The following is a 57671-nucleotide window of genomic DNA, read 5'->3' on the forward strand; positions in this document are numbered from 1 at the left end:
ATTTTTATCCAGCATGCGGAAGCCGGAGGGCTGGAAGAGGGCAGCGAGGGCTTTGCGCTTTTGCCAGAACTCTCTCAACCGGTAAACGCATTGTATGTTACCAAGACCGCGTGCGATGCGTTCTATAACACGTCACTTGCCGGGCTCCTGCAAGCGCACGACATTTCGGCGTTTGTGATGTGCGGTTGTGCAACCGATTATTGTGTGGACACCACCCTCAAAAACGGCGCCAGTCGCGGTTATGCCATCACGATGGCAGAAGATGCGCATACCACGGCGAATCGTCCTGCTGCGCAAGCCAGCACGCTCATCGCCCATTACAACGAGGTCTGGCGCACGCTCACCGTGCCAGGGAATCCAGTACTGGTGAAACCCGTCGAAACAATTCTTCACGAATGGCAAACGAACTAAGGCGTTACCCTTAGGTCAGAAACAACGATACGGCGTCGCCCTGGCGGCGCTTTTTTATCGCTGCGTGATGGCGCAGCGTAGCCATGCGGTACACAGCATTTGTCGTAAATAATAAGAAATAAGCAGGAGTGCACGATGTTTAAAGCCTTCTTTCCGAAGCCAACACTGTTCTTTTTGTCCGCTTTTATCTGGACCGCCATCGCCGTGATTTTCTGGCAGGTGGGCGGCGAAGCCTGGTTGATGCGCCTGACTGGCGCATCAACGGATGTCCCTATCAGCGCCTCGCGTTTCTGGAGCCCGGGTTATCTGCTGTTTTATGCCTACTACGCTTTTTGCGTCGGGGTGTTTGCCGCCTGCTGGTTTACCTTTTCGCCGCACCGCTGGCAGCGTTGGTCCATTCTGGGAACGGCGTTAATCATCTTTGTGACCTGGTTTTTGGTGGAGGTGAATGTGGCCATCAATGCCTGGTATCAACCGTTTTATGATTTGATTCAGACGGCGCTGAGCGCGCCCAATAAAGTCAGCATTGGCCAGCTTTACAGCGAGATTGGCGTGTTTTTGTGGATAGCGCTGATCGCGGTGACGGTTGCGGTGCTGAATAACTTCTTTGTCAGCCATTATGTGTTCCGCTGGCGCACGGCAATGAACGAATATTACATGGCGCACTGGGATCATCTGCGTCATATCGAAGGGGCAGCGCAGCGCGTGCAGGAAGATACCATGCGTTTTGCCACTACGCTTGAAGACATGGGGACCAGTTTTATCAATGCGGTGATGACGTTGATCGCGTTTTTGCCGGTGCTGGTGGCATTGTCACCGCACGTCGAACAGCTCCCGTTGGTGGGGCATGTGGCATACGGCCTGGTGATTGCCGCGATTGGCTGGGCGATCCTCGGCACGGTATTGCTGGCGTTTGTGGGGATCAAACTGCCGGGGCTGGAGTTTAAAAATCAGCGTGTTGAAGCCGCCTACCGTAAAGAACTGGTGTACGGCGAAGACGATCACCATCGCGCAAGGCCTCACACCATTGCCGAGCTGTTTGCTGCCGTGCGCCGTAACTATTTCCGCCTCTATTTTCACTATATGTATTTCAATATCGCCCGTATCCTGTACCTGCAGGTGGATGTGGTGTTTGGCCTGATTGTGCTGTTCCCGACGATTGCCGCCGGGGCGATCACCTTCGGTCTGATGCGCCAGATCACTAACGTTTTTGAGCAGGTACGCAGTTCGTTCCAGTATCTGATTTCCTCCTGGACGACGCTGGTGGAACTGATGTCTATCTACAAGCGTTTGCGCAGTTTTGAGCGTGAACTGGATGGGCAGGCGGTTCAGCCCGTGCCGCATCATTTTGGTTAAAAGAAGGAACGGCATGTCTTACCTACCGCGTGTTTGCTGGTTGCTGGCGGCGCTGATCGTCGCTGGCTGTTCGTCACCAGGTCCGCTTTCTCAGCAGGAAGCAGAGAAAGAAAAAGGGCGAGAAAAAGAGAAGCCGCTGGATGTGGCAAGCGTGGTGCGCCAAAAAATACCGGCCAGCGTGAAAGATCGCGATGGCTGGGCGCAGGATATTGCCACCACCTTTCGTAGCCAGCAGTTAGCGCCAACACTGGAAAATATCTGTTCGGTGCTGGCGGTGGCGCAGCAGGAATCCAATTATCAGGCCGATCCTGTGGTTCCGGGGTTAAGCAAAATCGCCTGGAAAGAGATCGATAAGCGTGCTGAACGCATGCATATTCCTGCCGTGCTGGTGCATACCGCGCTAAAAGTTACGTCGCCGAATGGTAAAAGCTACAGTGAAAGGCTGGATAAAGTCCGGACGGAAAGAGAACTGAGCGCCATTTTCGATGACTTTATCAGCGTGGTACCGATGGGGCAGAAACTGTTCGGCTCCCTGAACCCGGTACGTACCGGCGGGCCGATGCAGATAAGCGTGGCGTTTGCCCAGCAGCATACTGACGGTTATCCATGGGAAATGCAGGGGACCGTGCGTCAGGAAGTGTTTACCCGTCGTGGCGGACTGTGGTTTGGCACGTATCATCTGCTTAACTATCCCGCCCGTTATAGCGCGCCGATTTACCGTTTTGCCGATTTTAACGCCGGGTTATACGCCAGCCGCAATGCCGCCTTCCAGCACGCGGTGAGCGTCGCGACCGGAATGAAACTGGCGCTGGACGGCGACCTGATCCTTTATAACAGTAACGATACAGGCGCGACTGAACGCGCTGTCAGAACGCTTGGGCCGACACTCAATATGAGCGATCGCGATATTCGTCGCCAGTTGGAGCGCGGAGACAGTCAGAAGCTGGAAGAGACGACGCTGTGGCGCGAAGTCTATCGCCTGGCGGAAAAGAAAAGTGGTAAAACGCTGCCGCGGGAAATGCTGCCGGGCATTCAGTTAGAAAGCCCGAAGATCACCCGCAACCTGACAACGGCATGGTTTGCGAAGCGCGTCGACGATCGTCGGGCAGCGTGCATGGCGCAGAATTAACGCAGGTGGTGTCGTCGCCAGCGCAGGAAAAGCGCGATGACACCCAGCACGGCGCTTCCTGCCAGGAAGGGCACAAGGCCGAAAATCGTGCCTACGCCGAGCCCGAGTTCCACATGGGGGCGTGCGCTGTCCTGTATCTGCATCAGATGTTCAAACACGCCAGGGGCATGCACCAGCAGGTTCAGTAGCTGGGCTCCCGCCCAGAAACAGAGCAGTACGAACACCGCATATGCAATGTTACCCGGCCTGGAGGTGTCACGTTTTTTCGCGCCCGTAAAGGGTTTTGACAAGGTAAAGTCAGCCATAAGACCTCCGGTACTCTTTAACATTTAAACCGCTATTTAACACTGGAAGGAGCAGGCTCTGTGGCCCTCAACTGACGGTAATTTTGACAGCTGTACCGGTTTGTCAACATAAGAATGGTGATAATTTCGCCCCGGGAAGGATCCCATGTGAGGGAATTTTGTTCGCGCTCACATTTTTGTAACGTTTTAATTACTTTGGTAACATTTCGGAATTACCGCATACGACACAGACCCAATGTACTGGTTATGCGATGATGTCTTTTTAACTGCCGGAGTTGTCATGAAGCTGCCTGCGAAAATACGCCGTGACTGGCATTATTACGCGTTTGCGATTGGATTAATTTTTATTCTGAATGGAGTGGTGGGGCTGTTAGGTTTTGAAGCTAAAGGCTGGCAGACGTATGCAGTTGGCCTGGTTACGTGGGTGATCAGTTTCTGGCTCGCGGGCTTTATTATCCGCCGCCGCCCCGATGAGGAAGAGACGGCGGATAAGCCACAGTAACGCTTAACGGTTAACGGAAATTTTCAGCGCGCTATTGGCCTGATGGCGCGCAATGGCCAGCTCAATCAGGCGTGTGATCAGCGCAGAGTAGCTGATACCGCTGGCCTGCCACAGTTTCGGGTACATGCTGATATTGGTAAAACCCGGCAGCGTATTGATCTCATTAATGATCACATCACTTTCTGGCGTCAGGAATACATCGACGCGTGCCATCCCTTCGCAGCCAAGCGTTTGGTATGCCTGCACGGCAATCTGGCGGATCTTGTCATTGACCTGTGGCTCAATCGCCGCCGGTACCACTACCTGTGCGCCGTTATCGTCAATGTATTTGGTGTCGTAGGCGTAGAACTCGCTGTTGAGGACGATTTCGCCGCAGGTGCTGGCCTGCGGATCGTCATTACCAAGCACGGCGCATTCGATCTCACGGCCCTTAATGCCTTTCTCGACCACCACTTTTTTGTCAAATTCAAAGGCCAGGCGGACCGCCTCATGGTACTGCGCCTCGTTGGTCACTTTGCTGACCCCGACAGAGGAGCCCTGGTTAGCTGGTTTCACAAACAGCGGCAGACCAAGCTTTGCTTCCACTTCACTGAAGCGGATGTTGTCACGGTTGGCGCGTGTCAGGGTGATAAAGGGCGCAATCGCCAGCCCGGCATCGCGCAGCAGGCGTTTGGTCACGTCTTTGTCCATACAGGCTGCTGAGGCCAGCACATCGGAACCGACAAACGGCAGGTTTGCCAGGCGCAACATCCCTTGCAGGCTGCCGTCTTCTCCCAGCGTACCGTGAACGATCGGGAAGACAACATCCACATCCGGCAGCGGTGAGCGGCTTTCTGCTGCAATCAATTGCTGTTGTTCATTGCCCGGTACCAGCGCCACGCTGTTATCAGACGGATTCAGCGCAATGCGCGCCGGATCGTTTGCGTTCAGCAGGTAATTATTCGCATCGCTTATGTGCCACTGGCCCTGTTTATCAATTCCCAGCAGCACGACCTCAAATCGCGATTTATCCATCGCATCGACGATATTTTTCGCCGATTGCAATGACACTTCATGCTCCGCCGATTTCCCGCCGAAGACGACCCCCACCCGCAGTTTTGCCATTTCTACGTTCACTCATACTGATTCACAAAGCACATACCATAGCACGTCAAAACGCACGATTCGCGGCCTTCTGCCATAATGTTTTTGACAGACCGTAAGGGGGTGTCGTGGGGAGAAAAAGCCTGATTGTGCTGTGCATTCTGTTGGCGCTGATTTTCATCGGTTACCGTCATCTGCCGTCGTACTACAACCCGTTTGCACCATTACAACTGACCGATCCGCCCGGCCGCCTCACTCAATTTAAATTGCGGCGACTGCCCCCGGAGGCCTGTAGCGCATTATTGAGTGAGGCTAACCAGCAGCGGCTGATCTCATCTGTGCCGGTGGCGGATAGCGCAGGCGATTGCCCGTTAACGGATGTGGTGCGGGTACGCGATTTTGGTACCGTCAAACTGAACAGCAGTTTTCTGGCCAGTTGCCCGCTGGCGTTGAGCTCGGCATTGTTTATTGAGCAGCAGGCACGACCATTAACCCAGCGCTTTATGGGCAGCGCACTGGTGCGCATCGATCATCTGGGCAGTTACGCCTGCCGGAATATTTATCACCGTGCGGATGCCCGCCGTAGCGAGCATGCCAGTGCTGAAGCGCTGGATATTCGCGGCTTTCAACTGGCGAATGGACAGCAAGTGACGGTGCTTAAAGGCTGGCAGCAGGCCCGTACCCAGCCGTGGCTGCAGGCCATGCTCAGCGCCAGTTGCGGGTATTATGGCAACGGACTGGGCCCGGAGTATAACGCCGCCCATGCTAACCACTTTCATTTGGGGATGCGTGGCTTTGGTCTGTGCCGTTAAAGCATAAATCACCATGATGAGCAGGGTTTTTTTGTCGGGCCTCCGTGCTGTGCGGCGGTGAGCAGATAAAACACCAAACTTCGTTTAAGCGCATCTCTGGTGACTCATCTGGCGCATGTTCTTGTTAATCTGTGCGCTGTTTGTCAAAACCTGAATAATTACGCCCACTTATGGAATCCTGGAAGGTCAATCTTATCTCGGTGTGGTTCGGTTGTTTTTTCACCGGCCTCGCGATCAGTCAAATTCTGCCGTTTCTGCCGCTTTATGTGGCGCAATTAGGCGTGACGTCCCACGAAGCGTTATCGATGTGGTCCGGGCTGACGTTCAGCGTCACTTTTCTCGTTTCCGCCATTGTCTCGCCAATGTGGGGCAGCCTGGCGGATCGTAAAGGCCGAAAACTGATGTTGCTCCGCGCCTCACTGGGGATGGCAGTCGCCATTCTGCTGCAGGCCTTCGCCACCAACGTCTGGCAGTTATTGTTGCTGCGTGGCGTGATGGGGCTGACGTCGGGCTATATACCGAATGCCATGGCGCTGGTGGCCTCGCAGGTCCCCAGGGAGCGCAGCGGCTGGGCGTTGAGCACATTATCAACTGCGCAAATCAGCGGGGTGATTGGCGGGCCGCTGATGGGCGGTTTTCTGGCTGACCATCTCGGGCTGCGGATGGTGTTCTTTATCACCGCGATGCTGCTGATGGTGAGCTTCCTGGTGACGCTGTTTCTCATCAAAGAGGGCGGGCGACCGAAAGTGAAAAAGGGGGAGCGTCTGAGCGGCAAAGCCGTGTTCTCGACGCTGCCTTACCCTGGTCTTGTGATCAGTCTGTTTATCACGACGCTGGTTATCCAGTTGTGCAATGGCTCTGTAGGGCCGATCCTCGCCCTGTTTATCCAGTCACTTTCGCCGCATACCACTAATCTTGCTTTTCTTAGCGGTCTGATTGCCGCCGTACCCGGTGTCTCGGCGCTGATTTCCGCCCCACGTCTGGGCAAACTCGGCGACCGGATTGGCACGTCGCGTATTTTAATGGGGACGATGATCATCGCGGTGGTGCTGTTCTTTGCCATGTCTTTTGTGACTTCGCCGCTCCAGCTGGGGATCCTGCGTTTTATGCTGGGGTTTGCCGATGGCGCGATGCTCCCTGCGGTGCAGACGCTGCTGCTGAAATATTCCAGCGATCAAGTCACCGGTCGTATTTTTGGTTACAACCAGTCGTTTATGTATTTAGGCAATGTTGCCGGGCCACTGATGGGCGCAGCTGTTTCTGCAGTGGCGGGTTTTCGGTGGGTATTTGCGGCGACGGCGGTTGTGGTTTTTATTAATCTCTGGCAACTCGGGCTGGCATTTCGCCGCGCACGTCGCTAAGTCGCTTAACGGGCCGGAGACGTTATTAACGGCCCTTCGATAACCTTTTCTTATATCCATGAACGCTCCGGGCTTTTTATATTTGCATGCTAGTGCCTGCAAATAGATTGCCTTAAGGAGAGGAGAAACGTTTCGTTAGTTGCTCTGCAGAAAATACAATGCAGAGTTGTGAAAAAATCCGCAAAAATAATACATGTATCTACTTTGCAACATCTGAGCACAGTGCTAACGTCATCGGATATCTCTCAAGGAAATAGCGCTATGAAGAATCTCATTGCTGAGTTGTTGGTAAAGCTTGCCGAAAAAGAAGAGGAATCGAAAGAGCTGGTCGCTCAAGTAGAAGCGCTGGAAATTGTTGTGACAGCGCTGCTGCGTCATATGGCTGCCACGGAACAACAAGCGCTTATTCAGAGTATCGAAGGCGCGCTGGAAGAGGTCCGCCCCGGCGATCAAGTCACCCATCAGGATACGGAGTTGCTGCAACAGTACGTAAAAAAGCTTTTACGGCACCCGCGCAGTTAAGTCCCCGCTTTACAGACAGGAGTGTCATCTAACTGTCATGCGCGCTGCCTATAGTCGCTCTGTTTTATTTTCTTTAAGTATTTGTACATGGAGAATATTAAGTGAAACAGAGCGCATTATTCATCGCCTTATTACCCCTGTTGTTTACCCCTGTTATTTATGCTGATACATCCTCTGGCGCGGTGCTTGAAAACCGTGCGGCTCAGGGGGATATTTCCGCGCCCGGCGGCGCACGCCGTTTAAGTGGCGACCAGACTTCCGCCCTGCGTGCTTCGCTAAATGAGAAACCGGCAAAAAATATAATTTTGCTGATTGGCGACGGCATGGGTGACTCCGAAATTACCGCTGCGCGCAATTATGCCGAAGGGGCGGGCGGATTTTTTAAAGGTATTGATGCCTTACCGTTGACGGGCCAGTACACGCATTATGCGCTGGACAAGAAAACCGGCAAACCGGACTACGTGACGGACTCGGCAGCCTCCGCTACGGCGTGGAGCACCGGCGTCAAAACCTATAACGGCGCGCTGGGCGTCGATATTCACGAAAAAGATCACATGACTATTCTGGAGATGGCCAAAGCCGCAGGTCTGGCGACCGGCAACGTCTCGACGGCAGAATTGCAGGACGCGACACCTGCGGCGCTGGTTTCTCATGTCATCTCTCGCCGTTGTTATGGCCCGACGGTGACCAGCGAGAAATGTGCGCTGAATGCGCTGGAAAAAGGCGGCAAAGGGTCGATTACCGAACAATTGCTGAACGCCCGTGCTGACGTCACGCTGGGCGGCGGGGCAAAAACCTTCAGCGAAACCGCTACGGCCGGTGAATGGAAAGGGAAAACCCTGCGTGAACAGGCACAGGCGCGCGGGTATCAGCTGGTCGGCGATGCCTCGACGCTGGCGGCTATCACCGAAGCAAACCAGGGTAAACCGCTGTTGGGTCTGTTCTCGGAGGGCAACATGCCGGTACGCTGGGAAGGGCCGAAAGCCTCTTTACATGGCAACCTGGATAAGCCAGCAGTGACCTGTACGCCAAACGCAAAACGCACTGACAGCGTACCTACGCTGGCGGCGATGACGGAAAAAGCCATTGAATTGTTGAGCAAAAATGAGAAGGGCTTCTTCCTGCAAGTCGAAGGTGCATCGATTGATAAACAGGATCATGCTGCCAACCCGTGTGGCCAGATTGGAGAGACGGTCGATCTCGACGAAGCCGTGCAAAAAGCGCTGGCGTTTGCGAAGAAAGAAGGCAATACACTGGTGATCGTGACGGCGGATCACGCCCATGCCAGCCAAATCATCCCGGCTGATACCAAAGCACCTGGGTTGAGCCAGGCGCTTAACACTAAAGATGGTGCGGTGATGGCCATGACTTACGGCAACTCTGAAGAAGAATCCATGGAGCATACCGGTACGCAAATTCGTATCGCTGCTTATGGTCCGCACGCGGCCAACGTGGTGGGGCTGACCGATCAGACCGATCTGTTCTACACCATGAAAGCGGCGCTGAGCCTCAAATAATCACTGCCCGGCGGCAAATCTTTGTCGCCGGGTGGTTTTTTTTCGGTTTAGAACCATCCTTAAAGAGCCACACTGACAGAAGGATGGTGCGATGAAAATAACATTCCTGGTTACCCTCGTATTCGGTCTGCTGTTTGTCACGGCGCTGAGCGCCGCTGAAAAAAACCTTACCCCACAACAACAACGTATGACCCTCTGTAATCAACAGGCGACGGCGCAAACGCTCGCTGGTGATGCCCGTAAGCAGTATATGAGTCAATGTCTTAAAAACACCAAAATGGAAGCCGGGCAGAAAAGCCTGACGCCGCAGCAGCAAAGAATGCGCGAATGTAATGCGCAGGCCACGCAACAATCGCTGAAAGGCGAAGACCGCAGTAAATTTATGAGCGCATGCCTGAAAAAACAGGGCTGATGCGTTGGGTGAGCGACATCAGTGGCTCACCCTCTCCTGACATCCCCGCCCGCCTGGTTGCCCGTTGTTCAATCTCTGCCAGGCTTATGTTCTAAGCGACGTTTTACGTTTCCTTTCCTCGTGGTTGTGCGCTGTCTGGCGTTACGCCCGTTTTTGCAACACTGACACGAGAGCAATGTTATGAATTATCAGTATGTTACCGATTTGAATTCGCTGCCGGAAAATCAGCCGGTAAAAGTCGATGTGGCGGGCACCGCCATAATCCTTATTCGTACGCTGACTCAGGTTCGCGCCTTTCAAAGCAAATGCCCCCATGCAGGCGGGCCGCTGGAAAAAGGGGCCATTTGTGATGGCAAACTGGTCTGCCCGTGGCATAAGGCGGCGTTTGATATCACCAATGGGGAGTGGCGGGAGCCGCTGGCGCTGACCAATCTTAAGCAGTACCCGGTGACCATTGAACACAATCGTGTGTTGGTAAATCCGCGCCCGCTGTCGCCCGCCAGCAGACCAAAGATTCGTGGCGATCACCCACAAACGGCAGTGATCCTCGGCACCGGCGCAGCAGGCAGTGCGGCGGCAATCACCCTGCGAGACGCCGGCTTTACCGGGCACCTGATCATGATTGATAAAGAAGACGATGCGCCATATGACCGTACCGCGCTGAGTAAATTTGTTCCCTCTGGCAAGATGAAAATCAGTGAAGTGCCCCATCTGCTGGACGACGATTTTTATAGCCAGCCAGGCGTAGAGAGCCTGCGGGAGGAGGTAACCCGTGTGGATTGCGACGGGCACCAGCTCACTCTCGCCAGCGGGCGTCAGCTTCATTTCGATAAACTCCTGCTGGCGACGGGTGGGCAACCGGTGTGGCCGGAGATCCCCGGCAACCACCTGGCGGGAGTGCATGTATTGCGTGATATTCATCAGGCGCAAACGCTGCTTAATGATGCCGAACAACAGCAGCAGCTGGTGATTATTGGCAATAGCTTTATCGCCATGGAGCTGGCGGCGGCACTGCGTAATCAGGACATTGATGTCACCGTGCTGTCACGCCACGCGTTGCCGTTTGTACCGCAATTTGGTGAAGAGATGGGCCGGCGTTTTAAAGATCTGCACCAGCAAAACGGCGTTAAATTCGTGACTGGCGAGCCGGCGGCGCTGGAAGGAAACGGCCATGTAACGGGCATCACCCTGAAGGATGGCCGCACGCTGCCAGCACAGGTTGTGGTGTTTGCGACCGGGGTGCGCCCGGTGACAGATCTGGCGCTGAACCTGCGCCACGAAGAGGACGGCAGCCTGAGTGTTGACGAAACGCTCAGTGCCGCACCCGATGTCTGGGCAGTTGGAGACATTGCCAGTTACCCGGCACCGGAAGGGCGCCGACGGATTGAACACTGGCGCGTGGCGCAGCAGCAAGGGCGCATTGCCGCCCTCAATATGCTGGGTGAGCAGCGGGTGTTTGATCGGGTGCCTTTTTTCTGGACGACACATTTTGGTACGCGTTTTGAGTACCTGGGTTATGCGCGCGAGTGGGACAGCGTCAAAATGCTCGGCTCGTTTGCGGATAAGCGCTTTGCGGTGTTGTATGGCGAGGCGGGCGTGTTAAAAGCGGTGCTGAGCTGCGGTGAAAACACCGCAACGGCAGGGTTGCTGCTGAAAATGCAACAACCATTAAGTATGAACGCCGCCAGCGAGATGCTCTCGTAAAACGCGACCCTCTCCCGGGCGGGAGAGGGGAAGATTATTTGCTCAGCGTATCGGATTTCGCCATACAGGCTTCGATGGCTTCGATGACCGCAGAGCGGAAGCCTTTTTCTTCCAGTACTTTTACCGCTTCAATGGTGGTGCCGCCAGGGGAGCAGACCATATCTTTGAGTTCGCCCGGATGCTTGCCGGTCTCCAGCACCATTTTGGCAGAGCCCATCACCGCCTGGGCGGCAAATTTGTATGCCTGCGCGCGCGGCATCCCGCCCAGCACGGCGGCATCGGCCATTGCTTCGATAAACATAAAGACATAGGCGGGCGCAGAGCCGCTGACACCAACGACCGGGTGGATCATCGCTTCGGCAATCACTTCGGCTTCGCCAAAGCAGCGGAAAATGTTCAGCACATCGGCGGTGTCTTCTGAGGTCACCAGCGCATTGGGTGTAATGGATGTCATGCCGGCATTGACCAGCGAAGGCGTATTCGGCATTGCGCGAACGATTTTGCGGTCATGGCCGAGGGCGCGCGCCAGTTGATCGAGCGTGACGCCCGCAGCAATAGAAACCACCAGTGTCTCTTTGTTAAGGCTGGAGGCGACCTCACTCAGCACTTTTACCATGATGTTGGGTTTTACGGCGCCAAAGACGATATCGGCAATTTGCGCCACTTCCTGCGCGCTTTGCGCAGCGTTAACACCAAACTGATCGTGCAGGGCGGCAACTTTATCTGCAGTGGGGGTATAAACCCAGATCTGCCCCGGCAAAACTTGCCCACTGGCAATTAAGCCGCTGAGGATCGCTTTGCCCATGTTGCCGCAGCCGATAAAACCGATTTTTTTCTCCATCACGTTTGTCCCTCTGCCTGTAATTGCTTGTGGTTTATAGCTTAACGTGGATTTCGGCGCAGGGCTAAAGCTTCCTCTGTAATCTCTCTACTTTCCCCTGTGGGCAATTAAAGCGACAATGCGCGGCAGTCAATAAGGAGCAGCTATGGCGATTTGGGTAGATGCGGACGCGTGTCCGAATGTGATTAAAGAGATCCTGTTTCGCGCCGCCGAGCGCACACAGACACCGCTGACATTGGTGGCTAACCAGAATCTTCGTGTGCCGCCATCACGTGTGATCCGCGCATTACGGGTTCCAGCGGGGTTTGATGTGGCCGATAACGAAATCGTGCGGCTGTGCAGTGCAGAGGATCTGGTGATCACAGCGGATATTCCGCTGGCGGCAGAAGTACTGGCGAAAGGGGCTGCGGCATTAAACCCGCGCGGGGAACGCTATACTGACGCTACCATTCGTGAAAAGTTGACCATGCGTGACTTTATGGACACGCTGCGTGCCAGCGGCATCCAGACCGGCGGCCCGGACAGCCTCTCACAGCGCGATCGTCAGCAATTTGCCGCGCAGTTAGATAAATGGCTGCTGGAAGTCAAACGCCGCCAGCCAGAGTAAATTCTGCACAACCCTGCGCGATATGGTAATGTTCCCCGCCTTGCGGGCTTGCCAGCCTGTGTTACATTCAGTAAGGTTACCGCCACACGTGTTGCCACAAAATCTTTACAGCGAAAGGGTTTGCCATAACTGGTTTGTTAGCCTTTTTTCGCTACGGCAGACATAAAAGTGTAACGTAAAATTTACGATGAATATTGTACTAGCTTAGTGATATCATCGCGCTCTTATTATCCGTCCCATGAATGAAGGGACCCGGAGGAAATACCCGCTAATGACGTTACCCATTTTCTTAATTGGCGCACGCGGATGCGGTAAAACCACCGTGGGGAAGGCGCTGGCGCTGGCGCAGGAGTGTCAGTTCATTGACACTGACCACTGGTTGCAAGAAGAGGTTAAGCAGAGCATTGCGGCCCTTGTTGATAACGAAGGGTGGGAAGCATTCCGCGCAAGAGAAACGGCAGCGCTGGAGGCGGTGACCGCACCATCCCGTGTCATTGCGACAGGCGGTGGGATTGTGCTGAGCGACTATAACCGCAGTTTTATGCGTGAAAAGGGCATCGTCATCTATTTGTGCGCCCCGGTTTCGGTTCTGGCGGGCAGGCTGGAGGCTTTCCCGGAAGGGGAGCAGCGGCCCACGCTGACCGGCAAACCCATCAGCGAAGAGGTGAGCGAAGTGTTGGCGCTTCGTGACGCGTTATACCGTGAAGCGGCACACTATGTCGTGGATGCCGCGCAGCCCGCCGGGCGGGTGGTGGCGGAAATTGAGGCAGCTTTACATCTGGCTCGCGCCAGTTAGCGAAACGTTTGTCTATACTTACAGCTCGACCGACAAAGACAAAAAAGGAAGAGCTATGCCGACGAAACCACCTTACCCGCGTGAAGCCCGTGTTGTCGCCGTTGAAAAAGGTGCGGGTCAGACAGAGACCTGGTATCAGTTACGTGCTGATCACCCGAAGCCTGATTCATTAATTAGCGAACATCCCACCGAGCAGGAAGCGCTGGACGCGAAAAAGCGCTATGAAGATCCGGATAAAAGCTAAGTCATAGCGTCCTCCGACAGGATCATTTCCTGAAGAGTGCAGAAACGGACTTACCTCACATTTTGGGGCTGGATGGATGCCCCTCAGTTGTTATATTTGCATGTTACTGGAGTGTACTTGAACACAAAGGTGGCTCGTTTTCCCTACGCATCATGGCTCATACCGGGTAGTGGTTAACGCAAAAAGTAAGCATTAATGAAAGGCGGAAAGCAGAAATGAGTGCGACTTTGGCGATCCTCACCATTGGTGTGGTGCCGGTAGAAGAGACCTTACCGCTCCTCGCGGAGCACGTGCCCGAACAGCAGATTACCCATATCAGTTTGCTGGGGAAGATGGACCCTGATGAAGTCCGCCGCGAATACCGTGTAGAAGCCGGGGAGAGTGCTATCCCGACGCGTTTGCAGGATGATTCACTGGGCATGGTGTCGCGCGAAAAAGTGGAGCGCGACCTGCAAAGCGTTATCGAAGTGCTGGATAATCAGGGTTACGATGTGATTTTACTGATGAGCACCGCCGACATTCGCGGGCTGGTGGCGCGTAACGCCATTCTCATCGAACCGCAGCGTATTATCCCACCGCTGGTGGCATCGATTGTCGATGGGCACCAGGTGGGTGTGATCGTTCCTATCCCGGAATTAATGGCGCAGCAACGGCGTAAATGGCAGGTCCTGGAAAACGAACCCTACTATGCGCTGGCGCATCCCTTTCTGGCTACGGAGAGCGAGCTGATCGGTGCGGGGCAGTCTTTGCTGGCCCAGGGGGCCGATGTGTTAATGCTTGATTGTCTCGGATTCCATCAGCATCACCGTGATTTACTCCAGAAAGCGCTGGATGTTCCGGTTTTATTGTCTAATGTCCTTGCCGCGCGCCTCGCGTCGGAACTGCTGGTCTAGTCCACAGTCCCGTGCAATTTCGCGTGACAGAAGCAAACAGCGGCCTCTATATTGTTTTTTCATACATTTTTAAAAGGGCCCGTTCATGCTTCAAAGTAATGAGTACTTCTCCGGTAAAGTGAAATCCATTGGTTTTACCAGCAGTAGCACTGGCCGTGCCAGCGTAGGCGTGATGCTTGAAGGGGAGTACACCTTTGGGACGGCGCAGCCAGAAGAGATGACGGTCGTCAGCGGGGCGCTGAACGTTTTGCTACCGGGTGAAACGGAGTGGAAAACGTACTCGGCGGGTGAAGTGTTCAACGTGCCAGGTCAGAGTGAGTTCCATTTGCAGGTCGCTGAGCCCAGCGCTTATCTCTGCCGCTATCTGTAAAGGCCGCTAAACCGAATCTGACCGGAGGAAGCGTTTACCGCCATCCGGCAAAAACGGCCTGATGACGCGTTGCGTATCAGGCCTCGTCAGGGGCACGAAATTAGCGCTGTGCTTCGCCGCCCAAACCTTCTACCAGGTTTTGGATCAACGCCGCCAGCTCGCCGGTCATCAGAATAAAATCGGCATCAAAACGCTGAGCGTAATCTTCTCTGTCAATATCTTCGTTCTGATCGCGCAATTCGTCGGAGAACTTCAACCGCTTAACGGAGCCGTCGTCGCACATCAGGAACTGAATACGTTGCTGCCAGTCGAGGGCCAGTTTAGTGACCACTTTGCCCGCTTCAATATGGACTGCGATTTCGTCGCTCACCAAATCCTGCTTTTTAGCGCGGATCACGCCGCCATCTTCCAGCATCGCTTTCAGTTCGGCTTCGTCCAGTAGCTGGAAGCCCTGCGCCACGGTGCCGGAGCGCACCCACTCGGTCAGCGTCAGCTCAATGGGGTTTTCCATCGCCAGCGGAACCACCGGCAGCGAACCAAGGCTCTTGCGCAGCAGCGCCAGCGTGTCTTCCGCTTTTTTGGCACTGGCACAATCCACCATAATGAGGCCATTTACGGTGTCGATCCACATCATGGTCTGGCTGAAGCGGCTGAACGCGCGCGGCAGCAGAGAATGCAGCACTTCGTCTTTCAGGGAATCTTTTTCGGTTTTTTTCAGCTTCCGGCCCTGTTCCGCTTCGAGACGGGAGATTTTCGCTTCCAGCGCTTGTTTGACTACCGGCGTCGGCAGAATTTTTTCTTCTTTGCGGGCGCAAATAATAATCTGCCCGTTGGCGGTATGGGTCAGCGCATCGCTGTGTGAACCCATCGGTGGAACCCAGCCGGTTTTCGCCATATCCTGACTACCGCAAGGAGTAAACGATAGTGGGGCAAGCTGTTTTTCCATCTCTTCCGCACGCAGCGCTACATCGCGGCTGAGACGGTATACCATTAAATTTTTGAACCACAGCATGATTTTTTCCACGGCCTTGTCGTTAAATGCAGCGGGCATGATAGCGAATTGTCGGCTTCGTTGCATTGCTAATGCGTGGTCCACTATGAGGAGTTTGATGTGCGTATCGGTATCGATTTAGGTGGGACAAAAACAGAGATCATCGCACTGGGCGAGAATGGCGAGGCGTTGTTTCGTCACCGTCAGCCTACCCCGCGTGATTATCTGCAAACCATAGAGCTGATTGCTTCGATGGTGGATTTAACAGAGAAAGAGACAGGCCAGACTGGAACGGTGGGGATGGGCATTCCCGGCTCGATTTCGCCGTATACTGGCGTGGTCAAAAACGCAAACTCCACGTGGCTGAACGGTAAGCCGTTCGATAAAGATTTAAGCCAGCGTCTGAACCGTGAAGTGCGGCTGGCAAATGATGCCAACTGCCTGGCGGTATCTGAAGCGGTAGATGGTGCGGCGGCAGGTGCGCAAACCGTGTTTGCGGTGATCATCGGCACCGGCTGTGGTTCCGGCATTGCCATCAATGGACAGGTGCACATTGGCGGCAACGGCACGGCGGGAGAGTGGGGGCACAATCCGCTGCCGTGGATGGACGATGACGAACTGCACTACCGTGCTGAGGTCGCCTGTTACTGCGGTAAGCAGGGATGTATTGAGACGTTTATCTCCGGAACAGGGTTCGCCACCGATTATCATCGCCTTGGCGGGCAGCCGTTAAAAGGCAGCGAGATCATCCGGCTGGCCGAGGCGCAGGATCCCGTAGCCGAACTGGCGTTAGGCCGTTACGAGTTGCGGCTTGCCAAGTCGCTGGCGCATGTGATCAATATTCTTGATCCGGATGTTATTGTGCTCGGTGGTGGGATGAGTAATGTGGACCGTTTGTACCAGACCGTGCCCGGACTGGTGCGAAACTGGGTATTTGGCGGTGAATGTGAAACCCCGATCCGCAAAGCGCTGCACGGGGATTCGAGCGGCGTGCGCGGCGCGGCCTGGCTGTGGCCGCACGGCGAGTAATACTGCGTTATGTGAATATCGTTCGAGTAAGAAGCGCCACCCGGCACGATGCAGGGTGGCGCTTCGTTTATCAGCCCTGAGATACCGCGAATTTACTGTCCAGTTTGCTGTAACCCAGCCCGTTGATCTTCTTCACTTTGATCTGCACCGGAATGCGCTCTTTCATCGCTTCGACATGGCTGATCACGCCAATGGTTTTGCCGGTAGCATTTAACGCGTCCAGCGCATCCAGCGCGGTGTCCAGCGTTTCGCTATCCAGTGTGCCGAATCCCTCGTCGAGGAACAGCGAATCAATGCGAGTTTTATGACTCACCAGATCGGACAGCGCCAGTGCCAGCGCCAGACTTACCAGGAAGCTTTCGCCGCCGGAGAGGGTGCGCGTATCGCGAACCGCATCGGCCTGCCAGGTATCGACCACTTCCAGTTCCAGCGCCTCGCTGGCTTTGCGTTTTAGCAGATAGCGGCCATGCAGACGAGTGAGCTGGTTGTTGGCCAGCCATACCAGATTATCCAGCGTCAGCCCTTGGGCAAACTTACGGAATTTATCGCCTTCTTTCGAGCCAATCAGCGCATTTAACTGGCCCCAGTCGTCGCAGCACACGGTGGCCTGCTCAATCTCCAGCAGCACCGCCTGTTGGCGCTGGCGGTTAGCGATATCCTGTTTCAGCTGCTGGCGCAATGCACCCTGCTGGGTCGTGTTTTCACGCAACTGGTGGTTGGCGCTTGCCAACGCCTGCGTGGCGCTTTCGGCGGTGATCTCTTTTGCCATTCCGGCAGGCGGCTGCGCCTGGTGCGCGGCCACTGCCTGTTCGGCACTGACAGCCAGCGCCTGTTTTTGCTGGCAGTCGCTGTCCAGTTTCTGGCGCAGTTGCTCAAGGCGCTGACGTTCGCCGTCGTCAAGCAGTGCGGCAAGAAACGCTTCCGTATCCGCAAAGACACTGTTTTTCAGCGCGCTGGCGAACTGTTTTTCCAGCGCATTTTCTGTGGCACTTTCCTGCGCCAGTTGCTGCTGCAGCGTTTGCCACTGGCTCTGTAACGACACACAATCGTTATGGATCTGACGCCAGCCTTCCAGCGCGGTGGTTTGCCCGTCCGCAAGAGCATCGTCGGCCGGCAGCGTTTCAATCACAGGCGTTAGCTGCGCCATGCTTTCGCGCAACGAAGCCAGTTGTTGCTGCTGCTGTTGCCACTGCTCCGCTTCCTGCGCCCGCGCCGCCAGCCAGGCGTGCTCTTCACCTTCCTCTGGCAGGCTGAGTTCGAGCGGTTGCAAGGCTGAGGCCAGGCTGGCACGGCGGCTGACAACCGCCTGTTGATAATGTTCACCCTGCTGGCGCAGTTCATGAATTTGCTGCTGCAACGTCTGGTGCTGATTCAACAAATAAAGCTGATGCTCGTAGGCATCCTGCGCGCTTTGCCAACTGGTCAGCTCCCGGTGCGGTTCCAGCGTCACATTCAGTGCGGCGCAGGCGCTGGCCCACGACTGCAGCAGGGTCTGTTCTTCCTGCTGTAAGGCTCTGGCTTCGCGCTCATCTTTCTCGTAACGTTCGCCCAGGCCTTTCAGCCTTTCGCTTAGCGCAACACCCTCTTCTTTTACCTGGCGGACTTCCAGATCCAGCGCATTGCGTCGCGCCTGGTTCACGCCGGGTTCGAGGGTTTGATAGTGCGCCACCGCCGGGTGTTCCGTCGCGCCACAGAGCGGGCAAGGGTGGCCGGGTTGCAGGCGGGCACGCTCGCTTTCGAGATCTTTAATGCGGTTTTCCAGCTCGACAATGGTGGTGACATCCACCAGCAACTGATTTTTTTCTTTATACAGTTCGCGCTTGCGTGCCAGCTCGAGAGTGAGCTTCTCCTGCTCGCTTTTCAGATCGACCAGGCTCTGCTGGCGAAGACTTAGCTGTTTACGTAGCGGCGCAAAACGGGCATGCAGGGCGATTAACTGCTGACGCTGCGGGCGCTGCTGCGCGCACCGTTGCATGGCCTGGGCGGTTTCTTCCATACTGAGCGCCAGCGTTGAGACTGGCAGTGTCTTCAGCCTGGATTCATGGCTCTGAATGCGTTGTTGCAGGTTTAGCCACTGTTTTTTTTCTTCTTCCAGTTGATTAAATAGCACCCGCCAGCCGGTCAGCTCGTTGTGCCACTGTTGGTAACGGGCATGTTCAGCCAGCCAGCTATCCAGCGTTTTTTGGGAACGCTGTAAGGTGGCGAGTTGCTGCGCGGCGCTGAAGCGAATACGGGCGCGCTGTGTCAGGCTGTTATGTAAGCGAGTATTTACTTCGTCACTCTGCTGACCGGTGCGCCGCAACGTTTTACGCTGTTCTTCAAGGCGCTCCCATAAGGGGCGCAGCTGCTGAGCCGGCTGTGCGCGTTCTAGCGCTGCCAGTTGGGGTTGCGCGCTTGCCTGGGCCTGACGGGCCTGCACTAAGGCGGCCTGCGCCCGGCCCTGAGCGTCGCGCAATTCAGCGTTCCGGTTCAGCCAGTTCGCCTGCGCCTGGCGAATGCTCAGGTCAGCCAGCAGGTGGTGTTCCTGGTCAGTAAGTGCCTGCAAACTTTGTTCAAGCTGCTGGCGCTGGGCATCGTCCAGCAGTGCGACACTTTCGGCCTGCGCCTGTAATTTTTCCAGCCGGATTTTCGCCGCTTTATGTTTCTCAAACACCATGGCGGAAATTTGCCCGTAGATTTCGGTGCCGGTCAGCTCCTCCAGCAATTCGGCGCGCTCCCGCGGTTTGGCGTTCAGGAAGGCGGCAAATTGCCCCTGAGATAGCAGCATCGAACGGGTAAAGCGGCCGTAATCCAGCCCGGTGAGTGAGGCGGTCAGTTCCAGTTTGTCTTTGACTTTATCGGCCAGTATTTTGCCGCTGGCGCACATTGCCAGCTCAACGCGCGGTGCCTGCAGGTTGCCTTCGGCTAAACCTCTGGCGCGACTCTGGCTCCAGAAAGCGCGATACGCCACGCCTTTGACTTCAAACTCCACCTCTGCCAGGCATTCGGCAGTGTCCCGGGTCATCAGATCGTTTTGTGACTGCGATAAGGTGCTGAGGCGAGGTGTTTCGTGGTAAAGCGCAAGGCAGATGGCGTCGAGGAGGGTGGTTTTACCCGCGCCTGTTGCGCCAGTGATGGCGAACAGACCGTTACTCGCGAAGGGCTCTTCACTAAAGTCGATCTTCCATTCACCTTTCAATGAATTCAGGTTTTTTAGTCGCAAACTGAGAATTTTCATGCCTCTTTCTCCTCATCCAGCGCCTGCAATGCCTCACTGAACAAGGCCTGTAAACGCACGCTTTGCGTTTCGTCGAGCTCTTCATGCGCCAGGCGGCGGGCAAAAACCTCTTCGACTTTTAATTCATTGAGCGTTTCCCGCAGCTCGCCAGCAAGTATGCGCTCGCGATGTTCACGGCTGCGGCGAACTAACAGGACTTCCACGGGAAGGGCTTCGGTCACCTGCTGGATTTTGCGTTGCACATCCGCCAGGTAGTCATGGCTTTCGATTTCGATGTCCAGCCAGACCGGTTTGTCGGCAGGGGCATCGCGCCACTGTTCCAGTTGCTGGCAGATGGCGGCGAAATCACCTTTGATCACTGCCAGTTCCTGTGTGGTGGGAACATTAAGCGTGGTCACTTCGGCCAGTTTCCCCCCGGCAAAGCTCACAAGGTTAACGCTTTTGCTTTTACCGGTTTCATCAAAACTGAGCGGGATCGGTGAGCCGCAGTAACGAATGTGCTCCTCACCGCCAATTTTTTGCGCCCGGTGGATATGACCAAGTGCCATATAGTCAACAGGGGGGAAATTCTGCGCCGGAAAGGCATCCAGCGTGCCGATATAAATATCACGTACCGCGTCACTTTTGCTGGCACCAACGGTGGTCAAATGGCCGCTGGCGATAACAGGCAGCGCGCTATCGCCACGCAGAGTGCAGGCGTCACGGTACTGCTGTTGATAATAGTCAGTGATAGCCGCGAGCAGATGTTGCTGTTTTTGCAGGCCGGACAGACCCGCCTGACTCAGGACAATGTCGCGCGGACGCAGAAACGGCACCGGGCAAAACACGGCTCCGGGCTCGCCATTACGGCGGTGGAGCAGAAAAGGTGCCGCCCCGGCGCTGGCTACTACGGTCGTTTTCAAATAGGCCAGAATCTCTTTCGATTCATTGAGCGTGGCCACGGAGTCATGGTTGCCGGCCAGCACCACTAACTGGCAGCCGGTGCGCTGGAGTTTAACCACAAAACGGTTATATAACTCGCGGGCATAGCTCGGCGGTGAACCGGTATCAAAGATGTCGCCAGCCACAATGATCGCATCTGCCTGGTGGCTTTCGGCGTTTTCCAGCAACCAGTCGAGAAAAGCGTCGTGTTCGGCGGCACGGCTTTTACTGTAAAAGTTCTGTCCCAGATGCCAGTCAGAGGTGTGAATTATGCGCATAGCGGTTCCGTGGCGAAAAAACGTAAATCAGATTATAAACATTAAGCAGATGAGGGACATATCCGAATAAAAACAGGGATTGTCATCGCGTGCTGAAGAGGGTCATCTGACGGTCATGTTATTCATAAATCTGTCATAAAACTGACGCATAATGGCGCCGCTATATATACTGACGACTTAAATAAAACAGGGCAAATTATGGCGAGACGAATTCTGGTCGTAGAAGACGAAGCACCCATCCGTGAAATGGTTTGCTTTGTGCTCGAGCAAAATGGCTTTCAACCAGTAGAAGCTGAAGATTATGACAGCGCGGTGAATCAACTGAATGAACCCTGGCCCGATCTCGTTTTGCTGGACTGGATGTTGCCTGGTGGTTCAGGCATTCAGTTTATTAAACATCTGAAACGTGAAGCCATGACCCGTGACATTCCGGTAATGATGCTGACGGCGCGTGGTGAAGAAGAGGATCGCGTTCGCGGCCTGGAAACCGGAGCGGACGACTATATTACCAAACCTTTCTCGCCAAAAGAGCTGGTGGCGCGTATCAAGGCTGTCATGCGCCGCATTTCGCCGATGGCGGTGGAAGAGGTCATCGAAATGCAGGGGCTGAGCCTCGATCCCTCGTCTCACCGCGTAATGACCGGTGAAAATCCACTGGATATGGGCCCGACAGAGTTTAAACTCTTACACTTCTTTATGACTCACCCGGAACGTGTTTACAGCCGCGAGCAGTTGCTGAATCATGTTTGGGGAACCAATGTGTATGTGGAAGACCGTACGGTGGACGTGCATATTCGCCGACTGCGCAAAGCGCTGGAACACAGTGGTCACGATCGTATGGTGCAAACAGTGCGCGGCACGGGATACCGTTTTTCGACCCGTTTCTGAAATTTGACAGGAGTGTGACGCGTGCTGGAACGGCTGTCATGGAAAAGGCTGGTGCTGGAGCTCCTCCTTTGTTGTATCCCCGCCTTAATACTCGGCGTCATGTTCGGTTATCTGCCCTGGTTTTTACTCGCCGCGGTAACCGGGTTACTGATCTGGCATTTCTGGAATTTATTGCGCCTCTCCTGGTGGCTATGGGTTGATAAAAGTATGACCCCGCCGCCCGGCACAGGAAGCTGGGAGCCTCTTTTGTATGGGTTGCACCAGATGCAGATGCGCAACAAAAAGCGTCGCCGTGAACTGGGTAGCCTGATCAAGCGCTTTCGCAGCGGGGCGGAATCCCTTCCGGATGCGGTGATCCTCACCACGCAGGAAGGCGCTATTTTCTGGTGCAACGGTCTTGCGCAACAAGTGCTGGGGCTGCGCTGGCCAGATGATAGCGGGCAGAACATCCTTAACCTGCTGCGTTACCCCGAATTCACCCAATACCTGAAGAAAAAAGAGTTTACCCGGCCTTTGCACCTGGTGCTTAACAACGGTCGCCATCTCGAGATCCGCGTGATGCCCTACACGGAAGAGCATTTGTTGCTGGTGGCGCGCGATGTGACACAAATGCATCAACTGGAAGGGGCGCGGCGCAACTTTTTTGCCAATGTCAGCCATGAGCTACGTACGCCGTTGACCGTGTTGCAGGGCTACCTGGAGATGATGCAAGAGCAGACGCTTGAAGGCGCGCCACGGGAAAAAGCGCTGCATACCATGCGGGAACAGACCTCGCGCATGGAAGGTCTGGTGCGCCAGCTACTCACGCTGTCGAAGATTGAAGCGGCGCCGACATTGCCGCCCAACGAAACCATTGATGTGCCGATGATGCTGCGGGTCGTGGAGCGCGAGGCGCAAACCCTCAGTCAGCAAAAGCACACCTTTGATTTTGATGTCGACAGCAGTCTCAAAGTGCTCGGCAATGAAGAGCAACTCCGCAGCGCCATTTCCAATCTGGTGTATAACGCTGTCAACCATACCCCGGCAGGGACACATATTATCGTGAGCTGGCGTCACCTGGCGCAGGGGGCGGAGTTCAGCGTCGAAGATAACGGGCCGGGCATTGCCGCTGAGCATATTCCGCGTCTCACCGAACGTTTTTACCGGGTGGACAAAGCCCGATCCCGGCAAACCGGTGGCAGTGGCCTGGGGCTGGCGATTGTGAAGCATGCGGTAAACCACCACGAAAGCCGTCTCGATATTGTCAGTCAGCCAGGTAAAGGTACCCGCTTCAGTTTTGTTCTTCCGGAACGCCTGGTTGCCAAAAAAGCCGCTTCCTGAGCTCGCTGTCAGCTTATCTTTCCAGCGGTCTGTGAAAACAGACCGCTCATACGTACCTTGTCTCCACCCTGAAACGTATTTTGTACGCATGCTGCTTTTTTGTTCGCATGATCAGCCATGTGTTTTTCTTATAATTGGAATTATTCACTGGTAAGAATTCCCGTTGTAGTAGATGCATCTGGTTTTGCGATCCCACCTTGCCTTTAAACGTTATAAGCGTTTAAATTGCGCCCCGTACATCGTTATACCGACTGTATTTGCGTGGTAAATCGAAAAACTATTCTCCGCTACGTAATGCATAAAGCATTTCCCGCTGACTTTCAGCGATATAGACGTTGTATTGTTCGGTAGGGAAAGGCGAAAAAAACATCATTTTTACGACACCACATCCACAGGCAGTAACAAAATATGACCCATCACTTAAAACCACGAGACATTGTTGCTCTGGGCTTTATGACTTTTGCCCTCTTCGTAGGCGCAGGTAACATCATTTTTCCACCGATGGTCGGCTTACAGGCGGGTGAACACGTCTGGACAGCAGCCATAGGCTTTCTGATCACCGCCGTTGGCCTGCCCGTCCTTACCGTGGTCGCGCTGGCGAAAGTGGGTGGTGGCGTAGACAGCCTGAGCACCCCGATTGGCAAAGTGGCGGGCGTACTGCTGGCGACGGTGTGCTATCTGGCGGTGGGGCCGTTGTTTGCGACTCCGCGTACTGCAACAGTCTCTTTTGAAGTCGGGATCGCACCGCTGACCGGTGAAGGCGCAATGCCGCTGCTGATTTACAGCATCATCTATTTTGCGCTGGTGATCCTGGTGTCGCTCTACCCGGGTAAACTGCTGGATACGGTGGGTAACTTCCTGGCGCCGCTGAAAATTATTGCCCTGACGATCCTCGCCATCGCTGCTATTGTCTGGCCTGCCGGCCCGATCAGCCACGCGCTGGAAGCCTACCAGACTGCACCGTTTTCGAATGGTTTCGTGAATGGTTACCTGACGATGGACACCCTCGGTGCCATGGTGTTCGGTATCGTGATTGTCAACGCCGCGCGTTCTCGCGGTGTTACCGAAGCACGCCTGCTGACCCGTTACACGGTCTGGGCTGGGCTGATGGCGGGTGTTGGCCTGACGCTGCTCTATCTGGCGCTGTTCCGTCTCGGTTCTCACAGCTCAACGCTGGTGGAACAGTCTGCTAACGGCGCGGCGATCCTGCATGCCTATGTTCAGCATACCTTTGGTGGCGCGGGCAGTTTCCTGCTGGCCGCACTGATTTTTATTGCCTGTCTGGTGACGGCGGTTGGCCTGACCTGTGCCTGTGCAGAGTTCTTTGCCCAGTATCTGCCGCTCTCCTACCGTACGCTGGTATTTATCCTGGGTATCTTCTCGATGGCGGTTTCCAACCTCGGACTGAGCCATCTGATCCAGATTTCGATTCCGGTGCTGACGATGATCTACCCGCCGTGCATCGTGCTGGTGGTACTGAGCTTTACCCGCTCCTTCTGGAACAGTTCCACCCGCGTTATCGCACCGGCTATGTTCATTAGTCTGCTTTTTGGTATCCTTGACGGCGTGAAAGCCTCTGCCTTTGCAGAACACCTCCCCGCCTGGACGCAGCGTTTACCGCTGGCGGAGCAGGGACTGGCCTGGTTGATGCCAAGCCTGGTGATGGTGGTTCTGGCGGCAATCTGGGATCGCGCAGCGGGGCGACAAGTGACCTCCAGCGCGCATTAACAGCGGCAAACACGGCTTGTTTAACCACGGGGTGTCGTGCTCCGTGGTTTTTTATTTTTGTGTTGAATAATGGCAGTGGAAACGATGGAAAGTACGAATAAGCTGAAGCGTGGGCTAAGCACCCGCCACATTCGCTTTATGGCGCTGGGTTCGGCAATCGGCACCGGCCTGTTTTACGGCTCTGCAGATGCCATCAAAATGGCGGGGCCAAGTGTATTGCTGGCCTACATTATTGGTGGCGTCGCCGCGTACATCATTATGCGCGCGTTGGGCGAAATGTCGGTGCATAACCCTTCCGCCAGTTCCTTCTCCCGCTATGCCCAGGAAAACCTTGGCCCGCTCGCCGGGTATATCACCGGCTGGACGTACTGTTTTGAGATCCTGATTGTCGCGATTGCCGATGTCACCGCATTTGGCATTTATATGGGCGTCTGGTTCCCGACGGTGCCACACTGGATTTGGGTATTGAGCGTGGTGCTGATTATTTGCGCCATTAACCTGATGAGTGTGAAAGTGTTCGGTGAACTGGAGTTCTGGTTCTCGTTCTTTAAAGTCGCCACCATTATCATCATGATCGTTGCCGGTTTCGGCATCATTATTTGGGGTATTGGTAACGGCGGGCAGCCGACCGGCATCAGTAACTTGTGGAGTCATGGCGGCTTCTTCAGTAACGGCTGGCTGGGCACGGTGATGGCGTTGCAGATGGTAATGTTCGCTTATGGCGGTATCGAAATTATTGGTATCACCGCCGGGGAAGCGAAAGATCCGGAGAAATCGATCCCGCGCGCCATCAACTCAGTACCGATGCGTATCCTGGTGTTTTATGTTGGTACGCTGTTTGTGATCATGTCGATTTATCCGTGGAATCAGGTGGGCACAGACGGTAGCCCGTTTGTCCTGACCTTCCAGCATATGGGCATCACTTTTGCTGCCGGTATCCTCAACTTTGTGGTGTTGACCGCCTCGCTCTCCGCGATTAACAGCGATGTGTTTGGCGTTGGCCGCATGCTGCACGGTATGGCGGAGCAGGGCAGCGCGCCGAAGATGTTTGCTAAGACCTCGCGTCGCGGCATTCCGTGGGTAACGGTAATGGTCATGACCGTCGCATTGCTGTTTGCGGTGTATCTCAACTACATCATGCCGGAAAATGTTTTCCTGGTGATTGCGTCGCTGGCGACCTTCGCCACCGTATGGGTGTGGATCATGATTTTACTGTCGCAAATTGGCTTCCGCCGTCGTCTGTCAGCCGATGAAATCAAGGCGCTGAAATTTAAAGTACCGGGTGGCGTCGCTACCACGGTCGCCGGGCTGCTGTTCCTGGTGTTCATTATCGCCCTGATTGGCTGGCACCCGGAAACCCGCATCTCGCTGTATGTCGGTTTTGCATGGATTGTGCTGCTGCTGATTGGCTGGGTACTTAAACGCCGTAAAGCATAAGCATGGAGACTGCCCGCAAGGCACTGCGCCAGCGGGCAGGATGCCGTCGCACATTGTACGCGGGTTTGCGGTTCTTTCTCGCACTCATCCAGCCCGGTACCCCGCGATTTCCCTCCTGTAACCTGGCTACGTGCCGGAGCGATAGCCTCAACGCTGACACCCAAACCGCTGAACGTTTCCAGCGCCGACGCTGATGCCTTTTGCGGTACGGGGCACGCGCCACGAATGCGGGGTGCATGCTCTGCCAATAAGGTTTCTGTCGTCTCTTGCGGCCAAAATTGATGCCCCACAAAATACTGCCTGAGCGTGTTAATCCTTGGCTGGGAGCGTGCGATGAAGACCCGACTTTCCGGTTTGCTCTTGGCGGCTCTCTTCTCAGGCTATAGTTTTGATCAGTATAAAAATCTCTGCGTCGGGCGATTTCGGGCATGAGCACGAAGCGGGCGCGGAAAAACTCACCTATATACCCGGTGAATATCCCGCAAGATCGCCTCTGCGCCCCGTCTCTCCCCCCCGGAAAAAAAGCGAAAGAAGGAGGCGAGGCGCAGGCGGTTATGAAAAAGTGGCGTCATTTTGAACGAAGGGGATAGTCGATGTTGAATGCATGGCACCTGCCGGTTGCGCCATTTGTGAAGCAGGACAAAGATCAGTTGAGGGTGACCCTCTGGCTCAGCGGCGTGTCGCTGCCGTCACGCGTGATGCTGCGGGTGGAGGTTGATAACGAAGAGATCCCACTGGCAATGCATCGCGCACGTAAACCCGGCCCCGGCGGCGAGACGCTCTGGCGGGCTGCCATTGATATCAGCAGCGGGCAGCCACGTCGCCGCTACAGCTTTAAACTGCTGTGGGAAGACAAACAGCTTTGGTTTACGCCGCAGGGCTTTAGCCGTTTTCCCCCTGCCAGACTGGAGCAGTTCGCGATAGATGCCCCCGATGGTGGGCCGGAATGGGTGGCGGATCAGGTGTTTTATCAGATCTTCCCCGATCGTTTTGCCCGCAGTCAGGCACGCGCAACCCAACAGGATGAAGCCTGGTACCACCATGCCGCGGGGCGGATGACCGTGATGCGCGACTGGGACGATCCGCTGACCGGAGAAGCCGGGGGATCGACATTTTACGGCGGCGATCTTGACGGTATCAGCGAAAAACTGCCGTACCTGAAAAAACTGGGCGTCACTGCGTTGTACCTCAACCCGGTGTTCGTCGCGCCCAGCGTGCATAAATACGATACCGAAGATTATCGCCATGTTGATCCCCGTTTTGGCGGCGATCCGGCGCTGTTGCGTCTGCGGCATGCTACGCAAGCGGCAGGCATGCGCCTGATCCTCGATGGCGTGTTTAACCACTGTGGCGACTCACATGCCTGGTTTGATCGGCATAATCGTGGCACGGGCGGTGCCTGCCATAATCCGGACTCGCCCTGGCGGAGCTGGTTCAGCTTTGATGATGAAGGGCTCGCCCGCGACTGGCTGGGGTATCCGAGCCTGCCGAAACTGGACTATCGCGCCGCGTCACTGGTCGAGGAAATATACCAGGGGGAAGACAGTATTGTTCGTCACTGGCTTAAAGCGCCGTGGAATATGGACGGCTGGCGGCTGGATGTGGTGCATATGCTTGGCGAGGCGGGCGGTGCGCGTAATAACCTTCACCATGTTGCTGGCATTACCCGCGCCGCCAAAGAGACACAGCCGCAGGCTTACATGGTAGGTGAGCACTTTGGTGATGCACGTCAGTGGCTCCAGACGGATGCTGAAGATGCAGCGATGAATTACCGTGGTTTTACGCTGCCGGTGTGGGCGTTTTTGGCAAGAACCGACATCGCTTACGATCCGCAAAAAATCGATGCGCAAACCTGTGCAGCGTGGATGGATAATTACCGCGCCGGGCTGTCGCATCAGCAGCAAATACGCATGTTTAACCAACTCGACAGCCACGATACGCCGCGTTTTAAAACGGTACTGGGCAACGATATTGCTCGTTTGCCGCTGGCGGTGGTGTGGTTGTTCTGCTGGCCGGGCACCCCCTGCATCTATTACGGTGATGAAGTAGGGCTGGATGGGGCCAATGATCCATTCTGCCGTAAACCCTTCCCCTGGGATAAGACATGTCAGGATGGCCGGTTGCTGGCGCTTTATCAGCGTATGGCGAAGCTGCGTTCGCGCAGCCAGGCGCTGCGTTATGGCGGCTGCGAGGTGGTATATGCGCAGGAGGATGTGCTGGTATTTGTGCGTGTTTATCAACAACAACGCGTGCTGGTCGTGATTAACCGTGGTGAAGCCTGTGAAGTGGTGCTGGAAGATTCACCGCTGCTCAGAGGGAAAAACTGGCGGCTAAAAGAAGGTACAGGTACGCTACAGGATGACGTGCTGACGCTATCTGCGATTAGCGCTTCTGTCTGGTCTGCCTCCTGAGCCTAAACGCGAGAAGGGAGGCGTTAACGTCTCCCCTTTAGCGAAGGCGAAGTACATGGATGGTCTTGTAGTTTTCGGTGTGTTAGTGCTGTTATTTGCGCTGGTGGTAGTGCCGATTGTAGCCATTACCGCCTGGCGTCGCAGCGTGGCAACCCAGGATGAACTCACCCGGCTGCGCCAGCGGCTGGTTGTGCTCGAACAGCGGCTGACGGTCGCGGCGGAACCGGCATCACTTGCCGTAGAACCGCCGCCGGTCGTTGCCGAACCTGCCATTATTGATGATCCCCCCGAACAGGAACCCGTTGCCGTTGTGCCGGACGCTTTGCCTGCGGAAAACCCGTGGGGCCGCAAAGCACCTGTGCCTGGGGCGGTAGAAGCCCCTGTATTGCCAGCGCCGCAACAGGCCGAAAATGACTCCTGGGGTGTGGTCACCACGCTGGCACGTTGGTTTATGCAGGGCAATCCGCTGGCCAAACTGGGGATTGTGCTGCTGTTTATCGGCCTCTCATTCCTGCTGCGCTACACCGTTGAGTATGCGTTATTCCCACTGGAGCTGCGCCTGGTTGCGGTTGCCGTGGTGGCGATTGTGCTGCTGGGGCTGGGCTGGCGATTGCGGCATAAGCAGACGGTCTTTGCCTTAATTTTACAGGGTGGTGCCGTGGGCGCGCTCTATCTGACGGTGTTTGGCGCATTCCGGCTGTGGCAGATGCTGCCCATGACGCTGGCCTTCGGCCTGCTCATTGTCATTTGCGCCGCCAGCGTCGGGCTGGCCGTGCTGCAAAAAGCGCTAAGCCTGGCGCTGCTGGCGAGCCTTGGCGGTTATCTTGCGCCGATCCTGCTCTCAACAGGCGGTGGTAGCCATATCGCTTTGTTCTCTTTTTACCTGTTGCTCTCGGTAGGCATTCTTGCCATTAGCGTCTGGCAGCACTGGCGTGAACTCAATTTACTGGGAATGTTCTTCACCTTTGGCGTTGCCGCAATATGGGGTATGGAGAACTACCGCCCGGACGATTATTTGAGCTGCCAGCTTTTCCTGGTGGCGAACGTACTGTTGTTTGGCGTGCTAAGTGTGGCGCTGTCGCTGCGGGCACAGCGCCGTGGCGAAAGAGTGATTGATGGCGTATTGCTATTTGCGCCGCCGCTGGCCGGGTTTGGCATGCAGTACGCGATGACGCAGCACTGGGCTTACGGTCCGGCGTTCAGCGCGCTTGGCTTTGGCCTCTTTTACCTGGCGCTGGCCGCGCTTGCGCTGAAGCGTTACCCCACGGCAGCAAAACCGCTGGTACTGGCGGCACTGGCGCTGGGCGGTGGGTTTGCCACGCTGGCGATCCCGCTGGCGTTGTCGGCTCGCTGGACCGCGATGGCCTGGGCGCTGGAAGGTCTGGGCATTGTGTGGCTCGGCGTGCAGCAACATCAGCGGCGCATGAGTTACAGCGGCACGGCATTGTTGCTGCTGGCGCTGCTAAGCGCGTTGTGGGCGGCCGCGAACGGGTTGTCTGCGCTCGGAACAGTCATGATTTTCGCTGTGTTGAGCGGCTGCTGGCTGGCCGGGGCGATGCTGTGGCGCGGCTTACGTCGTGAAGGGAGCTGGCTGTTGCTGGCTGGCGGTATTCTCTTCTGGATCATTGCCCTGAGCGGTGCGGCGGCGCTGGTCGTGGCTTCGCATCAACACGTGGGCTTTATCACGCTGGCTCTGCTGGCTATTTCCGTGTGGCTATGGCGCGCAGCGCAGCAGCGTTGGCAGTGGCCTGAGCTGGGTTATGCCTGCTGGTTACTGTGGCCTGCAATGGGGGTTGCAGTGGTGTATCAGATCACCGTACAGGGTCATATTCTGGCGGGAGGATGGCAAAATCTGGCCTGGTGCGTTGCGCTGCCTTCCGCGCTGTTTTTACTTTACCGGGACAATAACACGCTGCCCGCCAGGGTTTCGCAGGGAGTGCATATTTCTCTGTTCTGGTTGTTATTGCTGGCGTCTGGCAGTGAGCTGTGGTGGTTCGTCGGGTCGCTCTCCTGGGGACTGGAGGCATGGCGCGACGGTCTGCCAATGGCGGCGGGCGGCATCATTATTGCCCTGACGCTTGCTGGGATCCGCCGACGTGCGTGGCCGCTGCGTACCTGGCCTGCACTGTATGGCGCGCTGGCATTATTGCCGCTGATCCCGCTACTGCTGGGCTATCTGCTGTTTGCCAACCTGGCAGAAGGGACGGTACGGGAACTGACTTATCTACCGTTACTTAATCCACTGGAAGAGGGGGCGGCGTTTGCGCTGCTTGGGCTGTGGCTTTACGGCCGCTTTGCCGAAACGCACTATCCTGCAGTGGCAGCGCCGCTTTGGCGCGCCCGCCCGTGGGCGATCGCGGCGCTCACTTTCTGGTGGCTGAATGGCGCGTTACTGCGGGCGCTGGCCTGTTATGGCGCGGTGACGTGGAGCAGCGACAATTTGTGGCACTCCCGCCTCATCCAGACCAGTTTTGCCCTGTTCTGGATGTTGATTGCGCTGGTGGTCATGATTCATGCCACCCGGCATCATGCGCGGCAACAGTGGTTGTGTGGCGGCGCATTGTTGGGGGTGGTGCTGCTCAAGCTTATGCTGGTAGACAGCGCAGGCGGTGGCGGGCTGGCGCGGGCAGTTGCCTTTATTGGCGTGGCGGTTCTGGTATTAATTGTGGGTTATTTTTCACCTCTGCCGCCGAAGGCTATGCAGGATCACAACAAGGGAGAGCAACAATGAGAGGCGTGTACGCACTGCTGGCGGCGGCATTAATGGCCTGCGCATTACCGGCATTAAGCAGCGACGATATTCCCGACGCGCCGCAGGATTATGCCTGGGGCGCGGCGCTGGATCTACCTGAGCCGGCCTCATGGTATCGGGTAGATTTGCCAATCGAGGTGTACACTGGCAGCACGCATCCCGATCTGCGCGATGTGCGGGTGTTTAACCATGACGGTGAGCGGGTACCGTTCACCCTCGAAACGCAGCAAACGCCGGTTGCAGAACCGGCTCCGATCCCGTTACGCATTTTTCCTCTTGATACCTCGCCGGTCGAAACGGCAAGTGAAGGGCAGAGCGTGGTACGTTTACACTCGGCCAACGGTGTCGATATTCGTATTGAAGGCGAGACGGCAAAAACCGTTGGACAGAGCTATCTGCTGGCGTTACCCGAGACGATGCCGGAGAACTTCACCCTCGCTCAACTTAAACTGGTTTGGAACGAGCCGGTAAAAAACTGGCAGGGAAAAGTGTCACTGTTTTTTAGCAGTAATATGCGTGACTGGGAATTGCTGCAACAGGATGCACCGGTGATGGCGCTTTCCAGCGGTAACGACCGGCTGAAACTCGACCAGATTACGGTTAACCAGTCGATGTCCTCCGACGGTGTGCGCTATCTGTTGATGGTGTTTGACTCCCCGCAACTGCCGGTGACGATAACTCAAGTCAACGCTACGCTGGGCAGCGTTGCTACACCGCGGGAGCAGGTGCAAATGGCGGCCGAGGCGCAGCGGATTTCTGCCACCGAGGCGCAATATCAGTGGCGACAGCCGCAACCGCTGAGTGCGCTTTCCGTGACGCTGGACGGGGAAGGCGTGTTGCCGGTAGAGATTGCCTTGCGTAGTGCGGCGAATGATCCCTGGCAGCCACTCACTAAAACCGTGTTGTGGCAGTTGAACGGGCAATCTTCTGCTGCACTGCCTGTATCGGGGCAGCTTGTCCAGGCGGTGCGTATCACAACGCTGGATGCCCGTTTACCGGCTGCTCTACCGCAAGTGAACGGCAGTCGTGACCGGCAGACCGTGTTGTTCAATGCACAAGGCAAAGGGCCGTTTATGCTGACATGGGGGAACCGTGCGGCAGAACCTGCGGCAGTAACGATCGATCAACTTATCCCGCAGGCATTACGCAAACAAATTGATATGACGGCTATCCCGCAGGTACAGGTGATGGCGCGCGAGACGCTGGGGGGCGAAATGCGGTTAACGGCGACGTCGCCCGCTGAACGCCAGGGCATGTGGCAAACGGTGCTGGTGTGGGGCGTGTTAGTGCTCGGTGTGGCAGCGCTGGCCTGGATGGCACTTCGCATCTGGCGGGAAGCAAAACCCCGGTAGTTTCCCGGCAACAAAAAAGGCCCGCATTGCGGGCCTTTTTGCAAAACGCTGCCGGTTACAGGCTGGAGACGTTTTCGCTCAGGTACTTAGCGACACCGTCCGGAGATGCGTTCATCCCTTCTTTTCCTTTTTCCCACTGTGCCGGGCACACTTCGCCGTGCTCTTCGTGGAACTGCAGCGCATCGACCATACGCAGCATTTCATCAATATTGCGGCCCAGCGGCAGGTCATTCACCACCTGATGACGCACAATACCGTTTTTGTCGATCAGGAAGGAGCCGCGCAACGCAACGCCTTCGTCCGGGTGTTCAATGCCGTAGGCTTGCTGAATTTCACGTTTGATATCGGCAACCATGGCATATTTCACGGCACCGATGCCGCCTTTCTCCACCGGCGTGTTACGCCATGCGTTGTGGACGAACTCAGAATCGAAAGAGACGCCAACCACTTCAACGCCGCGGCGCTGGAATTCTTCGTAGCGCTTGTCGAACGCGATCAGCTCAGACGGGCAAACAAACGTAAAGTCCATCGGCCAGAAGAACAGTACGGTCGCTTTACCGTTGGTATGCTGCTTGAAGTTGAATTTTTCAACGATTTCACCGCTGCCGAGAACAGCAGCAGCCGTGAAATCCGGAGCCTGACGAGTCACCAGTACCATAAGTAGTCCTCTGATTTACAAGGTTAATAGAACGCAACGCGGGCGATTATAGAGAGCAGGGGCAGGTGGCTCAATGTGCCATTGACAATCGCTGTGATAGTCTTTGCCTATTAATTTTTGGAGTTGTGCGTCTACAGAATAGCGCATTCGCACCCGCAGGCAAATCTTACAACAACTGCGCTTTTGCCTGCGTCATCATACGTGGGTAAAAGGTCCAGAAGAGTGTTTCCAGCAGGGCATAATTTGCCTCCAGATCCTGCCAGGAGTCGCGCAGCGCACCGAGGCGCGGGCGGCGGTTAGCCATACCGTTGAGCACGTTCTGAATAAAGTCCATTTCACGGTAGCGCTCCATCCACCGTTCCGACCACAAGTAGTTGTTGAGATTGACAAAACGAGGCGGGGAGTCTGGCAGGATAGCAGTAACCTGCGACTGGGCCGTGCGAATAAAGGTTTCCAGCGGCAAGTCCGGCGAAATTTGCGCCCAGTGGCGGGAAAGAAAATGGTCCCACATCACGTCCAGCGTAATGGGCGCGACCCGGCGGGTGAGTGGGCGAAACGCGTCGCGGGCAATTCTGACTTCCGGCAAGTTGTCGGTCATGACATCAATGCGCCGGTGCATATGAATGCCTGCCACAATCTCCGCCGGGTAGAGGTTTTCCGGGTTGCCACGAACGAAATCTGCCAGCAAGTTGCCAGGCAGGGAGCTCTTCGCGAGGTGAGCAAGGTGCAGGTGTGCTAAAAAGTTCATCTCTATTGTTTATCCAAAAGCGGCTAACGGTTGCAGCGAAGAGGCGTGAGCACTAGACTACCCGCCTCTTATTTACGTCTCGAGTTAGTGTCATGCGCGTTGCCGATTTTTCCTTTGAATTACCCGAATCCCTGATTGCCCACTATCCGCAGCCTGAGCGCAGCAGTTGCCGCTTACTGTCGCTGGATGGCCCAACAGGCGCGCTGACGCACGGTACTTTCACCGATTTACTCGATAAGCTCAACCCTGGCGATCTGCTGGTCTTTAACAACACCCGCGTTATTCCTGCGCGCCTGTTTGGCCGTAAAGCCAGCGGCGGCAAGATTGAAGTGCTGGTTGAGCGTATGCTCGATGATAAACGTATTCTGGCACATATTCGTGCGTCCAAGGCGCCGAAGCCCGGCACTGAGCTACTGCTGGGCGACGCGGAGGACATTCAGGCAACGATGGTTGCGCGTCACGACGCGTTATTCGAAGTGGAATTCCATGATGAACGCCCGGTGCTCGATATTCTGAATGCGATTGGCCATATGCCGTTGCCGCCCTACATCGACCGCCCGGATGAAGACGCCGATCGTGAACTTTATCAGACGGTTTACAGCCAGAAACCCGGCGCTGTAGCTGCGCCTACCGCGGGGCTGCATTTTGACGAGCCGCTGCTGGAACGTCTGCGTAACAAAGGGATCGAAATGGCCTTCGTGACGTTGCACGTCGGCGCAGGCACCTTTCAGCCGGTGCGTGTCGACAGCATCGAAGATCACATCATGCACTCCGAATATGCCGAAGTCCCGCAGGAGGTTGTCGATGCGGTGCTGGCAGCGAAAGCACGGGGCAACCGCGTTGTCGCTGTCGGGACCACATCGGTGCGTTCGCTGGAAAGCGCCGCGCAGGCTGCGAAAGATGCCCTGATTGCCCCGTTCTTTGGTGATACGCAAATCTTTATTTACCCCGGTTATGAATACCAGGTTATTGATGCGCTGGTGACCAATTTCCACCTGCCGGAGTCGACATTGATTATGTTGGTTTCCGCCTTTGCCGGTTATCAGCACACGATGAATGCGTACCGCGCCGCAGTTGCCGAGAAATATCGCTTTTTTAGTTACGGTGATGCGATGTTTATCACGTACAATCCGCAGGCTCTTACAGAACGCGTCGGGGAATAAGTCCGCGGCGCTGGTTTAACACGTCAGACTGTCTTTCTGGCTGGAGAAAAAATGAAATTTGAACTGGATACCACCGACGGACGCGCTCGCCGCGGCCGCCTGGTGTTTGAGCGCGGCGTCGTTGAAACGCCGGCATTTATGCCTGTGGGCACTTACGGCACAGTAAAAGGGATGACGCCGGAAGAAGTTGAAGCGACTGGCGCGCAAATCATCCTTGGCAATACCTTCCACCTGTGGCTGCGCCCGGGGCAGGAAATCATGAAACTGCACGGCGATCTGCACGATTTTATGCAGTGGAAAGGCCCGATCCTGACCGATTCCGGCGGCTTCCAGGTCTTCAGCCTGGGCGATATTCGTAAGATCACTGAGGCGGGCGTGCATTTCCGCAATCCGATCAACGGCGATCCAATTTTCCTCGATCCGGAAAAATCGATGGAAATTCAATATGATCTCGGCTCCGATATCGTCATGATCTTTGACGAATGTACGCCCTACCCGGCGGACTGGGATTACGCGAAACGCTCAATGGAGATGTCGTTGCGCTGGGCGAAACGCAGCCGCGACCGTTTTGACGGTCTTGGCAACAAAAATGCGTTGTTCGGCATTATCCAGGGCAGTGTTTACGAAGATTTACGCGATATCTCCGTCAAAGGTCTGGTAGAGATAGGCTTTGATGGCTACGCTGTCGGCGGTTTGGCTGTCGGCGAGCCGAAAGAGGATATGCACCGCATTCTGGAGCACGTCTGCCCACAGATCCCCGCAGACAAACCACGCTACCTGATGGGTGTGGGCAAACCGGAAGACCTGGTTGAAGGCGTACGTCGCGGTATCGATATGTTTGACTGCGTTATGCCAACGCGTAATGCCCGTAATGGCCATTTGTTTGTGACCAATGGCGTGGTGAAAATCCGCAACGCGAAATATAAAAGCGATACCGGCCCGCTCGATCCCGAGTGTGATTGCTATACATGTCGCAATTATTCGCTTGCCTACTTGCATCATCTTGATCGTTGCAACGAAATATTGGGCGCGCGTCTCAACACCATTCATAACCTGCGGTTCTATCAGCGCTTAATGGCTGGTTTACGCAAGGCTATTGAAGAGGGTAAATTAGAGAGCTTCGTAGCGGATTTTTACCAACGTCAGGGTCGACCTGTTCCGCCTTTGAACGTTGATTAATTTAATAATGAGGGAATTTGAATGAGCTTTTTTATTTCTGATGCGGCAGCCGCAGCAGGCGCGCCGGGACAGAGCAGCCCGCTGTCTCTGGTCCTGATGCTGGTTGTGTTCGGTCTGATTTTTTACTTCATGATCCTGCGCCCGCAGCAAAAACGCACCAAAGAGCATAAAAAGCTGATGGACTCCATCGCTAAAGGTGATGAAGTGCTGACCAACGGTGGTCTGGTTGGCCGCGTAACTAAAGTAGCGGAAACTGGCTACATTGCTATCGCGCTGAATGACACCACTGAAGTGGTCATCAAACGTGACTTCGTAGCTGCCGTTCTGCCGAAAGGCACCATGAAGGCGCTGTAATATTCCGTTTTTCCAAAGGGAACTGCCGTGTTAAACCGTTATCCTTTGTGGAAGTACATTATGCTGGTCGTCGTGATTATCGTCGGCCTGCTTTACGCACTTCCCAACCTGTATGGTGAGGATCCGGCTGTTCAGGTCACTGGCGCGCGCGGTGTCGCCGCCAGTGAACAAACGCTGATCCAGGTCCAGAAAAGTCTACAAGAAGAAAAAATCAACGCGAAGTCTGTGGCACTGGAAGAAGGTACCATTCTCGCTCGCTTCGACTCGACTGATACGCAGCTGCGCGCCCGTGAGGTGCTGCTAAACGCATTAGGCGATCAGTATGTCGTGGCGCTTAACCTGGCGCCGGCAACTCCGCGCTGGCTGACCGCCATCAAAGCGGAGCCGATGAAACTCGGTCTCGATTTGCGCGGTGGCGTGCACTTCCTGATGGAAGTGGACATGCAAACGGCGCTGAGCAAATTGCAGGAACAGAATATCGATAGCCTGCGCAGCGACTTGCGTGACAAAGGCATTCCTTACACCAACGTGCGTAAGGAAGATAACTATGGGCTGAGTATTCAGTTCCGCGACAGTGCGGCGCGCGATCAGGCCAACACCTGGCTGACCAGCCGTCACCGCGATCTGGTTATCTCCAACCAGGGCGACAATGTCCTGCGTGCTGTGATGAGCGATGCGCGTCTCAGCGAAGCTCGCGAATATGCTGTTCAGCAGAACATCAACATCCTGCGTAACCGTGTGAACCAGCTTGGCGTAGCCGAACCGCTGGTGCAGCGTCAGGGTTCTGACCGCATTGTGGTCGAACTGCCGGGTATTCAGGATACCGCGCGGGCGAAAGAGATTCTGGGCGCTACCGCGACGCTGGAATTCCGTCTGGTCAACACCAGCGTGGATGCATCTGCTGCGGCTGCCGGCCGTGTGCCGGGTGATTCGGAAGTGAAACAGACCCGCGAAGGTCAGCCTGTCGTGCTGTACAAACGCGTGATCCTGACCGGTGACCATATCACCGACTCAACGTCCAGCCAGGATGAATACAACCAGCCGCAGGTCAACATTTCCCTGGACAGCGGTGGCGGTAACATCATGTCTAACTTCACCAAGGACAATATCGGCAAGCCGATGGCGACCCTGTTTGTGGAGTACAAAGACAGCGGCAAGAAAGACGCCAATGGTCGCTCGGTGCTGGTGAAACAGGAAGAGGTGATTAACATTGCCAATATCCAGTCTCGCCTGGGCAACAGCTTCCGTATTACCGGTATTAACAACCCGAACGAAGCGCGCCAGTTGTCGCTGCTGCTTCGTGCAGGTGCGCTGATTGCGCCGATTCAGATTGTGGAAGAACGAACCATTGGTCCAACGCTGGGTGCGCAGAACATTACCCAGGGTCTGGAAGCCTGCCTGGCAGGTCTGGTGGTTTCTATCATCTTCATGATCTTCTTCTATAAGAAGTTCGGTTTGATTGCGACCTCGGCGTTGATCGCTAACCTGGTGCTGATCGTCGGTATTATGTCGCTGTTGCCTGGCGCAACGCTGACCATGCCGGGGATTGCGGGGGTGGTACTTACCCTTGCGGTAGCGGTGGATGCGAACGTACTGATAAACGAACGTATTAAGGAAGAGCTGAGCAACGGGCGTTCCGTACAGCAGGCTATCCATGAAGGCTATCAGGGCGCGTTTTCCTCGATCTTTGATGCTAACGTCACGACGTTGATCAAAGTGCTGATCCTCTATGCAGTAGGGACTGGCTCGATTAAAGGCTTTGCGATCACCACTGGTATTGGTGTGGCGACGTCTATGTTCACCGCTATTGTCGGTACCCGTGCCATCGTCAACCTGTTGTACGGCGGCAAACGCATTAACAAGCTGTCTATCTGAGGAGTGCGTTGTGGCACAGGATTATACTGTTGAACAATTGAACCACGGCCGTAAAGTCTGGGACTTTATGCGCTGGGACAACTGGGCTTTCATCATTTCTGGCGGATTGCTGATCCTTTCCATCGCTGTGATGGGCGTTCGCGGCTTTAACTGGGGTCTGGACTTTACTGGCGGCACCGTGATTGAAATTTCGCTGGAAAAACCGGCGGACATGGATCTCATGCGTGAGGCCTTAGAGAAAGCTGGCTTTGCCGATCCGCTGCTGCAGAACTTTGGCAGCAGCCGCGACATCATGGTGCGTATGCCGCCTGCGCAGGGTGAAACCGGCGGGCAGGTGCTGGGTAGCAAAGTGGTGAGCGTCATTAACGAAGCGACCAGCCAGAATGCCTCGGTTAAGCGTATTGAGTTCGTCGGCCCGAGTGTGGGTGCTGATCTGGCGCAAACCGGCGGCATGGCGCTGCTGGTCGCGCTGATTAGCATTCTTGTATATGTCGGCTTCCGTTTTGAATGGCGTTTGGCTGCGGGCGTGGTTATCGCGCTGGCGCACGACGTGATCATCACTATGGGCGTGCTGTCGCTGTTTAAGATCGAGGTTGACCTGACTATCGTCGCTTCACTGATGTCGGTGATTGGTTACTCGCTTAACGACAGTATCGTGGTATCTGATCGTATTCGTGAGAACTTCCGTAAGATCCGTCGCGGTACGCCGTACGAGATCTTCAACATCTCGCTGACACAGACATTGCATCGTACTTTGATCACTTCCGGCACGACATTGGTGGTGATCCTGATGCTGTATCTGTTCGGCGGAGCAATGTTGAAAGGCTTCTCGCTGACGATGCTGATCGGTGTTTCCATTGGTACCGCTTCTTCTATCTATGTTGCATCGGCGCTGGCGCTGAAACTGGGTATGAAGCGCGAGCATCTGCTGCAGCAGAAGGTTGAGAAAGAAGGGGCGGATCAGCCGTCAATTCTGCCGTAATATTCTGTTTACTGATGAAACCGCAGCTCCGGCTGCGGTTTTTTTTGCCTGCGTTTTATCTTCTCGCCGGGTGGATAAAAAAAACGATCACTCCTGACAGTATGCTGTCAGGAGGGGGATGGCACACTCTCCTTGCTGACTAAACATAAAGGAGAGGGACATGAACACATTAATCAACTGGTTTGAGCTGCCGGTACAACAACTGGATCGCGCTGTGGACTTTTATCAACACGTTCTGGGTGGCGAGTTTCGTCACGAAACGATAGGGCAGATTGAGATGGCGGTTTTTCCCCACACTAAACCGGCCACTGGCGGCGCGTTGGTAAAAGGACCGATGTTCAAATCTGCAACCGGCGGGGCCATCGTCTACCTGAGCACAGCGAATCTGGATGTTGCGCTTAAGCGTGTACGTGACAAAGGGGGCGAGTGCGTTTTCGGCCCTGAAGTATTACCGCATAATATTGGCACCATTGCGTTAATGATTGACAGTGAAGGTAACCAGGTTGGTTTGCACCAGCCTGCATAACCAATCCCAGGCCTGCGCATTGTGCGCAGGCTGACATGATTCAGGAAGAACCTCATGAGCCGCCGCGCCGATCGCCTGTTTCAGATAGTGCAAGTACTGAGAACGCGCCGACATGTTACGGCGGCTTTACTGGCTGAACGACTGGAAGTGTCTGAGCGCACGATTTACCGCGATATTCGCGATTTGTCGTTGTCTGGCGTACCGATTCAGGGCGAGTCGGGTAGCGGTTATCGTTTGATGCCGGGTTTTGATCTGCCGCCGCTGATGTTTACCAGTATGGAAGTCGAGGCGTTGATCGCTGCGATTGGCATGCTGCAAACCTGGAGCGGCGATGTGCTGGCGCGCGCGGCGGGATCGGCGCAAGAAAAACTGATAGCCGTATTGCCGCATGAGAAACGGATCGCTGCTGAACGTAACTGTATTATTTCACCGAATTTCAATAGGTATCCGCAGGTGCGGGTGTGGTTTGATGTTATCCATCAGGCAATGCGCCTGCATCAGGAACTGCATATTCAGTATGAAAATGACAAAGGCGAAAGCTCAGAACGAGTGATCCATCCTCTGGGCTTGTCATTTATGGGCGCGGTCTGGGTGTTGGTGTCGTGGTGTTTGCTGCGTAATGATTACCGCTGTTTCCGGTTGGATCGCTGTAAGAGCGTGACATTCACCGGCCAGCCTTTTGCTGAACGGGCAGATCGTTCGATGCAGGCATTTATTGCCCTGCAAAAGCGTCAACGGCAGTAAAAAAGCCGACCTTACGATCGGCTTTTCTGACGCGTTGGCACACGGTGCTAACAGCGGATTAGAAGTTGTAGCCCACCACCAGGTAACCACCCCAACCGGTAGAGCGTACATAGACATCGCCACCCAGGGCGGCATCATCTTTAAACTGACCGCCATTGTGCCAGTAACGCGCAACCACAGAGTAATGCCAGTGATCATAACCCAGAGAGAGGATATGACTGGACGCGATGGAGTTGTTGGTGCGTACCTGTTCGCCATTCACGTAGTAACGGCTGTCGCCGAGATCGGAACCCCAGTCAAAGTTGGTGAAGCCGATGTAGCTCAGCTGGCCGCCCCACAGGGAAGTGATCGGCACGAAGTACTTCACTTTGAAACGGTAGCCATCCCACTCGTTCTGGTTGGCTGCGCCATAGTTCTGCCACTGGTATTTGGCGTACACGTTCAGCGACAGGCTCATCGGCAGACCGGTGTCGATGTCGGTACCCAGACCCATGTACCAGGTGCTCTGGCGGCCAGAAGCGTTGCGACCCATATCGTAGATATAGTTGTTAGCGATATACCACTCTTTGAACGGGCCAAAGCTCAGGTTGGTGCCGGTCAGCTTATCAATGGAGAAACGCGGCTCAATTTCCATAAACAGTGGCGAACCGTGGTTCCAGATCCCCTTCGCACCGGTGTTACCACCGAAGAAGACCGGGGCATCCAGGTAGCCGTAGAAATCAAACCAATCTTTCTTCGCGAACGCTTCATATTCCAGGTAAGTATCGTTACGCGGAACTGGCCCGAAACGGGTGTGATAACTCCCTACCACGTTTACGCTCTGGTGCCACCAGTCGGAAACGTATTCGGGTTTGCTGTTATCCGCTGCGTTAACAGTAAAAGAAGCGGAAAGCGCCAGAGCAGCACCGGCTGCGAGAATAGTTTTTTTCATCATTTCGCCACTGATTGAGATCCCAGAAGGGAGTGAAAGAAAGCACGCATTACATAAATGTTTCATATTTATGGGCGCCTATTATAAGTATCCACGCTCACAAAAATATGTGTTGTTTCACATTATTGACACACGCGTAATCGATTGCGTTCACGTTTGCGTGCAATAAACGACGGGGATTGTACTGGCATTTATTGATATTGCAACTTTATGAATGTGATGACAGAAGGCAGGGAAAGTAGAGAAAGGGTGATAGAAAGTAAGAAAGGGCGACAATGTCGCCCTGAAACTTATTGCATATTTGGCACAGCGGCAGGCTGGATATCATGAATGCGCACAAAACCTAATTGATCTGGCGTAATGCCGTTCAACTGCAGCGGAATATCGACATCGCTTGGCGCAAGAGTGCTGGCAGGGGCGTTAATTAGCTGATTCTGCACATTGACTTCCTGATAATTTTCCGTGGTCCCCTGGATTTGGCCCCATTCGACTGTGCCGCTGAACGCCGGTAACGGATCGTTGGATTCTCCCTGAATGCGAAGCAGGACACGGGTACCGCCAGCATTCGGCGCAACGTTCTGCAGCGACATACGCAACATTCCAATCTGGCTGTTCAGCCGCGCCGGTGTATTGGCGCCAGGCAATAAATAAACGCCGCTGCCGGATTTCGCATTCAGGCTGTTTTGCTGGGTGATCTTCACCGTCTCTTGGTTCAGCCTGGTCATTTCTTTATTGAGCGTACTGACGTTTTTGTGCAGCTGACTCACTTCGCTTTGCTGGGCGCAGGCACTGAGGGCAAAAAGGCTTCCCAGTAAGAGTGTTCTTAGGTAACGTCTTGTCATTGTGTCTGTTTCCTGGAAAAGAGGCGTTGGATAATGGTAGATCGCCGCGGCGCGCTTGCCATCGATCCATTATCTCAAAAACGGTCTGCCTTTGTAGTCATGCCAGTTCGGGGTAAAATAGATTTCAGTTAACTCAAACGTCAGGACACCGTATGCATTGCCCATTCTGTTTCGCCGTGGATACCAAAGTAATCGATTCTCGTCTGGTGGGTGAGGGCTCATCCGTCCGCCGCCGTCGGCAGTGCCTGGTCTGCAATGAACGTTTTACCACTTTCGAAGTGGCGGAACTTGTCATGCCACGTGTAGTGAAAAGCAATGATGTGCGCGAGCCGTTTAACGAAGATAAATTACGTAGCGGCATGTTGAAAGCGTTGGAAAAGCGCCCAGTGAGTGCTGATGACGTAGAAATGGCACTGAATCACATCAAATCGCAACTTCGCGCAACAGGCGAACGTGAAGTGCCGAGTAAAATGATCGGTAATTTGGTGATGGAACAGCTGAAAAAGCTCGATAAAGTCGCCTATGTGCGCTTTGCTTCCGTGTACCGCAGCTTTGAAGATATCCGCGAGTTTGGCGAAGAGATCGCCCGTCTACAGGACTAAGCATGCAGGACGAAATATACATGGCGCGTGCGCTGAAACTGGCGCAGCGCGGACGTTTTACCACTCACCCGAACCCGCGTGTCGGCTGTGTGATTGTCAACAATGGCGAGATTGTTGGTGAAGGTTTCCACTATCGCGCCGGTGAGCCGCACGCTGAAGTGCATGCCTTACGTATGGCGGGCGATCGTGCGCGCGGTGCAACGGCTTATGTCACGCTGGAGCCATGCAGCCATCATGGTCGCACGCCCCCCTGCTGTGAAGCGCTTATCACCGCTGGTGTCGCTCGCGTAGTCGCCGCCATGCAGGATCCCAATCCGCAGGTGGCTGGCCGTGGTTTGTATCGGCTGCAACAGGAAGGTGTCGACACTCAGCATGGGTTGATGATGAGTGAAGCGGAAGCGCTGAACAAAGGTTTCCTGAAGCGTATGCGTACCGGTTTTCCGTATGTGCAACTTAAGCTGGGCGCTTCACTGGATGGTCGTACGGCAATGGTCAGCGGTGAGAGCCAGTGGATCACCTCTTCGCAGGCGCGCCGCGATGTGCAACTGTTGCGGGCGCAAAGTCATGCCATTCTGACCAGCAGCGCAACCGTGCTGGCGGACGATCCGGCGCTGACCGTGCGTTGGGACGAATTAAGCGCCGATATTCAGGTGCTTTATCCACAGGAAAATGTGCGTCAGCCGGTGCGCATTGTGGTCGACAGTCAGAATCGGGTGACGCCGCAGCACCGGATCAGTCAACAGTCAGGTGAAACCTGGTTTGCCCGCACAAAAGCAGATGATCGCGTCTGGCCGCAGGGTGTGCGCGAGATCATTGTGCCGGAACATAAAGGACATGCGGATCTGGTTACGCTGATGATGCTGCTGGGAAAACAACAAATTAACAGCGTCTGGGTTGAAGCCGGTGCGCAGCTTGCCGGTGCGTTATTGCAGGCCGGGCTGGTGGATGAGTTGATTGTTTACCTTGCGCCTAAACTTCTGGGCAGCGATGCGCGCGGTCTGTGTGTATTGCCGGGGTTGTCGGCGCTGGCAGATGCGCCGCAGTTTAAATTCAATGAGATACGTCAGGTCGGCCCGGATGTCTGCCTGCATCTTACCCACGCGTGATGCCTGCTGTAAAAGGGAAGCAGCGCGTAAAATATTATGATAAAATCCGCCCCCCTGCGGGGTCCGAACTGAACCTGTGAAGGAAATGTATGAACATTATTGAAGCCAACGTTGCTGCTCCAGACGCTCACGTCGCCATCACCATCGCGCGTTTTAACAACTTCATCAACGATAGCCTGCTTGAAGGCGCGGTTGATGCACTGAAACGCATCGGTCAGGTGAAAGATGACAATATTACTGTCGTATGGGTACCTGGCGCTTACGAACTGCCGCTGGCAGCTGGCGCGCTGGCCAAAACCGGTCAATATGACGCAGTCATCGCCTTGGGCACCGTGATCCGTGGCGGCACTGCGCACTTCGAATATGTTGCCGGTGGCGCAAGCAACGGCCTGGCGCACGTCGCGCAGGACAGTGAAATCCCTGTCGCTTTTGGCGTGCTGACCACTGAAAGTATTGAACAAGCCATCGAACGCGCTGGCACCAAAGCCGGTAACAAAGGTGCAGAAGCCGCACTGACCGCGCTGGAAATGATTAATGTATTGAAGGCCATCAAGGCCTGATTTTTTTGTAAGGGGAATTCCGTGAAACCTGCTGCTCGTCGCCGCGCCCGTGAGTGTGCCGTTCAGGCGCTCTACTCCTGGCAGTTGTCCCAGAACGACATCGCTGATGTTGAATACCAGTTCCTGGCGGAGCAAGACGTTAAAGATGTTGACGTTCTGTACTTCCGTGAACTGTTGAGCGGGGTGGCGACTAATAGCGCATATCTCGACGGCTTAATGAAGCCGTACCTGTCCCGCCTGCTGGAAGAGCTGGGCCAGGTCGAGAAAGCGGTATTGCGTATCGCGCTGTTCGAGCTGTCTAAACGTGATGATGTGCCGTACAAAGTGGCCATCAACGAAGCGATTGAACTGGCAAAAACCTTTGGCGCCGAAGACAGCCACAAATTTGTTAACGGCGTGCTGGATAAAGCCGCACCTGCGATCCGCCCCCACAAAAAATGATCCGTAAGCCGGAGACAAGCGTTGCGCACTGCACGCTTGATCCGGCTTTTTCTTTTTTCTACAGAGGCATAACGTATGGCATGCGGCGAATTCTCACTGATTGCCCGTTATTTTGACCGGGTACGAAATTCCCGTCGCGATGTAGAAACCGGCATCGGCGACGACTGTGCACTGCTCAATGTTCCTGAAAAACAGACGCTGGCCATTAGTGTCGATACGCTGGTGGCGGGCAACCACTTCTTGCCGGATATTGATCCTGCCGATCTGGCGTATAAAGCGCTGGCGGTGAATATTAGCGATCTGGCTGCCGTGGGCGCCGATCCGGCGTGGATGACGCTGGCTCTTACCCTGCCGCAGGCAGATGAAGCCTGGCTTCAAGCCTTCAGTGACAGCCTGTTCGAACAGCTTAACTACTATGATATGCAACTGATCGGCGGTGATACCACGCGCGGCCCGCTGTCGATGACTATCGGCATTCACGGTTATGTTCCGGCAGGGCGTGCGATGAAACGTTCCGGGGCGAAACCGGGCGACTGGATCTATGTCACTGGCACACCAGGTGACAGCGCTGCCGGGCTGGCTATTTTGCAGCAGCAACTGGTGGTGGATAACTCTGCCGATGCGCAATACCTGCGTCAGCGTCACTTGCGACCCACGCCGCGCGTACTGCATGGCCAGGCGCTGCGCCATCTCGCCAGTTCTGCGATTGATCTTTCCGACGGCCTGATTTCCGATTTGGGGCATATCCTGCAAGCCAGCGGGTGCGGCGCGCGTATCGATCTGGATCTGTTGCCCTGTTCAGAGGCGTTGCGTCGCCATGTTGAACCGGAGCAGCGGCTGCGCTGGGCGCTTTCCGGTGGCGAAGATTATGAACTGTGCTTCACCGTGCCGGAGTTGAATCGCGGGGCGCTGGACGTTGCGATTGGCCATTTGGGCGTGCCGTTTACCTGTATCGGGCAGATGAGTGCGGATATAGAGGCAATGCTTTTCACGCGCGGCGGCAAGGCCGTCACGCTCGACATGAAAGGATATGACCATTTTGCCGCGCACTAAAGATATCGCCAAGAGCCGCCTCAGTTTACGCAATCCCTGGCATTTACTGGCCACCGGCTTTGGTAGCGGTCTCAGTCCGGTGGTACCGGGAACCATGGGGTCGCTGGCGGCGATTCCTTTCTGGTGGGGAATGACGTTTTTACCCTGGCAGCTCTATTCATTGCTGGTGATGCTGGGGATCTCCATTGGCGTTTATTTGTGCCACCAGACGGCCAAAGACATGGGCGTGCACGATCATGGCAGCATTGTCTGGGATGAATTTGTAGGAATGTGGATCACCCTGATGGCGCTGCCTACCAATGACTGGCAGTGGGTGGCCGTTGGGTTTGTGCTGTTCCGCATTCTGGATATGTGGAAGCCCTGGCCAATCCGCTGGTTTGATCGCAACGTCCACGGCGGAATGGGGATCATGGTGGACGATATTGTCGCCGGTATCATCGCTGCAGGTCTGCTGTATCTGATTGGTCACCACTGGCCAATTGGGCTAATTTAAGCCGGATACGCTGCACGTCTTGCGGCGTTTACGCACATGCCCGGTACGTGACGCGTAGCCGGGCATCGTGCAGTTCGGCCGTTATTTAAAGCCGACGACCGGGTGTTGTTGATAAGGGGTTTCCAGTTCGGCAATCTGCTCCGGTTTGAGCGTTAAATCCACCGCACCGAATAACTCCTCCAGTTGCTCTTCGCGAGATGCGCCGATAATGGGGGCAGCGACGCCGGGTTTGCTTAACAGCCACGCCAGTGCCACCTGCGCGCGTGACGCGCCGAGATCGTCTGCCACACCCGCCAGCCGTTCGGCAATACGCGCATCGTTTTCATCGGTTTCGCTGTACAGCGTTTTGCCAAATTCATCGGAAACCAGCCGCGCGGTAGTTTCCCCCCACGGGCGCGTTAAACGTCCCCGCGCCAGCGGGCTCCACGGAATAATCGCCACCCCTTCCTTGTAGCACAGCGGCAACATCTCGCGCTCTTCCTCGCGGTAAATCAAATTGTAGTGATCCTGCATGGTGACGAAACGCGCCCAGCCATGCTGTTGTTGAAGCGACAGCGCCTGCGAAAACTGGCTGGCATGCATTGAAGAGGCCCCGATATAGCGCGCCTTACCGGCTTTTACCACATCATTTAGCGCCTCGAGGGTCTCTTCAATGGGGGTGTTGTAATCCCAGCGGTGGATTTGCAGCAGATCGACATATTCCATGCCCAGGCGTTGCAGACTGTCATCAATTGAACGCAGGATCTGCGCCCGCGACAGGCCTTCGGCCAAATCACCCACCTGGTGGTAAACTTTGGTGGCGACGATCACCTCGTCGCGGCGGGCAAAGTCGCGTAGTGCGCGGCCCACAATCTCTTCACTGCTGCCATCCGAGTAGCTATTGGCGGTGTCAAAAAAGTTAATCCCACCTTCCAGCGCACGTTTGATGATCGGGCGGCTACTCTCTTCCGGTAGCGTCCAGGCGTGCTTACCCCGGTCAGGCTCGCCGAATGTCATGCAGCCAAGACAAAGGCGGGAAACCTTAAGGTCTGTTTTTCCTAATGTGTTGTATTGCATGGTTCCACTCCTGCTATTAAAACCTGTGTTTAAGCATAGCAGGAGCGGAAAGGGAGGGTCAGGCGAGCCAGTTTTTGATGCGCGACTCAATCCCGGCAGCATTCAGCCCCAGCTCTGCGCGTGCTTCATCCTGGGTGCCTTGGGGAATAAAGAAGTCCGGCAGACCAAGGTTGAGCACCGGAACCGGCTTGCGGTGCGCCATTAGCACATCATTCACGCCGCTACCCGCGCCGCCAATAATGGCGTTCTCTTCCAGCGTCACCAGCGTTTCATGCGTGGCAGCGGTTTGCAGGATCAGCGCCTCATCCAGCGGTTTAACAAATCGCATATCAATTAGCGTGGCATTCAGCGCTTCCGCTGCTTTTTCCGCTTCTGGCAGCAGGGTGCCAAAGTTGAGGATCGCCAGCTTTTCACCACGGCGTTTTACCACGCCTTTGCCCAGCGGGAGTTTCTCCAGCGGCTGTAACGGCACGCCCACCGCGTTGCCTCGTGGGTAACGCACTGCGCAGGGGCCGTCGGCATAGTGATAGCCGGTAAACAGCATCTGGCGACACTCGTTTTCGTCACTCGGCGTCATGACCACCATATCGGGAATGCAGCGCAGGTAGGAGATATCGAACGCGCCCTGGTGCGTCTGCCCGTCGGCGCCGACAATTCCTGCGCGATCGATAGCGAACAACACCGGGAGCTTCTGGATAGCGACGTCGTGGATCACCTGATCGTAGGCACGTTGCAGGAAAGTGGAGTAGATTGCCACCACCGGCTTGTAACCGCCAATCGCCAGGCCCGCGGCAAACGTCACCGCGTGTTGCTCGGCGATGGCAACATCAAAGTATTGATCCGGGTACTTGCGTGAAAACTCTACCATGCCGGAGCCTTCACGCATGGCCGGTGTGATGGCCATCAGCTTGTTGTCTTTTGCGGCCGTTTCGCATAGCCAGTCGCCAAAGATCTTTGAATACGAAGGCATGCCACCGCTGCTTTTCGGCAGTGTTCCGCTGGTGGGATCGAATTTTGGCACCGCGTGGAAAGTGATTGGATCTTTTTCTGCCGGCTCATAGCCACGGCCTTTTTTCGTCATAATGTGCAGGAATTGCGGGCCTTTCAGGTCGCGCATGTTGCGCAACGTTTGCACCAGTCCCAGCACATCGTGACCATCAACCGGACCAATATAATTAAAGCCCAGCTCTTCAAACAACGTACCCGGCACCACCATGCCTTTGATGTGCTCTTCGGTACGTTTAATCAATTCTTTGATTGGCGGAACGCCGGAAAGGACTTTTTTGCCGCCTTCACGCAGTGTGGAGTAAAGCTTGCCAGACAGCAGCTGCGCCAGGTGGTTGTTCAGCGCGCCGACGTTCTCAGAAATCGACATCTCATTGTCGTTCAGCACCACCAGCATATCAGGACGGATATCCCCGGCGTGATTCATCGCTTCAAACGCCATACCGGCAGTAATCGCCCCGTCGCCAATAACGCAGACGGTACGGCGTTGTTTACCCTCTTTTGCCGCCGCAACGGCAACGCCAATCCCGGCGCTGATCGACGTTGAGGAGTGGCCGACGCTCAGAACGTCATATTCACTCTCGCCGCGCCAGGGGAACGGGTGCAGGCCATTTTTCTGGCGGATCGTGCCAATTTTGTCGCGGCGCCCGGTAAGGATTTTATGCGGATACGCCTGGTGGCCCACATCCCAAATCAGCTGATCGAAGGGTGTGTTGTAAACATAGTGCAGCGCTACGGTCAGTTCGACCGTGCCAAGCCCGGAGGCAAAGTGCCCACTGGAACGGCTCACGCTATCAAGCAGGTAACGACGAAGCTCGTCGCATAGCTTCGGCAGGCTCTCTTTCGGCAGCAGACGCAACTCTTGTGTGGTATCAACCAGCGCCAGCGTCGGGTATTTGGCTATATCAAAACTCATCAGCAACTCGTTATAGCATGTTAGTTTATTTATCACGCTGGATTATATAATTCGCCAGTGCTTCCAGTGCCGTTGTATCCAGCGACTGCGCCGACAGCAGGCTTAGCGCCTGGCGGGCATCGTCAATCAGGTCACGGGCTTTTGTCCGGGCTTGCTCAAGACCCAGTAATGCGGGATAGGTACTTTTACCCAATTGCTGGTCGGCACCCTGGCGTTTGCCAAGCGTCGCAGTATCGCCGACCACATCCAGGATGTCATCCTGAACCTGGAAAGCCAGACCGATGCTTTCTGCGTACCGATCGAGCAGTGGCAATGCCGTGCGGCCTCTGTCGCCAGCGCTCAGCGCTCCCAGTCTGACCGCCGCGCGGATCAGCGCGCCAGTTTTATGACGGTGAATTTGCTCCAGGGCTTCCAGCGAGATGTGCTCACCTTCTGCTGCTAAATCTTTTGCCTGGCCGCCGCACATCCCTGCCACACCGCTGGACATGGCCAGTTCCGACACCATGCTCAGGCGATCGCGTGGCGCGACTTCCGTCATTGGCGCATCGGCGAGGATGGAAAACGCCAGCGTTTGCAATGCATCTCCCGCGAGAATGGCATTTGCTTCGCCAAATTTGATATGGCACGTTGGCAGACCGCGGCGTAAATCGTCATCATCCATGGCGGGCAAATCGTCGTGAATGAGCGAATAGGCATGAATGCACTCCACGGCGGCTGCAGGCGCGTCCAGCGTTTGCTGGCTAACACCGAACATGGTGCCGGTCGCATATACCAAAAATGGACGCAGACGTTTACCGCCTAATAATGCGCCATACTGCATGGCCTCAACCAGAGGAGTGTTCTGAAAGGGCAGTGGTTCGATAAAACGGCGCAGCGCATCGTTGGCCTTTTCAACGCAGGCCTGAAGCTGTTGATGAAAATCCATTTACTCGGTATCCGCGGCAAAAGGCTTGAGGGGGGCCTCTTCGTTGTCGGACAACAGGATTTGCACGCGCTGTTCCGCCTGCTGAAGTTTAACCTGTCCCTGGCGCGCCAGTTGCACACCGCGTTCGAACTCATTGAGCGCCTCTTCAAGCGGGAGATCGCCGCTTTCAAGACGAGTGACAATCTGTTCCAGTTCGCTCAGCGCAGTTTCGAAACTGGCCGGTGCGTCATTTTTCTTTGGCATAGTGAATGTCTGACTCTTCTGTGGTTACGACTCAATTCAATGACGTTATGGTAGCGAAGTCCCGGAACTAAGCAAATAACGCTCATTGGTAATGCGTTACACAAGAACTTCGCGATGGTGGTATACTTGCGCGCCTGGATGCAGCCGCGGGTATGGGCTGCTGTATTATTTCCCTTCACAGGCCTACGGGCTTGCCAACGAACCATTGCCGCCATGAAGTTTATCATTAAATTGTTCCCGGAAATCACCATCAAAAGCCAATCTGTGCGTTTGCGCTTTATTAAAATTCTTACCGGGAACATTCGTAACGTTCTGAAGCAGTACGACGAGACGCTCGCGGTTGTCCGCCACTGGGACAACATTGAAGTGCGCGCCAAAGATGAGAACCAGCGTTTGACCATCCGTGATGCGCTGACCCGTATTCCGGGTATCCACCATATTCTGGAAGTGGAAGATGTCCCGTTCACTTCTCTGCACGATATTTTTGAAAAAGCGCTGGTGCAATACCGCGAGCAAATTGAAGGCAAAACCTTCTGTGTGCGCGTTAAACGCCGCGGCAAGCACGAGTTCAGCTCCATAGAAGTGGAGCGTTACGTGGGCGGCGGTTTGAACCAGCATGTTGAATCTGCGCGCGTGAAGCTGACGCATCCGGACGTGACGGTTAACCTTGAAATTGAAGACGAACGCCTGCTGCTGGTTAAAGGTCGCTACGAAGGCATCGGCGGTTTCCCAATCGGTACTCAGGAAGATGTACTTTCGCTGATTTCCGGTGGTTTCGATTCCGGTGTTTCCAGTTATATGTTGATGCGTCGCGGCTGCCGTGTGCACTACTGTTTCTTCAACCTCGGCGGTGCGGCGCATGAAATCGGCGTTCGCCAGGTCGCCCATTATTTATGGAACCGTTTTGGCAGCTCGCACCGTGTGCGCTTTGTGGCGATTAACTTCGAGCCGGTGGTTGGCGAGATACTCGAAAAAGTGGATGACGGCCAGATGGGCGTCGTGCTGAAACGTATGATGATACGCGCGGCGTCAAAAGTGGCTGAACGCTACGGCGTGCAGGCGCTGGTGACCGGCGAAGCGCTGGGGCAGGTGTCCAGCCAGACGCTGACCAACCTGCGACTGATCGACAATGTTTCCGATACGCTGGTGCTGCGTCCGCTGATCTCTTATGACAAAGAGCACATTATCGATCTGGCGCGCGAAATCGGTACGGAAGATTTTGCCCGCACGATGCCGGAATATTGTGGTGTGATTTCGAAAAGCCCGACTGTTAAGGCCGTGAAAGCGAAGATCGAAGCAGAAGAAGCGCATTTCGATTTCGCTATTCTCGACCAGGTTGTGGAGCAGGCCAGTAATATTGATATCCGCGAGATTGCCCAACAAACCCAGCAAGAGGTGGTTGAGGTTGAAACGGTCAGCGGTTTTAGCCCGAACGATGTAGTGCTGGATATCCGTTCTATTGATGAACAGGACGATAAGCCATTACAGCTGGAAGGCATTGATGTGGTTTCTCTGCCTTTCTACAAGCTGAGCACCAAATTCGGCGATCTGGACCAGAGCAAAACCTGGCTGCTGTGGTGTGAGCGTGGGGTGATGAGCCGCCTGCAGGCGCTCTATCTGCGTGAGCAGGGCTTCCAGAATGTGAAGGTTTACCGCCCGTAAATAAAAAGCCGGATAGGCGGCTCGCTTATCCGGCTTAAAATAACGGTTTTATGCTTCGTAGTAGTTATAAATCCCTGCCGCCATCACCAGTTGTGATGCCACTTCGTGGGCCTTTTCCCGGCCGACCAGCAGATCAATCATTTTCAGACCGAAATCGATAGCGGTGCCTGGCCCCTGGCTGGTCAGTAAATTTACCCGCGGATCCCAGACCACGCGTTTATCCTGCCACTGTTCCGCAGGGATCGTTTCTTTCAACCCTGGAAAACCAGTCATATTCCCGAGGGGGAAAATTTCATGCGGTACCAGTACCGTGCCGGCAGCTGCACAGATAGCGGCGACAATGCGACCGGAAAGATGAAACTGGCGCACCGTTTCTACCAGTAGCGGGCTGTCGCGGAAACACTCAGCACCTTTTAACCCGCCGGGCAGCACAATCACGTCGTAATCGCCATCTGCTACTTCGACCAGCGGCGCATCCGCCAGTAATTTCACCCCGCGTGAGCAGGTAATGGTGAGGTTACCGTCGCTGGCGACACTGGCTGTCGTGACGCTAATTCCGCCCCGCACCAGTAAATCTATTGTGGTGACGGCTTCCATCTCTTCACTACCAGGGGCGAGACATATCAGAGCTGAGGCGCTCATACTCACTCTCCTTACGTTTAATCATTTCATACAGACGGGCGTTTTCCGGCACGGCGATGCCATGCGCGCGGGCGCGTCTCAGTAAATAGCCGGTGATGTAATCGCATTCGGTATGGCGCATCGCACGCACATCCTGCAGCATTGACGAAATGTTTTCAGCTGTGTTTTCAATAATCTGATTCACATACGATAACAGATCATCTGGCGAAATATGGTGGCCTTCCCGCTCGATCACGGCGGCAGCTTCGCGGGTGATCTTTTGGATCTCTTCGGGGAAGGCGCGCAGGTCGCCATTTTTACAATCGTGTAGCGCCGTTAGCGGATTGATAACGCAGTTCACTGCCAGCTTGCGCCAAAGCGCCGGGCGAATGGTGTTATGCCAGGCCACGTCAGGTAACACGCCTTGCAGCATATCAGCCAGGTAGCTGAACTCCCCATCCTGCTGACGCGCCGGGCCAATATGCGTGGTGCCGCTGGCCACATGAACAATCACATTGCCATCGCGACGGGCGGCGTGGGTGGTGGTGCCAATCAACAAGGGATTTGGCAGCGCCTTCAGCTCTTCAACCGTGCCCATACCGTTGTGGAGCAATAACACCGGTGTGGTAGGGGAGAGCATGGAAACCAGGCTTTTGACGGCATCAGAAACCTGCCACGCTTTGAGCGTTACCAGCAGTAAATCGCTACTGGCCAGAAAGTCGGGATCGTTGGCGGTCAGGGATTCATTAAAAATGGAGCCGTCTTCATCAACCACATTCACACTGCAAAACGGCTGTGGAAAACGTAACCATCCTTGTACTTCATGCCCATGCTTGCACAACGCTGTTAACCACAATTGCCCTAAAGCACCGCATCCGAGTACGGTAATTCTCATTTATCCTCCTCACCTGCAACTGCGCCAGGTGTTACTCCAACCATTATAGCGCTGTCAGCTAAGCTTCCAGTATTACAAGTTGAGTTATGCATCGTTGCGGGTATTATGCAACGCAACAAATACAGAGGGAGAAGAAAAGATGCCATCTTTCGATATTGTTTCCGAAGTTGAAATGCGTGAAGTCCAGAACGGGGTGGAGAATGCGACCCGTGAAGTGGCCACTCGCTTCGATTTTCGTAACGTTGAGGCCACATTTGAGCTGAACGAAGAAAAACAGACTATCAAGGTTCTGAGCGAGTCAGATTTTCAGGTCAACCAGCTGCTGGATATCCTGCGCGCCAAATTGCTGAAACGTGGTATTGAAGGCGCGTCGCTGGATGTTCCGGAAGAGTTCGTCCATAGCGGCAAAACGTGGTTTGTTGAAGCGAAGCTGAAACAGGGTATTGATGCGCCGACGGCGAAGAAAATCATTAAACTGATCAAAGACAGTAAGTTGAAAGTTCAGGCGCAGATCCAGGGAGAAGAGATCCGCGTTACCGGCAAATCACGGGATGATCTGCAGTCGGTGATGGCACTGGTGCGTGGCGGCAATCTTGGGCAGCCGTTCCAGTTCAAAAACTTCCGCGACTGATGTCAAAGGCCTCTCCCATCAGGGAGAGGCGCTCTTTTAACCTGCAACCACCTGCTCGACTTCAAAACGGTTAGTCACTTTGCTGTCGATTTTGACGTAAGCGCTACGCTCTTCAGCTACGACCAACACTTCGCTGACGCCTTCTTTGGCCAGTAAACGCTGCCGCAGTGCCTCATCGACAGGGAGCCCTTCCGGAATAGCTATACGCAAGCTACTGACATACGGTGGTTCCTGCATAGTACTGGCAACCAGCAACCAAATTACCGCCAGCAGCGCACCTGCCAGAAACACCGTTTGTGAATCAAAAAGCCCGTCTACCCAGCCGCCAAGCGCCCCGCCAATGGCCACGCCAATAAACTGGCTGGTAGAGTAAATACCCATTGCTGTGCCTTTGTAGCCAGCTGGCGCTTCTTTGCTGATTAACGACGGCAACAGCGCTTCCATCAAGTTAAAGGCGAGAAAGAAGAGTTGTACGCCCGTCACCAGTTCCCAGAAGTGCGGACCTGCGCCCCACAGCACGATTTCGGCAATCAGCAGCACCGCTACGCAGAACAGAAACACGCGTTTCATCCGACGTTTGACTTCGGCGTAAATGATAAATGGCACGACTGACACGAAGGAAATCAGCATCGTCACCAGATAAATTTTCCAGTGCTCCGGCGCCAGAAAACCGGCGGCTTCGAGCTGGCCAGGCAGAGCAACAAAGGTCGACATCAGCAAAATATGCAGGCACATAATGCCAAAGTTGAGCTTCAGAAGTTTAGGGTTGACCATCACCATCTGGAAACAGTCTTTCACCATACCCGATTCACGATTACGCACGTGGTGTTTGCTGTCCGGCACTATCCACAGCGTTAATGCGATACCCACCGTTGCTAACCCGGCAATCATCCAGAACAAGGCATGCAGGCCGAGCTGGTGGGTGATCACCGGTCCCAGCACCATGGCAATGGCAAAGGTCACACCGAAGCTGACGCCAATAAAAGCCATCGCTTTGGTACGGTTCTGCTCACGGGTGAGATCGGAGAGCAGCGCCATGACGGCGGCGGCAATCGCACCTGATCCTTGTAGCGCCCGGCCAAGGATAATTCCCCAAATCGAATCAGAAAGCGCAGCAATGACGCTACCAGCAACAAAAATCGCCAGCCCACCGACGATCAATGGTTTGCGCCCAATACGATCGGAAAGCAGGCCGAAAGGAATTTGAAAGACTGCCTGCGCAAGCCCATAAATGCCAATTGCCAGGCCAATCAGTGCCTCACTGGCACCTTGTAGCGCCATACCATACGTGGTCAGAACGGGCAGGACCATAAACATGCCAAGCATGCGCAATGAGAATACAGTCCCTAAACCCCAGGTGGCGCGCAACTCGCCTGGTGTCATTTTATAATCGTTCATTACCACCTCAAATTGAAAACCGGACATAGTGTAGTGCGGGGGCAGGGCGGGGTAAATAACAGCTTAATTAACAAATATTACCCCTGAGAAGCGGGGTGGCAGAAAGAAAAAAGGGTGCCGAAGCACCCTTTATAAACAGAATGGGATCACCAGACGTAAGTCAGCAGACTGTGTGAATCAGGCACCATGAAATCCACGGACATCATCACGCTAAGCGAAGTGATGGCAACAATGGAGAAGACGAACAGTTTGCGCGCCCACACCTTGTCATCCGCCACTTTATAACCACGTAATGCCATGCCTAACCACCAGAGACTGACTGCTGCGGCAACCACCAGGTATTTATAACCGGCATAGCCGCCCAGCGAGAGCATCAGTGTGGCGATAGCAAATGCGAGGATATAGAGTGTGATATGGTTCTTGGCAACTGAAATGCCTTTCACCACCGGCAGTACCGGAATGTTCGCTGCCTGATAATCCTTAAAGCGGAAAATCGCAATGGCGTAGGAGTGCGGCATCTGCCACAGGCTGAAAATAGCCAGCAGGATCAGCGCACCGCTGTCGAACTCGTTGGTGACAGCGCAGTAGCCAATCACCGGCGGCGCAGCGCCGGAGAGCGAACCAATCAGCGTGCCGTAGACGGAATGACGTTTCATATACAGGCTGTAAACACCCACATAAACCACGAATCCCATCACCCCCAGCCAGCAGGCCAGGGGATTGGCGCCAAACCACAGCAGCATAAAGCCAGCAATACCCAACAAGGCGGCGTACACCAGCGACACGTTCGGCGAGATCAGCCCTCTGACCAGCACACGGTTTTTCGTCCGTTCCATCTTTTTATCGATGTCCCGATCGATGTAGTTGTTAAAT

The 57671-nt window shown here is 55.0% G+C and carries 56 protein-coding genes (2 of these 56 running past the window's edge); 38 read left to right on the top strand and 18 right to left on the bottom strand.

Annotated elements, in window-relative coordinates; translation table 11 throughout:
• The 3 genes from RTX30_RS08705 to RTX30_RS08715 all read left to right on the top strand — a co-directional run.
• Positions 1-411, top strand: the 3' portion of a protein-coding gene (locus RTX30_RS08705) for an isochorismatase family protein (RefSeq protein WP_312688920.1). Its footprint begins 123 nt before the window's first position; only the last 411 of its 534 coding nucleotides appear in the window; the start codon falls outside the window, past its left edge; its stop codon occupies positions 409-411.
• Positions 412-546: 135 nt separating this feature from the next.
• Entirely contained in the window at positions 547-1767 is a 1221-nt protein-coding gene (gene sbmA, locus RTX30_RS08710) for a peptide antibiotic transporter SbmA (RefSeq protein WP_312688921.1), read from the top strand.
• Between the two features lie 13 nt (positions 1768-1780).
• Positions 1781-2896: a DUF1615 domain-containing protein gene (locus RTX30_RS08715; RefSeq protein ID WP_312688922.1), complete on the top strand. Its 1116-nt coding sequence runs from the start codon at positions 1781-1783 to the stop codon at positions 2894-2896.
• Here the strand turns inward: RTX30_RS08715 and RTX30_RS08720 are convergent.
• Positions 2893-3201 carry a DUF2755 family protein gene (locus RTX30_RS08720; protein ID WP_312688923.1) on the bottom strand — a complete coding sequence of 103 codons (309 nt, stop codon included), beginning with the start codon at positions 3199-3201 and terminating at the stop codon, positions 2893-2895. The two genes, RTX30_RS08715 and RTX30_RS08720, sit on opposite strands and share 4 nt — an antisense overlap.
• A 280-nt stretch (positions 3202-3481) precedes the next feature.
• Here RTX30_RS08720 and RTX30_RS08725 point away from each other — a divergent pair, with 280 nt between their 5' ends.
• Positions 3482-3703 (top strand): DUF2754 domain-containing protein, encoded by a 222-nt coding sequence (locus tag RTX30_RS08725; protein WP_312688924.1) that lies wholly within the window; start codon positions 3482-3484, stop codon positions 3701-3703.
• 3 nt (positions 3704-3706) lie between these two features.
• On the opposite strand, the gene ddlA is transcribed toward RTX30_RS08725, so the two are convergent.
• Positions 3707-4807 carry a D-alanine--D-alanine ligase gene (gene ddlA, locus RTX30_RS08730; protein ID WP_312688925.1) on the bottom strand — a complete coding sequence of 367 codons (1101 nt, stop codon included), beginning with the start codon at positions 4805-4807 and terminating at the stop codon, positions 3707-3709.
• Positions 4808-4914: 107 nt separating this feature from the next.
• Between ddlA and RTX30_RS08735 the strand changes: the two genes are divergently transcribed.
• From RTX30_RS08735 to RTX30_RS08760, 6 genes are all read left to right on the top strand, one after another.
• On the top strand, positions 4915-5598 hold the full coding sequence (locus tag RTX30_RS08735; RefSeq protein ID WP_312688926.1) for an extensin family protein: 684 nt from the start codon (positions 4915-4917) through the stop codon (positions 5596-5598).
• Positions 5599-5768: 170 nt separating this feature from the next.
• Entirely contained in the window at positions 5769-6959 is a 1191-nt protein-coding gene (locus RTX30_RS08740; protein WP_312688927.1) for a multidrug efflux MFS transporter, read from the top strand.
• A gap of 261 nt (positions 6960-7220) precedes the next feature.
• Positions 7221-7481 (top strand): anti-adapter protein IraP, encoded by a 261-nt coding sequence (gene iraP, locus RTX30_RS08745; RefSeq protein ID WP_312688928.1) that lies wholly within the window; start codon positions 7221-7223, stop codon positions 7479-7481.
• Positions 7482-7582: 101 nt separating this feature from the next.
• Entirely contained in the window at positions 7583-8998 is a 1416-nt protein-coding gene (phoA, locus tag RTX30_RS08750) for an alkaline phosphatase (RefSeq protein ID WP_312688929.1), read from the top strand.
• 91 nt (positions 8999-9089) lie between these two features.
• On the top strand, positions 9090-9410 hold the full coding sequence (gene psiF, locus RTX30_RS08755) for a phosphate starvation-inducible protein PsiF (protein ID WP_312688930.1): 321 nt from the start codon (positions 9090-9092) through the stop codon (positions 9408-9410).
• A gap of 180 nt (positions 9411-9590) precedes the next feature.
• Positions 9591-11114 carry an FAD-dependent oxidoreductase gene (locus RTX30_RS08760; protein WP_312688931.1) on the top strand — a complete coding sequence of 508 codons (1524 nt, stop codon included), beginning with the start codon at positions 9591-9593 and terminating at the stop codon, positions 11112-11114.
• A gap of 34 nt (positions 11115-11148) precedes the next feature.
• On the opposite strand, the gene proC is transcribed toward RTX30_RS08760, so the two are convergent.
• A complete protein-coding gene (proC, locus tag RTX30_RS08765) occupies positions 11149-11955 on the bottom strand; it encodes a pyrroline-5-carboxylate reductase (protein WP_312689135.1) in 807 nt (268 codons plus the stop codon).
• Positions 11956-12100: 145 nt separating this feature from the next.
• Here proC and RTX30_RS08770 point away from each other — a divergent pair, with 145 nt between their 5' ends.
• From RTX30_RS08770 to ppnP, 5 genes are all read left to right on the top strand, one after another.
• Positions 12101-12562 (top strand): YaiI/YqxD family protein, encoded by a 462-nt coding sequence (locus tag RTX30_RS08770; protein ID WP_312688932.1) that lies wholly within the window; start codon positions 12101-12103, stop codon positions 12560-12562.
• A gap of 271 nt (positions 12563-12833) precedes the next feature.
• A complete protein-coding gene (gene aroL, locus RTX30_RS08775) occupies positions 12834-13358 on the top strand; it encodes a shikimate kinase AroL (protein WP_312688933.1) in 525 nt (174 codons plus the stop codon).
• A gap of 55 nt (positions 13359-13413) precedes the next feature.
• On the top strand, positions 13414-13602 hold the full coding sequence (gene yaiA / locus RTX30_RS08780; RefSeq protein WP_312688935.1) for a protein YaiA: 189 nt from the start codon (positions 13414-13416) through the stop codon (positions 13600-13602).
• A 215-nt stretch (positions 13603-13817) separates the two neighbouring features.
• Entirely contained in the window at positions 13818-14495 is a 678-nt protein-coding gene (locus RTX30_RS08785; protein ID WP_312688937.1) for an AroM family protein, read from the top strand.
• An 85-nt stretch (positions 14496-14580) separates the two neighbouring features.
• Positions 14581-14865, top strand: a complete 285-nt coding sequence (gene ppnP / locus RTX30_RS08790; RefSeq protein ID WP_312688938.1) for a pyrimidine/purine nucleoside phosphorylase — start codon at positions 14581-14583, stop codon at positions 14863-14865.
• Between the two features lie 100 nt (positions 14866-14965).
• Here the strand turns inward: ppnP and rdgC are convergent, their stop codons facing one another.
• The gene (gene rdgC / locus RTX30_RS08795; protein WP_312688939.1) at positions 14966-15877 is read right to left on the bottom strand and encodes a recombination-associated protein RdgC; all 912 of its coding nucleotides are present in this window, start codon (positions 15875-15877) and stop codon (positions 14966-14968) included.
• 99 nt (positions 15878-15976) lie between these two features.
• Here rdgC and mak point away from each other — a divergent pair, with 99 nt between their 5' ends.
• Positions 15977-16885: a fructokinase gene (gene mak, locus RTX30_RS08800; RefSeq protein WP_312688940.1), complete on the top strand. Its 909-nt coding sequence runs from the start codon at positions 15977-15979 to the stop codon at positions 16883-16885.
• A 70-nt stretch (positions 16886-16955) separates the two neighbouring features.
• Here mak and sbcC read toward each other — a convergent pair whose 3' ends face one another.
• A complete protein-coding gene (sbcC, locus tag RTX30_RS08805) occupies positions 16956-20102 on the bottom strand; it encodes an exonuclease subunit SbcC (protein WP_312688941.1) in 3147 nt (1048 codons plus the stop codon).
• A complete protein-coding gene (gene sbcD, locus RTX30_RS08810; protein ID WP_312688943.1) occupies positions 20099-21301 on the bottom strand; it encodes an exonuclease subunit SbcD in 1203 nt (400 codons plus the stop codon). Before sbcD ends, sbcC begins: the two co-directional genes overlap by 4 nt.
• Positions 21302-21499: 198 nt before the next feature.
• On the opposite strand from sbcD, the gene phoB reads away from it, so the two are divergent.
• From phoB to RTX30_RS08845, 7 genes are all read left to right on the top strand, one after another.
• A complete protein-coding gene (gene phoB / locus RTX30_RS08815) occupies positions 21500-22189 on the top strand; it encodes a phosphate response regulator transcription factor PhoB (RefSeq protein WP_007373472.1) in 690 nt (229 codons plus the stop codon).
• Between the two features lie 21 nt (positions 22190-22210).
• Positions 22211-23509 (top strand): phosphate regulon sensor histidine kinase PhoR, encoded by a 1299-nt coding sequence (phoR, locus tag RTX30_RS08820; RefSeq protein WP_312688946.1) that lies wholly within the window; start codon positions 22211-22213, stop codon positions 23507-23509.
• 408 nt (positions 23510-23917) lie between these two features.
• Positions 23918-25237: a branched-chain amino acid transporter carrier protein BrnQ gene (gene brnQ, locus RTX30_RS08825; protein ID WP_312688948.1), complete on the top strand. Its 1320-nt coding sequence runs from the start codon at positions 23918-23920 to the stop codon at positions 25235-25237.
• Between the two features lie 84 nt (positions 25238-25321).
• A complete protein-coding gene (gene proY / locus RTX30_RS08830) occupies positions 25322-26674 on the top strand; it encodes a proline-specific permease ProY (protein WP_312688950.1) in 1353 nt (450 codons plus the stop codon).
• 593 nt (positions 26675-27267) lie between these two features.
• On the top strand, positions 27268-29085 hold the full coding sequence (malZ, locus tag RTX30_RS08835) for a maltodextrin glucosidase (RefSeq protein WP_312688952.1): 1818 nt from the start codon (positions 27268-27270) through the stop codon (positions 29083-29085).
• A 55-nt stretch (positions 29086-29140) separates the two neighbouring features.
• Positions 29141-31816 carry a DUF2339 domain-containing protein gene (locus tag RTX30_RS08840; protein WP_312688954.1) on the top strand — a complete coding sequence of 892 codons (2676 nt, stop codon included), beginning with the start codon at positions 29141-29143 and terminating at the stop codon, positions 31814-31816.
• The gene (locus RTX30_RS08845; protein WP_312688956.1) at positions 31813-33189 is read left to right on the top strand and encodes a DUF3999 domain-containing protein; all 1377 of its coding nucleotides are present in this window, start codon (positions 31813-31815) and stop codon (positions 33187-33189) included. Before RTX30_RS08840 ends, RTX30_RS08845 begins: the two co-directional genes overlap by 4 nt.
• 55 nt (positions 33190-33244) lie before the next feature.
• Here RTX30_RS08845 and RTX30_RS08850 read toward each other — a convergent pair whose 3' ends face one another.
• On the bottom strand, positions 33245-33847 hold the full coding sequence (locus tag RTX30_RS08850) for a peroxiredoxin C (RefSeq protein ID WP_312688958.1): 603 nt from the start codon (positions 33845-33847) through the stop codon (positions 33245-33247).
• A 166-nt stretch (positions 33848-34013) separates the two neighbouring features.
• Entirely contained in the window at positions 34014-34595 is a 582-nt protein-coding gene (gene acpH, locus RTX30_RS08855) for an ACP phosphodiesterase (protein WP_312688960.1), read from the bottom strand.
• A gap of 92 nt (positions 34596-34687) precedes the next feature.
• On the opposite strand from acpH, the gene queA reads away from it, so the two are divergent.
• From queA to RTX30_RS08890, 7 genes are all read left to right on the top strand, one after another.
• Positions 34688-35758, top strand: a complete 1071-nt coding sequence (gene queA / locus RTX30_RS08860; RefSeq protein ID WP_312688962.1) for a tRNA preQ1(34) S-adenosylmethionine ribosyltransferase-isomerase QueA — start codon at positions 34688-34690, stop codon at positions 35756-35758.
• Positions 35759-35809: 51 nt separating this feature from the next.
• Entirely contained in the window at positions 35810-36937 is a 1128-nt protein-coding gene (gene tgt, locus RTX30_RS08865) for a tRNA guanosine(34) transglycosylase Tgt (protein WP_312688964.1), read from the top strand.
• Between the two features lie 21 nt (positions 36938-36958).
• Positions 36959-37291 carry a preprotein translocase subunit YajC gene (gene yajC, locus RTX30_RS08870; RefSeq protein WP_312688965.1) on the top strand — a complete coding sequence of 111 codons (333 nt, stop codon included), beginning with the start codon at positions 36959-36961 and terminating at the stop codon, positions 37289-37291.
• Between the two features lie 27 nt (positions 37292-37318).
• Positions 37319-39166, top strand: a complete 1848-nt coding sequence (gene secD / locus RTX30_RS08875) for a protein translocase subunit SecD (protein ID WP_312688966.1) — start codon at positions 37319-37321, stop codon at positions 39164-39166.
• Positions 39167-39176: 10 nt separating this feature from the next.
• Positions 39177-40148: a protein translocase subunit SecF gene (gene secF / locus RTX30_RS08880; protein ID WP_312688967.1), complete on the top strand. Its 972-nt coding sequence runs from the start codon at positions 39177-39179 to the stop codon at positions 40146-40148.
• A gap of 160 nt (positions 40149-40308) precedes the next feature.
• Positions 40309-40674, top strand: a complete 366-nt coding sequence (locus RTX30_RS08885) for a VOC family protein (protein ID WP_312688969.1) — start codon at positions 40309-40311, stop codon at positions 40672-40674.
• 54 nt (positions 40675-40728) lie between these two features.
• A complete protein-coding gene (locus RTX30_RS08890) occupies positions 40729-41418 on the top strand; it encodes a YafY family protein (RefSeq protein ID WP_312688970.1) in 690 nt (229 codons plus the stop codon).
• Positions 41419-41476: 58 nt separating this feature from the next.
• Here the strand turns inward: RTX30_RS08890 and RTX30_RS08895 are convergent, their stop codons facing one another.
• Both RTX30_RS08895 and RTX30_RS08900 read right to left on the bottom strand, forming a co-directional pair.
• Complete coding sequence (locus tag RTX30_RS08895) at positions 41477-42349, bottom strand: nucleoside-specific channel-forming protein Tsx (protein ID WP_312689136.1); 873 nt, start codon at positions 42347-42349, stop codon at positions 41477-41479.
• Between the two features lie 290 nt (positions 42350-42639).
• The gene (locus RTX30_RS08900; protein WP_312688972.1) at positions 42640-43191 is read right to left on the bottom strand and encodes a DUF3251 domain-containing protein; all 552 of its coding nucleotides are present in this window, start codon (positions 43189-43191) and stop codon (positions 42640-42642) included.
• Between the two features lie 152 nt (positions 43192-43343).
• On the opposite strand from RTX30_RS08900, the gene nrdR reads away from it, so the two are divergent.
• From nrdR to pgpA, 6 genes are all read left to right on the top strand, one after another.
• On the top strand, positions 43344-43793 hold the full coding sequence (gene nrdR / locus RTX30_RS08905; RefSeq protein ID WP_054804396.1) for a transcriptional regulator NrdR: 450 nt from the start codon (positions 43344-43346) through the stop codon (positions 43791-43793).
• Between the two features lie 2 nt (positions 43794-43795).
• Positions 43796-44899 carry a bifunctional diaminohydroxyphosphoribosylaminopyrimidine deaminase/5-amino-6-(5-phosphoribosylamino)uracil reductase RibD gene (ribD, locus tag RTX30_RS08910; RefSeq protein ID WP_312688974.1) on the top strand — a complete coding sequence of 368 codons (1104 nt, stop codon included), beginning with the start codon at positions 43796-43798 and terminating at the stop codon, positions 44897-44899.
• Between the two features lie 89 nt (positions 44900-44988).
• Positions 44989-45459 carry a 6,7-dimethyl-8-ribityllumazine synthase gene (gene ribE / locus RTX30_RS08915; protein WP_312688976.1) on the top strand — a complete coding sequence of 157 codons (471 nt, stop codon included), beginning with the start codon at positions 44989-44991 and terminating at the stop codon, positions 45457-45459.
• 21 nt (positions 45460-45480) lie between these two features.
• Positions 45481-45900, top strand: a complete 420-nt coding sequence (gene nusB / locus RTX30_RS08920; protein ID WP_253378922.1) for a transcription antitermination factor NusB — start codon at positions 45481-45483, stop codon at positions 45898-45900.
• 75 nt (positions 45901-45975) lie between these two features.
• Entirely contained in the window at positions 45976-46953 is a 978-nt protein-coding gene (gene thiL, locus RTX30_RS08925) for a thiamine-phosphate kinase (protein WP_312688982.1), read from the top strand.
• Positions 46931-47446, top strand: coding sequence for a phosphatidylglycerophosphatase A (pgpA, locus tag RTX30_RS08930; RefSeq protein WP_312688983.1), 516 nt, complete (start codon positions 46931-46933; stop codon positions 47444-47446). Before thiL ends, pgpA begins: the two co-directional genes overlap by 23 nt.
• Before the next feature lie 81 nt (positions 47447-47527).
• Here pgpA and RTX30_RS08935 read toward each other — a convergent pair whose 3' ends face one another.
• Genes RTX30_RS08935 through xseB form a run of 4 tightly spaced genes read right to left on the bottom strand, consistent with a single transcriptional unit; the run spans position 47528 to position 51591 of the window.
• Entirely contained in the window at positions 47528-48502 is a 975-nt protein-coding gene (locus tag RTX30_RS08935) for an aldo/keto reductase (protein ID WP_312688984.1), read from the bottom strand.
• 58 nt (positions 48503-48560) lie between these two features.
• On the bottom strand, positions 48561-50423 hold the full coding sequence (gene dxs, locus RTX30_RS08940; RefSeq protein ID WP_312688985.1) for a 1-deoxy-D-xylulose-5-phosphate synthase: 1863 nt from the start codon (positions 50421-50423) through the stop codon (positions 48561-48563).
• A 25-nt stretch (positions 50424-50448) separates the two neighbouring features.
• Positions 50449-51348 carry a (2E,6E)-farnesyl diphosphate synthase gene (ispA, locus tag RTX30_RS08945; RefSeq protein ID WP_312688986.1) on the bottom strand — a complete coding sequence of 300 codons (900 nt, stop codon included), beginning with the start codon at positions 51346-51348 and terminating at the stop codon, positions 50449-50451.
• A complete protein-coding gene (xseB, locus tag RTX30_RS08950) occupies positions 51349-51591 on the bottom strand; it encodes an exodeoxyribonuclease VII small subunit (RefSeq protein ID WP_312688987.1) in 243 nt (80 codons plus the stop codon). It lies immediately after the preceding gene.
• Positions 51592-51804: 213 nt separating this feature from the next.
• Between xseB and thiI the strand changes: the two genes are divergently transcribed.
• Positions 51805-53253: a tRNA uracil 4-sulfurtransferase ThiI gene (thiI, locus tag RTX30_RS08955; protein WP_312688989.1), complete on the top strand. Its 1449-nt coding sequence runs from the start codon at positions 51805-51807 to the stop codon at positions 53251-53253.
• Between the two features lie 48 nt (positions 53254-53301).
• Here the strand turns inward: thiI and yajL are convergent, their stop codons facing one another.
• Together yajL and panE are read right to left on the bottom strand one after the other, a co-directional pair.
• The gene (yajL, locus tag RTX30_RS08960) at positions 53302-53895 is read right to left on the bottom strand and encodes a protein deglycase YajL (protein WP_312688991.1); all 594 of its coding nucleotides are present in this window, start codon (positions 53893-53895) and stop codon (positions 53302-53304) included.
• Positions 53858-54769 carry a 2-dehydropantoate 2-reductase gene (panE, locus tag RTX30_RS08965; protein WP_312688993.1) on the bottom strand — a complete coding sequence of 304 codons (912 nt, stop codon included), beginning with the start codon at positions 54767-54769 and terminating at the stop codon, positions 53858-53860. Before panE ends, yajL begins: the two co-directional genes overlap by 38 nt.
• A 139-nt stretch (positions 54770-54908) precedes the next feature.
• Here panE and RTX30_RS08970 point away from each other — a divergent pair, with 139 nt between their 5' ends.
• Positions 54909-55400, top strand: a complete 492-nt coding sequence (locus RTX30_RS08970; RefSeq protein ID WP_312688995.1) for a YajQ family cyclic di-GMP-binding protein — start codon at positions 54909-54911, stop codon at positions 55398-55400.
• Positions 55401-55436: 36 nt separating this feature from the next.
• Here RTX30_RS08970 and RTX30_RS08975 read toward each other — a convergent pair whose 3' ends face one another.
• Positions 55437-56798 carry an MFS transporter gene (locus RTX30_RS08975; RefSeq protein ID WP_312688996.1) on the bottom strand — a complete coding sequence of 454 codons (1362 nt, stop codon included), beginning with the start codon at positions 56796-56798 and terminating at the stop codon, positions 55437-55439.
• 146 nt (positions 56799-56944) lie between these two features.
• Positions 56945-57671: the 3' portion of a heme o synthase gene (gene cyoE, locus RTX30_RS08980; protein ID WP_263097803.1), read on the bottom strand. 161 nt of this gene lie beyond the right edge of the window; 727 of the gene's 888 nt are visible here — the last part of the coding sequence; its start codon lies off the right edge, out of view; the stop codon is at positions 56945-56947.

Origin of the sequence: Kosakonia sp. (assembly GCF_032052965.1) — a bacterium.
In the GTDB taxonomy this organism is placed as follows: domain Bacteria; phylum Pseudomonadota; class Gammaproteobacteria; order Enterobacterales; family Enterobacteriaceae; genus Kosakonia.

Excerpts from the sequence above, each read along its gene's own strand:
- sbmA (WP_312688921.1), top strand. The coding sequence starts at position 547 with ATGTTTAAAGCCTTCTTTCCGAAGCCAACACTGTTCTTTTTGTCCGCT.
- RTX30_RS08715 (WP_312688922.1), top strand. The coding sequence starts at position 1,781 with ATGTCTTACCTACCGCGTGTTTGCTGGTTGCTGGCGGCGCTGATCGTC.
- RTX30_RS08720 (WP_312688923.1), bottom strand. The coding sequence starts at position 3,201 with ATGGCTGACTTTACCTTGTCAAAACCCTTTACGGGCGCGAAAAAACGT.
- RTX30_RS08725 (WP_312688924.1), top strand. The coding sequence starts at position 3,482 with ATGAAGCTGCCTGCGAAAATACGCCGTGACTGGCATTATTACGCGTTT.
- ddlA (WP_312688925.1), bottom strand. The coding sequence starts at position 4,807 with ATGGCAAAACTGCGGGTGGGGGTCGTCTTCGGCGGGAAATCGGCGGAG.
- RTX30_RS08740 (WP_312688927.1), top strand. The coding sequence starts at position 5,769 with ATGGAATCCTGGAAGGTCAATCTTATCTCGGTGTGGTTCGGTTGTTTT.
- iraP (WP_312688928.1), top strand. The coding sequence starts at position 7,221 with ATGAAGAATCTCATTGCTGAGTTGTTGGTAAAGCTTGCCGAAAAAGAA.
- psiF (WP_312688930.1), top strand. The coding sequence starts at position 9,090 with ATGAAAATAACATTCCTGGTTACCCTCGTATTCGGTCTGCTGTTTGTC.
- RTX30_RS08760 (WP_312688931.1), top strand. The coding sequence starts at position 9,591 with ATGAATTATCAGTATGTTACCGATTTGAATTCGCTGCCGGAAAATCAG.
- proC (WP_312689135.1), bottom strand. The coding sequence starts at position 11,955 with ATGGAGAAAAAAATCGGTTTTATCGGCTGCGGCAACATGGGCAAAGCG.
- RTX30_RS08770 (WP_312688932.1), top strand. The coding sequence starts at position 12,101 with ATGGCGATTTGGGTAGATGCGGACGCGTGTCCGAATGTGATTAAAGAG.
- aroL (WP_312688933.1), top strand. The coding sequence starts at position 12,834 with ATGACGTTACCCATTTTCTTAATTGGCGCACGCGGATGCGGTAAAACC.
- yaiA (WP_312688935.1), top strand. The coding sequence starts at position 13,414 with ATGCCGACGAAACCACCTTACCCGCGTGAAGCCCGTGTTGTCGCCGTT.
- RTX30_RS08785 (WP_312688937.1), top strand. The coding sequence starts at position 13,818 with ATGAGTGCGACTTTGGCGATCCTCACCATTGGTGTGGTGCCGGTAGAA.
- ppnP (WP_312688938.1), top strand. The coding sequence starts at position 14,581 with ATGCTTCAAAGTAATGAGTACTTCTCCGGTAAAGTGAAATCCATTGGT.
- rdgC (WP_312688939.1), bottom strand. The coding sequence starts at position 15,877 with ATGCTGTGGTTCAAAAATTTAATGGTATACCGTCTCAGCCGCGATGTA.
- sbcC (WP_312688941.1), bottom strand. The coding sequence starts at position 20,102 with ATGAAAATTCTCAGTTTGCGACTAAAAAACCTGAATTCATTGAAAGGT.
- sbcD (WP_312688943.1), bottom strand. The coding sequence starts at position 21,301 with ATGCGCATAATTCACACCTCTGACTGGCATCTGGGACAGAACTTTTAC.
- phoB (WP_007373472.1), top strand. The coding sequence starts at position 21,500 with ATGGCGAGACGAATTCTGGTCGTAGAAGACGAAGCACCCATCCGTGAA.
- brnQ (WP_312688948.1), top strand. The coding sequence starts at position 23,918 with ATGACCCATCACTTAAAACCACGAGACATTGTTGCTCTGGGCTTTATG.
- proY (WP_312688950.1), top strand. The coding sequence starts at position 25,322 with ATGGAAAGTACGAATAAGCTGAAGCGTGGGCTAAGCACCCGCCACATT.
- malZ (WP_312688952.1), top strand. The coding sequence starts at position 27,268 with ATGTTGAATGCATGGCACCTGCCGGTTGCGCCATTTGTGAAGCAGGAC.
- RTX30_RS08840 (WP_312688954.1), top strand. The coding sequence starts at position 29,141 with ATGGATGGTCTTGTAGTTTTCGGTGTGTTAGTGCTGTTATTTGCGCTG.
- RTX30_RS08845 (WP_312688956.1), top strand. The coding sequence starts at position 31,813 with ATGAGAGGCGTGTACGCACTGCTGGCGGCGGCATTAATGGCCTGCGCA.
- RTX30_RS08850 (WP_312688958.1), bottom strand. The coding sequence starts at position 33,847 with ATGGTACTGGTGACTCGTCAGGCTCCGGATTTCACGGCTGCTGCTGTT.
- acpH (WP_312688960.1), bottom strand. The coding sequence starts at position 34,595 with ATGAACTTTTTAGCACACCTGCACCTTGCTCACCTCGCGAAGAGCTCC.
- queA (WP_312688962.1), top strand. The coding sequence starts at position 34,688 with ATGCGCGTTGCCGATTTTTCCTTTGAATTACCCGAATCCCTGATTGCC.
- tgt (WP_312688964.1), top strand. The coding sequence starts at position 35,810 with ATGAAATTTGAACTGGATACCACCGACGGACGCGCTCGCCGCGGCCGC.
- yajC (WP_312688965.1), top strand. The coding sequence starts at position 36,959 with ATGAGCTTTTTTATTTCTGATGCGGCAGCCGCAGCAGGCGCGCCGGGA.
- RTX30_RS08885 (WP_312688969.1), top strand. The coding sequence starts at position 40,309 with ATGAACACATTAATCAACTGGTTTGAGCTGCCGGTACAACAACTGGAT.
- RTX30_RS08890 (WP_312688970.1), top strand. The coding sequence starts at position 40,729 with ATGAGCCGCCGCGCCGATCGCCTGTTTCAGATAGTGCAAGTACTGAGA.
- RTX30_RS08895 (WP_312689136.1), bottom strand. The coding sequence starts at position 42,349 with ATGAAAAAAACTATTCTCGCAGCCGGTGCTGCTCTGGCGCTTTCCGCT.
- RTX30_RS08900 (WP_312688972.1), bottom strand. The coding sequence starts at position 43,191 with ATGACAAGACGTTACCTAAGAACACTCTTACTGGGAAGCCTTTTTGCC.
- nrdR (WP_054804396.1), top strand. The coding sequence starts at position 43,344 with ATGCATTGCCCATTCTGTTTCGCCGTGGATACCAAAGTAATCGATTCT.
- ribD (WP_312688974.1), top strand. The coding sequence starts at position 43,796 with ATGCAGGACGAAATATACATGGCGCGTGCGCTGAAACTGGCGCAGCGC.
- ribE (WP_312688976.1), top strand. The coding sequence starts at position 44,989 with ATGAACATTATTGAAGCCAACGTTGCTGCTCCAGACGCTCACGTCGCC.
- thiL (WP_312688982.1), top strand. The coding sequence starts at position 45,976 with ATGGCATGCGGCGAATTCTCACTGATTGCCCGTTATTTTGACCGGGTA.
- pgpA (WP_312688983.1), top strand. The coding sequence starts at position 46,931 with ATGACCATTTTGCCGCGCACTAAAGATATCGCCAAGAGCCGCCTCAGT.
- RTX30_RS08935 (WP_312688984.1), bottom strand. The coding sequence starts at position 48,502 with ATGCAATACAACACATTAGGAAAAACAGACCTTAAGGTTTCCCGCCTT.
- dxs (WP_312688985.1), bottom strand. The coding sequence starts at position 50,423 with ATGAGTTTTGATATAGCCAAATACCCGACGCTGGCGCTGGTTGATACC.
- ispA (WP_312688986.1), bottom strand. The coding sequence starts at position 51,348 with ATGGATTTTCATCAACAGCTTCAGGCCTGCGTTGAAAAGGCCAACGAT.
- xseB (WP_312688987.1), bottom strand. The coding sequence starts at position 51,591 with ATGCCAAAGAAAAATGACGCACCGGCCAGTTTCGAAACTGCGCTGAGC.
- thiI (WP_312688989.1), top strand. The coding sequence starts at position 51,805 with ATGAAGTTTATCATTAAATTGTTCCCGGAAATCACCATCAAAAGCCAA.
- yajL (WP_312688991.1), bottom strand. The coding sequence starts at position 53,895 with ATGAGCGCCTCAGCTCTGATATGTCTCGCCCCTGGTAGTGAAGAGATG.
- panE (WP_312688993.1), bottom strand. The coding sequence starts at position 54,769 with ATGAGAATTACCGTACTCGGATGCGGTGCTTTAGGGCAATTGTGGTTA.
- RTX30_RS08970 (WP_312688995.1), top strand. The coding sequence starts at position 54,909 with ATGCCATCTTTCGATATTGTTTCCGAAGTTGAAATGCGTGAAGTCCAG.
- RTX30_RS08975 (WP_312688996.1), bottom strand. The coding sequence starts at position 56,798 with ATGAACGATTATAAAATGACACCAGGCGAGTTGCGCGCCACCTGGGGT.